The organism is Pantoea sp. JKS000250 (assembly GCF_003201065.1).
GTDB classification, from domain to species: domain Bacteria; phylum Pseudomonadota; class Gammaproteobacteria; order Enterobacterales; family Enterobacteriaceae; genus Pantoea; species Pantoea vagans.
Map to the genome: position 1 here is coordinate 4,122,512 of NZ_QICZ01000001.1, position 45,731 is coordinate 4,168,242.

Consider the following 45,731-nt stretch of genomic DNA (forward strand, 5'->3'; position numbering starts at 1 on the left):
GGATACCGCCCTGAAAATCCCAGACTTTCTCTTTTTTCAGGAAGTTAAACAGATTAAGCATGAGTTTCTACCGGGATCACCCGTACAGGAATGGTATTCAAATCCCACTTCCAGTTAGCTGGCGTGGTGGCGACCGGACGCATTTCAATACAGTCAGTCGGGCAGGGTGCGACACAGAGATCGCAGCCGGTGCAGACATCGCTCAGCACGGTGTGCATGGCGCGGGTTGCGCCGACAATTGCATCCACCGGACAGGCCTGAATACATTTGGTGCAGCCAATGCAGTTGGCTTCATCGATAAACGCCACGGTGCGCACCGGCTCTTTCGCCATTTCATCGCCATCAATCGGCTGCGGTTCAACGTTCAGCAGCGCAGCCAGCTTGAGCATGGTCTGTTCACCGCCCGGCGCGCATTTATTGATTGCTTCACCGTTGTTGCCGACCGCATCAGCATAGGGACGGCAGCCAGGGTAGCCGCACTGGCCACACTGGCTCTGCGGCAGAATGGCATCAATCTGCTCAACGATAGGATCTTCTTCCACCTCAAAACGGCGCGAGGCGTAACCCAGCAGGGCGCCGAACACCAGGCTCAGGGCACTTAATACGGCAACAGCAATCCAGATCGCGGTCATCAGAATTTCACCAGACCGCTGAAGCCCATGAATGCCAGCGCCATCAGGCCCGCGGTAATCAGGGCAATGGAGTTGCCTTTAAACGGGGCAGGCACATTGGCCAGCACCAGACGCTCACGCATCCCGGCGAACAGCACCATCACCAGCGAGAAGCCGATAGAGGCACTGAAACCATACAGCGCGGCCTGCATAAAGGTGTGGTTGAGGTTAACGCTCAGCAGAGGCACGCCCAGCACCGCACAGTTGGTGGTGATCAGCGGCAGGAAGATACCCAGTAAACGATAGAGCGACGGACTGGTTTTACGCACCACCATTTCGGTGAACTGTACGACAACAGCGATCACCAGGATATAGGCCATTGTGCGCAGATAGACCAGATCCAGCGGCAGCAGGATCAGATGGTTGACCAGCCACGCGCAGATAGAGGCCAGCGTAATCACGAATGTTGTAGCGAGGCCCATGCCAATCGCCGTTTCCAGTTTTTTGGAAACGCCCATAAATGGACAGAGGCCGAGAAACTTCACTAATACGAAGTTATTCACCAGCACGGTGCCAACAAAGAGAAGCAGATAATCGGTCATTTTTTCGCCTGGGAGCCGGAAAGCGGCTTATTATCATTGATAGCGCGGCGTATCTCAACACCCGCGCCTCCCGCAAGGCGGCAGACCGCACTCAGAATTAAATTCCTGACATAACTCACAGCGTTACGGCGCGATAAAGGTGGTTTTTACCCGCTTTGAGCGTTTGAAATAGGGCGCAAATATCGCCGCCGCGAGCAGTGACAGCAGTAACGTCTGGAGAGCACGGCTATCGGCAACCGGCGTAAAGGCAAAGGTTTTCAGCGCCAGCAGCACGGTTATCAGCAGCCAGAGCAGATAGTGGCGCGGCAAACGGCGGGAACGCTTAAAGAAAAGCCAGCTGATCCAGAGGCTGTAGGCCCAGACCGCCACGGCGGTAAGCAGCGAAATGGCCCAGTAAGAGAGCAGGGTGCTGCCGTGTGAAAACAGCGCCACACGCCATTCCGGATTAAAGAGGGGGGTCAGATACATCGCCAGCACCAGAACGGTGGTTAACAGGGTCATTATCAGCCAGGCCAGCGGCAGCAAAAGCCAGCCACCAATACGTGGCGCAGCAACCTGTTCATTCATCGTGGTTATTCCTGTCTCGGGGAGTCGAAGCGCAGCAGAATAACATGTCCAGAGGGGCACGCCCATCCGGACAAGGTCAGAGGTAAAGAGAGCGATTAATCAGCCGGAAATCAGACCACGTAGCGCCACACCGTTTTAGGGACACAGCCAAGATCATATAACCGTCCGCCAGAAACCAGTTCGGCACGACGATGATCGGCAGCCCGATACATATTGATGATTTCCATATCATTTGTAAGGGAGTAGTTAAGGTGATCGAAAAGCTTTTCCAGACTGTCTGAATTATTTACTTTGCGGAATTTAAGCAGGTAATCGTGCGCAGTCATCATTGCCATAACAGATAGAAGTACAAAGGAGTGCTCAGTATAGGGGGCAAGCCAGGGCTGTCCAGATCGGGCCGGTTAAAAAAAGCGAAAATCAGACTAAAGCTCCTTATTAGCCACTAAAAGTCCAAATCTGCTATTTTTATTGCTGTCTGTGCCAGCCTGCCCGCGCGATGCTTTTAAACAGCGTATCAGCTCACAAATATCCATGCCGGAATACAGCGTTAAACGCGCATCTTAAATATCATTTTTCGTCCCTTTATGCCAGCCGCTGCGTTAATGCCTCCTTTCTGACATTTTCAGGGCAGAAAAATTAATCCTTTTGAAACCACACGCATAGAAACGTTTCGCGCCCAGTCTGTACGCGTGAACGACTGTGCGGACAATCACAAAACCCATTTTTTGTTCATCGCAGACCGGATAACCCATTTTGTACGCCTGTCTGTAATCGTTTCCAGTGACGTTAAGCATAAGCGATTCTGTTTATTACAATTATTTAACGAGCGTTGTTTTATTACTCAGCCATTTTATCCATAACGCTGTGACCAGCGAACCCGTCCGGCTGAACGTAACTCCTTTAAATTGCTCTGTTTTGTGAAGTGTGTCGCCATTATGCACGCTTTTTTAGTCCAGTCTAAGCAGGCTCTCTACCCTAAACAGCAAACGCCTTTCAGAGGATTAAAAACTATGTGGAAACGTTTACTTCTGACCACGCTGGTCAGCGCCGCGTTAACCGGCCCGGTGCTCGCTGCAGATATGACGGTCGGCTTCTCGCAGGTCGGTTCGGAATCTGGCTGGCGTTCGGCTGAGACCAGCGTGGCGAAAAGCGAAGCCAAAAAACGCGGAATCACCCTGAAAATCGCCGACGGGCAGCAGAAACAAGAGAATCAGATCAAGGCAGTACGTTCGTTTATTGCCCAGGGCGTTGATGCCATTTTCATCGCGCCAGTCGTACAGACCGGCTGGGAGCCGGTGCTGGAAGAAGCCAAAGACGCCAAAATCCCGGTTTACCTGCTGGACCGCGCTATCGTGGTGAAAGACAAATCGCTCTATCAGGCTGTGGTGACGGCGGACAACGTTCTGGAAGGCAAACTGATTGGCGACTGGCTGGTGAAAACCGTGGGCGACAAGCAGTGTAACGTGGTGGAACTGCAGGGCACCGTCGGGGCCAGCGTGGCAATCGATCGTAAGAAAGGCTTTGCTGAAGCGATCAGCAACCATCCAAACATCAAAGTGATCCGCTCGCAGTCCGGTGACTTTACCCGCAGCAAGGGTAAAGAGGTGATGGAGAGCTTTATCAAGGCTGAGAACAACGGCAAAAACATCTGCATGGTTTACGCACATAACGATGATATGGCGATCGGTGCCATTCAGGCGATTAAAGAAGCGGGCCTGAAACCGGGCAAAGACATACTGACCGGCTCAATTGATGGTGTGCCTGATATCTACAAAGCGATGCTGGCAGGTGAAGCCAACGCCAACGTGGAGCTGACGCCGAACATGGCTGGCCCGGCGTTTGATGCCCTGGAGAAATTCAAAAAAGATGGCACGCTGCCGCCTAAAGTCATCAAGACCGAGTCAAAGCTGTTTCTGCCTGCTGACGCGCAAACGGAGCTGGATAAGAAAAAGGGTATGGGTTACTGATCCACAGACCCGCCCCAGACCAGCCGCAGACCGCCCCCCGGGGCGGTTTTTCATGACGTAAGGCGGAGTGAGCAAAATGATGACGCAAAATGAAATACCGCTGTTATCCATCAGCGGCGTCAGCAAAGGGTTTCCCGGCGTTAAAGCGCTGAGCAATGTTTCCTTTGATATCCGCAAAGGGGAGATTATGGCGCTGCTGGGGGAAAACGGTGCTGGCAAATCGACCCTGATTAAGGTGCTGACCGGCGTTTACAGCCGTGATGCCGGCACGATTACCCTGAATGGTGAGCCGATCACCCCGCATAACACCGCGCAGGCACAGGAGATGGGCATCGGGACCGTTTATCAGGAGGTGAATATGCTGCCGAACATGTCGGTGGCAGATAACCTCTATATTGGTCGTGAGCCGCGTCGCTTTGGCATGATCGACCGTCGCCGCATGGTGCGTGATGCCGATGCGCTGATGCGGAACTACGGGTTTTCCCTCGACGTGACACGTCCGCTGGGTCACTACTCGGTGGCGATGCAGCAGATTGTTGCCATCTGCCGCGCGGTGGATCTTTCGGCCCAGGTGCTGATCCTCGATGAGCCGACAGCCAGCCTGGATGCCAGCGAAGTCGAAATGCTGTTTACCCTGATGGCGCAGCTGAAAGCCAAAGGGATGAGCCTGATTTTTGTGACCCACTTTCTCGACCAGGTGTACCGCATTACTGACCGGATTACCGTGCTGCGTAACGGGCAGTTTATCGCCACTCGCGATACCGCCACGCTGACGCAGATTGAACTGATTAAGCTGATGCTGGGTCGTGAACTGCTGGAGACTGCATTACAGCGTCAGGGCAGCACGCTGCGCAGTAATCAGCCGGTGGTGTCGTTTGAAGATTACGGCAGGAAGGGCACTATCGAACCCTTTAACCTGGCAGTGCGTCCCGGTGAAGTCGTCGGCCTGGCCGGTCTGTTGGGTTCGGGCCGCACAGAGACCGCCGAAGTGCTGTTTGGTATTCGTCGGGCCGATCGCGGGACCGCGAAGATCAAAGGGAAAGTGCAGAAGATTACTAATCCGGCGAGAGCCTCACAGCTCGGCATGGGGTTTTGCCCGGAAGATCGAAAGACGGATGGGATTATCGGCGCGGCCTCCGTTCGCGAAAATATTATTCTGGCCTTGCAGGCGCAGCGCGGCTGGTTAAGGCCGATTAAAAAGCGCGAGCAGCAGGCGATTGCCGATCGTTTTATTAAGAGTCTGGGTATTCGCACGCCGCACGCCGAGCAGCCGGTGGAACTGTTATCGGGCGGCAACCAGCAGAAGGTGTTGCTGTCGCGCTGGCTGGTGACTAAACCGCAGTTTTTAATCCTCGACGAACCGACGCGCGGCATTGATGTAGGCGCACACGCCGAGATTATCCGTTTAATTGAATCCCTGTGCGCCGATGGTCTGGCGCTGCTGGTGATCTCCTCTGAACTCGAAGAGCTGGTCGGTTATGCCGATCGGGTGTTGATCATGCGCGATCTGAAGCAGGTGGCAGAAATTCCGCTGGAGCAGCTTTCGGTGGCGTCGATCGTCAATGCTATCGCGGACGGAGGGGCTAAACATGCCTGATTCCTCTATGACAACTGAAAAAATGCCACGTCGTAAGCTGAAGTTCCCGCCAGGGATGCCGCAAATCGCCGCGCTGCTGCTGGTGCTGCTGATCGACAGTCTGGTAGCCAGTAACTTTTTTGCCGTGCACCTACAGGATGGGCGTCTGTTCGGTAGCCCAATCGATATTCTTAACCGTGCGTCCCCGGTTGCCCTGCTGGCGATTGGCATGACGCTGGTGATCGCTACCGGCGGCATCGATCTTTCCGTGGGTGCAGTGATGGCGATAGCGGGCGCGACCGCCGCCACACTGACTGTCGCCGGACATGGTGTGCCGTTTATTATTCTCTGCACGCTGGGAACCGGTTTAGCCTGTGGTTTGTGGAATGGGGTGCTGGTGGCGCTGCTGCGTATTCAGCCGTTTGTTGCCACGCTGATTCTGATGGTCGCCGGGCGTGGTATCGCTCAGCTGATTACGCAGGGGCAGATTGTGACGTTCGACAGTGACAGCCTTGGCTGGTTTGGTAACGGCTCGCTGTGGATGTTGCCGGTGCCGGTCTGGATCACGCTGGTGGTGGCGCTGGCGGTCTGGCTGCTGACGCGCAAGACCGCGCTGGGTCTGTTTATCGAAGCGGTGGGGATTAACCTGCGCGCGGCCCGCAACGCGGGCGTGACCGGCTGGCTGGTGGTGATGTCGACTTATGCGATCAGTGGCGTCTGTGCCGCTGTGGCCGGGCTGATTGTCGCGGCGGATATTCGCGGCGCGGATGCCAATAATGCCGGTTTATGGCTGGAGCTGGATGCGATTCTCGCAGTGGTGATTGGTGGTGCATCGCTGATGGGTGGCCGCTTTAATCTGGTGTTGTCGCTGATTGGCGCGCTGATTATTCAGTCGATGAATACCGGGATTCTGCTTTCCGGCTTCCCGCCGGAGCTGAATCAGGTGGTGAAAGCGGTGGTGGTGATGTGTGTGCTGTTGCTGCAGTCACCGCGGTTTATTGCGATGTTGAAACGGAGACGCCCGACATGATTAAACGTCATCTTCCGCTGATGATCACGCTGCTGGTGTTTGTGGCGGGTTACCTGTTTTGTCTGAGTCAGTTTCCGGGCTTTGCCTCAACCCGGGTCATCTGCAATATCCTGACTGATAATGCGTTCCTCGGCATTATTGCCGTCGGCATGACCTTTGTGATTTTGTCGGGTGGTATCGATCTGTCGGTCGGCGCGGTGATCGCCTTTACCGGCGTGTTTCTGGCGCGGGCAATTGGTGATTTTCATATCGATCCGTTGCTGGCGTTTGCGGTGATTCTGTCACTGGGTGCGCTGTTCGGCGCCATGATGGGCTGGCTGATCGATGCGCTGAAGATCCCGGCCTTTATCATTACGCTGGCGGGGATGTTTTTCCTGCGCGGCTGTTCTTATCTGGTGTCCGAGAATTCGATTCCCATCGATCATCCGTTCTACACCCTGCTGTCCAGTCTGGCGTGGAAAGTGCCGGGCGGAGGGCGTCTCAGTCTGCTGGCGGTGATTATGCTGGTGGTGGTGTTAGGCGGGATTATTCTGGCGCACCGTACGCGGTTTGGTAACCGGGTTTACGCCATCGGCGGCAATATGACGTCGGCTCAGCTGATGGGCGTTTCAACCCGTGCGACTACCATCAAGATTTATATGCTTTCCACCACGCTGGCGACGCTGGCTGGCATCGTGTTCTCGATCTATACCTCGGCAGGATATGCGCTGGCCGGGCTGGGTGTGGAGCTGGATGCGATTGCGTCGGTGGTGATTGGTGGCACGTTGCTGTCGGGGGGTGTTGGGACGGTGCTGGGCACGCTGTTTGGTGTGCTGATTCAGGGGCTGATCCAGACCTGGATTAATTTTGACGGCACGCTGAGTTCGTGGTGGACCAAGATCGCCATCGGGATTCTGCTGTTCGCATTTATCGCGCTGCAGCGGTTACTGACGGTGATCTGGGATCGTCAGCAGAACGCACCGGTTAAACGAATCCCTGGCTGAATAAATGGCTGAATGGCGGCTCTCAGGAGCCGCCATTTATTGTGCCAGATGCAGCACCATCACCGTGACGTCTTCACCCGCTATGTGCCGCTGTTCGACCGCCCGCCATCCTGAACGCTGATAGTACGCCTGTTGATCGGGGGTATAGAGCCAGAGCTCGCCAATCTGGTGATGTTTTGCCCGGACAATCGCTTGCTGGATCAAGGCTTTCGCCACGCCCCGGCCCCGGAATTTCTTATCCGTCACCACTTCGCCAATCCAGTATTCCCTTGCCGCGATGTCGTCCAGTTCATAACGGATGACGCTACAGGTCGCGATAACCGTTTCGCCGTCCGATGTGGCGACGAGGGTAAATTCCGACGAGCCGGTCTGATTCCGTTTTGTTAAACGCGTAAGGATAGTGGGCTGATCCGACCATGCAGGGAGATGTGACCATTCTGTATGCAGCAGTTGTGCAGTTTGTGAGGCGTAGTCGGGATGCTGGTTCAGATCGGCAATTTGCATGGCGCTTTAACCTTTTTTTATCAGGTATGTAGCAATACAGGCTGGTGGAGGAAAGTGCAAGATGGTGAAAGAGTTGAGTTTTAGCAAAGAGACCGGTGTTCTTATGTATTACCGGGAAAATAATCGCTATGGGATTCGGGTGTAAGGTCAGCAAAGGTATGCCTGATCGCAAAGGGTTCCCGCATCCATGCGGATCGGCCGCGCCATCCCTGGCGCGGACGCTTTGCTCTTCAGGCATACCATTCCTTCCCGGTTGGGCTTGATCATTGCTGTAATTAAACGTGCGAACGCAAAGTTGAGATTAAGCAGGCTAAAATCAGCAGTGAAGTAAGGCGTCTGGTACATGAGATTTTTAATTGCTGCCAGGAATGGTTGGATCCTTAAAAAATCGCTTAGGTGCCACAAAAAAGGAGGGGATGACGGGTAGTGGAGTAAAGCGTCCGCCGCATGGACAAAAACGCCGGGAGCGTTTTTGAACAACGCGAAGCGTTGGCCCGCTTGCGGGCGAGCCTCATGGATGAGGCGAGTCGTCCGGCGGCCGAGCCTACAGGGATGTATTTACGGCGACTTTACGGAACGCCCGCCAATAGCACTTATTTACTAAAAAACGGCACCTTATCAATCCTGAAGCAGTATCTTTTCAGAACCCCTAAAGCGCCGCTTAATCACCTATTAACGTTTCAACCGGTAATACGCTTCATTCCAGCGCAGCGCGTCTTTAAACGCAGGCAAGGTGGTGTGCTCATCTATCACCAGCACTTCGATATCATTCATCTCACCATACAGATACATATCGTCGAGCGTCAGCGCCTGACTGAACACCGTATGGTGCGCACCGCCGCCCAGAATCCACGCTTCGGAAGCAGTCGCCAGTGATGGCTGCGCTTTCCACAGTGCGCGGGCAACCGGCAACTTCGGCAGCGGTTTCGGCTGCTCGATAGCATCCACCACGTTAACCAGCAGACGGAAACGATCACCCATATCAATTACGCTGGCGTTAACCGCACGGCCCGCTGGCGTGGAGAAAATCATGCGCGCCGGGTCGGCTTTATCGCCAATGCCGAGGAACTGCACATCGATTAATGGCTTCTCTTCAATGGCAATCGACGGACAGACTTCCAGCATGTGCGAGCCGAGCACCAGATCGTTGCCCGGTGAGAAGTGATAGGTGTAATCCTCCATAAATGAGGTGCCGCCTTTGCGATCGCCTGCCAGCACTTTGAAAATGCGCAGCAGCGCAGCGGTTTTCCAGTCACCTTCACCTGCGAAGCCATAACCCTGACCCATCAGACGCTGAACCGCCAGACCGGGCAACTGTGTCATGCCGTGCAGCGTCTGGAAGTTAGTGGTAAAGGCATGGCAGCCCTCCGCTTCCAGGAAACGTTTCAGACCCAGCTCAATGCGCGCGGCATCCAGCACGTTCTGACGTTTTTCGCCGCCAGATGCAGCAACATCGGTAAAACGATACAGGCTTTCGTACTCGTCGATCAGCGCATTTACGTCGCCATCGCTGACGCCATTGATCACCTCAACCAGATCGCCTACACCCCAGCCATTCACTGAATAGCCGAACTGAATCTGTGCGGCGACCTTATCGCCTTCGGTCACGGCCACTTCACGCATGTTGTCGCCAAAACGCGCGACTTTCAGCTGCTGGCTAGCCTGTTTTGCCAGCGCTGCACGCATCCAGTTCCCCAGACGCTGCTGACTGGCGCTATCTTTCCAGTGACCGGTCACCACGCTGTGCTGCAGGCCCATGCGCGCGCCGATGAAACCGAACTCACGGCCGCCGTGCGCGGTCTGGTTCAGGTTCATAAAGTCCATGTCCATGCTGTCCCACGGGATCTCCGCATTGAACTGGGTATGGAATTGCAGCAGCGGCTTATTCAGCACGCTCAGGCCGCCAATCCACATCCTGGCTGGAGAGAAAGTATGCAGCCAGGTAATGATCCCGGCGCACTGCTTGTCATAGTTTGCGTCGCGACACAGGGCCAGCGCTTCATCCGGTGACTTCACCAGCGGTTTCAGCTCCAGACGCATGGGTAAACCGGCCTGATTCAACCCCTCAACGACCTGACGTGCATGCTGTTCAACCTGGCGTAACGTCTCCGGCCCGTAGAGGTGCTGCGTGCCGATGACAAACCACACGCTGTAGTTGTTTGACTGTTCCATAAAACCACTCCTTTACTTTGCGCCTACCTTAGTAGGCTAATTTATTTGTCAGTCTGAACCCGGGCAGTGCTCACACAGGCTGCTTTAGCAACCTGAACGCCCTGAAGTGCGGCCCTGAAGGGGCGAGCACAGCGAGTAATCCTCACGTACTCCGTGTACGCTGGCTGTTTCACGCTGTCCGTGTCCAGACTGCCTGCAACAATTACGCCTGTTGGGCCAGGCTCGTAGCGTAAGCGGGGCGGGCGGCGAACTGCGGTTCTGCCGTCACGCACCATTGTTGATAGCGTTGATAAAGCTGTTGATAGCGGGCGACACGCGCCGGATCGGGCTGCAGCGTCACGGCAATCGGGCTGGCCATAACCTGCTGTGCATCGGGCACGCTGGCGTGAACACCGGCGGCGACGGCGGCGAAAATGGCCGCACCCAGCGCACAGCACTCGTCAGAGGCGACGATATCCAGTGGCCGGTTCATCACATCGCAGCAGGCCTGCATAATCGCCGGAGATTTCCGCGCAATGCCGCCGAGGGTCAGAATGCTCTCGACCGGGATCTGCTGCTGCTCGAAACACTCCATAATGGCGCGTGCGCCAAACGCGGTTGCCGCGACCAGACCGCCAAACAGCGCGGGTGCATCGGTGCCCAGATTCAGGTCGGTAATTACCCCTTTCAGACGCTGATTGGCGTTTGGCGTGCGGCGACCGTTAAACCAGTCCAGCACCACCGGCAGATGGTCGAGCTGCGGATTGGCGGCCCAGGCTTCGGTCAGATCTTTAATCAGGTTTTTCTGCATCTCAGCCAGCTGAGGTTTCAGCTCCGGATGCTGCTGCGCCGCCAGCTGTAACGGCCAGCCCAGTAAACGGCTGAACCAGGCATAGATATCACCAAAGGCAGACTGACCGGCCTCCAGCCCGATAGCGCCAGGCACGACGCTGCCATCGACCTGACCACAGATGCCTTTAATATCGCGATCGCCAACTTTTTCTGCGTCAGCAATCAGGATGTCGCAGGTGGAGGTGCCGATCACTTTCACCAGCGTATAAGGTTTAGCTCCGCCACCGACTGCGCCCATATGGCAGTCAAATGCGCCACCGGAGAGCGTGACGGTCTGCGTCAGGCCCAGACGCTGCGCCCACTCGGGGCTGAGCGTGCCGACCGGCAGATCCGCGGTCCAGGTCTCTGTGAATAACGGGGAGTCGAGCTGCTGGGTTAACAGCGGGTCGAGTGCATTAAGGAAATCGACATCGGGCAGGCCGTTCCAGTCGCCGTGCCACAGTGCTTTATGCCCGGCCGCACAGCGGCCACGGCGCAGCTTATCTGGCGCGGTGGTACCGCTTAACAGGGCAGGCACCCAGTCGCACAGCTCGACCCAGGAAACGGCGGCCTCACGCACGGCCGCATCTTCACGCGACACGTGCAGAATCTTCGCCCAGAACCACTCCGATGAGTAAATGCCGCCGATATAGCGGCTGTAATCCTGGAAGCGGCCGCTGTGGCACAGCTGATTAATCTCTTCGGCTTCTTCTATCGCCGTGTGATCTTTCCACAACACAAACATCGCGTTGGGGTTCTCCGCGAACTCCGGGCGCAGCGCCAGCACGTTGCCGTCGCGGTCGATGGGCGCCGGGGTTGAACCGGTGCTGTCAACGCCAATGCCGGCTACGGCGTTGCGTTGATCGTCGCTCAGTGCATTCAGCACGCCGAGCAGCGCCTGCTCCATCGCGTCAATGTAATCCTGTGGATGGTGACGAAAACGGTTAGTGTGCGGATCGCTGTATAAGCCCTGCTGCCAGCGCGGGTAGCTGCACACCGCACTCTGCAGCTCTTTGCCGCTATAACAATCCACGGCCAGCGCACGCACCGAATCACTACCAAAGTCCAGCCCAAGGGTGATGGCTCCAGCACGCATCGGAATCTCCTGTAGTTAGTTAACTCCTGTATCCTGGGTTCGGCGCGCCGGAACAGTTAGTCATCGCTGGCTGACAATATGCACTTTTCTGTCATCGGCAGTGATTTTGTGATCCATTGCAAAAGTTAAGCTCCGGTTAAATTTGCTGAATATATGGATCATTTTGTCGTGATTTTAATGTGTGATACCGCTCTACATTTTTCTTCGCTAATACCGCTAAAACTAGCCCAGCGTCTGGACAGTCTGTCAACACATGCCAGCCTAACGCACTGATTTATGGCTGTACCCACATAAGAAAATTAACTGGTAGCGTTTACACCGATTCGTTATTAGCAGCGAAAAATAACCTGGTACCGGAGAGCATCATGCATAAATTCACTAAAGCATTCGCGGCCATCGGCCTGGCAGCGGTTATGTCACAATCCGCTATCGCCGAGACCATGAAGCTGGGTTTTTTAGTCAAGCAACCAGAGGAACCCTGGTTCCAGACTGAATGGAAATTCGCCGACAAAGCGGGCAAAGATCTTGGCTTTGATGTCATCAAAATTGCCGTGCCGGATGGTGAAAAAACCCTGAATGCCATCGACAGCCTGGCGGCTAACGGCGCGAAAGGTTTTGTTATCTGTACTCCCGATCCGAAACTCGGTTCCGCCATTATGGCGAAGGCACGCGGCTATGGCCTGAAAGTCATCGCCGTGGATGATCAGTTCGTTACTGCCAAAGGCAAGCCGATGGACACCGTGCCGCTGGTGATGATGGCGGCCACCAAAATTGGTGAGCGTCAGGGGCAGGAACTCTATAAAGAGATGCAGAAACGCGGCTGGGATGTGAAAACTACCGGCGTGATGGCGATTACCGCGAACGAACTCGACACCGCACGTCGTCGTACCGGCGGCTCAATGGACGCGATCAAAGCCGCTGGCTTCCCGGCAGCCCAGATCTACCAAGTTCCCACCAAATCTAACGATATCCCTGGCGCATTTGACGCCGGTAACTCCCTGCTGGTGCAGCATCCTGAAGTCAAACACTGGCTGGTTGTCGGCATGAACGACAACACCGTGCTGGGCGGCGTGCGTGCCACGGAAGGACAGGGCTTCAAAGCGGCTGACGTCATCGGCATCGGCATCAACGGCGTCGATGCCATCAGTGAACTGTCAAAAGATAAGGCGACCGGCTTCTACGGTTCGCTGCTGCCAAGCCCGGATATCCATGGCTACAAAAGCAGCCAGATGCTCTACAACTGGGTCAGCAAAGGTGAAGAGCCACCGAAATTCACCGAAGTTACCGATGTGGTGCTGATCACCCGTGACAACTTCAAAACTGAACTGGCGAAAAAAGGACTGATGTAACCCTGAGCCTGTCGGGCTGTCTGCAGCCCGGCATCCTTAATAGCCGATTTCGCGCCGCCCGCCCTGACAGGCCGGTGGCGCGAAAGAGTGAGGACCAACATGAACACTGATTCAGCATTTCTGTCGTTTCATGGCATCAGTAAAACCTTCCCTGGCGTGAAAGCGTTGCAGGATATCTCCTTCGACTGCCGGGGCGGTGAAGTCCATGCGCTGATGGGCGAGAACGGCGCAGGCAAATCGACGCTGTTAAAAATACTCAGCGGCAGTTATCAGCCGAGCGGCGGTGAGATTCGTATCAAAGGCAAGCCGATGAGCTTTCAGCGCACCACAGATGCGCTGGACGCGGGCGTCGCCATTATTTACCAGGAACTGCATCTGGTGCCGGAAATGAGCGTGGCGGAGAACATCTACCTCGGCCAGATTCCGCACAAACATGGGCTGGTCAATCGTAAGCTGATGCGCTTTGAGGCGGGCCTGCAGCTGAAAAATCTCGGCATGGATATCGACCCTGATATGCCGCTGAAATACCTGTCGCTGGGGCAGTGGCAGATGGTGGAGATTGCCAAAGCGCTGGCGCGCAACGCACGCATTATCGCCTTTGATGAGCCAACCAGTTCGCTATCGGCGCGTGAAATCGACAACCTGTTCCGCGTTATCCGTCAGCTCCGCGAGGAGGGCCGGGTGGTGCTCTACGTTTCACACCGCATGGAGGAGATCTTCGCCCTCAGTGACGCCATCACTGTCTTCAAAGATGGCCGCTACGTGCGGACCTTTACTGACATGGCTAACACCCATCACGACGATCTGGTGCAGGCGATGGTGGGCCGTAATCTGGGTGATATCTATGGCTACTCACCACGCGCTAAAGGCGACGTGCGGCTTGAACTGGACAAGGTCGAAGCAAAGGGCGTGCGGACGCCGATTTCGCTGAAAGTTCATGCCGGTGAAATCGTCGGTCTGTTTGGTCTGGTCGGAGCCGGACGCAGTGAACTGCTGAAAGGGTTATTTGGCGGCACGCGTCTGCGTGGCGGTCAGGTGATCCTGGACGGCAAACCGCTGCCGCTGCGTGAACCCATCGACGCTATCCGTGCGGGCATCATGCTTTGCCCGGAAGACCGCAAAGCCGAGGGCATTATTCCGGTGCACTCGGTGCGCGACAACATCAATATCAGCGCCCGTCGTCATAATCTCACCGCCGGTTGCCTGATTAAAAATGGCTGGGAAAACAAAAACGCCGACAGCCATATACGCTCGCTGAACATCAAAACGCCCAGCGCCGATCAGCTGATCATGAACCTCTCCGGCGGTAACCAGCAGAAGGCGATTCTGGGACGCTGGCTCTCCGAGGATATGAAAGTGATCCTGCTGGATGAGCCCACGCGCGGCATCGATGTCGGTGCCAAACATGAAATTTATAACCTGATTTATCAGCTGGCGAACCGGGGCATTGCGGTGCTGTTCGCCTCCAGCGATTTACCGGAAGTGATGGGCCTGGCCGATCGCATCGTGGTGATGCGTGAAGGTGCCATAGCCGGTGAACTGCTGCACGACGACGCCACGGAGCAGCAGACGCTGAGCCTGGCGATGCCCAAAACCACTCAAGCGGCCGCCGTGGCCTGACAGGAGATCATCATGGCTTCATCCACGACCTCAAATACGCCGCAGCCCGCTTCACGCGGCGGCCTGCAGTTAGGTCGCATCTGGGACAACTTCGGCATGCTGGTGGTCTTTGCGCTGCTGTTTATTGTCTGTGCGATTTTTGTGCCGAATTTTGGCTCGTTTATCAATATGAAAGGCTTAGGGCTGGCGATGTCGATGTCCGGCATGGTCGCCTGCGGCATGCTGTTCTGTCTGGCCTCCGGGGATTTCGATCTGTCGGTCGCCTCGGTGATCGCCTGTGCGGGTGTGGTGACCGCCGTGGTGATCAACATGACCGAAAGCCTGTGGATTGGCGTGGCAGCCGGTCTGGTGCTCGGCATGATCACCGGCTTTATCAATGGCTTTGTGATTGCCCGACTGAAGATCAATGCACTGATCACCACGCTGGCGACCATGCAGATTGTGCGCGGCCTGGCCTATATCTTCTCTGACGGTAAAGCGGTCGGGATCGAAGATGAGCGCTTCTTTGAGCTGGGCTTTGCCAACTGGCTTGGCGTGCCAGCACCCATCTGGCTGACACTGGCGACCATGCTGATCTTCGGCTTCCTGCTTAACAAAACCACCTTTGGCCGTAATACCCTGGCAATTGGCGGCAATGAAGAGGCGGCGCGACTGGCCGGTGTGCCGGTGGTGCGTACCCGCATCATCATCTTCATTCTGTCCGGGCTGGTTTCCGCAGCGGCGGGCATCATCCTGGCGTCACGTATGACCAGCGGTCAGCCAATGACCTCCATCGGCTATGAGCTGGTGGTGATTTCTGCCTGCGTACTGGGCGGTGTGTCGCTGAAGGGCGGCATCGGCAAGATTTCCTACGTGGTTGCAGGGGTATTAATTCTCGGCACCGTCGAGAATGCGATGAATTTATTGAATATCTCGCCATTCTCACAGTATGTGGTGCGCGGTCTGATACTGTTAGCTGCGGTGATTTTTGACCGTTACAAACAGAAAAAAGCCTGACTGATCGAGCCGTTGGCCCGCAGAAGCAGACGCCTCTGCGGGCTATCCGAACACTAACAGACTGAGTGAGGTCGCTATGTATCACCGCGAATTACCGGCCGAGCAGCAAAACCCCTTGTTGCCGGGCTATTCATTCAATGCCTGGCTGGTGGCGGGGCTGACGCCCATCACCGCTGATGGGCCGCTCGATTTCTTTATCGATCGCCCGCACGGCATGAAAGGTTACATTCTGAACCTCACCATTAAAGGCAAAGGGCGGGTATTCGACGGCGAGCGGGCATTTGACTGCGAACCAGGCGAAATGCTGCTTTTTCAGCCAAAAACCGCTCACTACTACGGCCGCGCGCCGGACAGCCCGCAGTGGTTCCACCGCTGGGTCTATTTCCGTCCGCGCGCCTACTGGCACGACTGGCTGCGCTGGCAGGATGAGCAGGAGGGCGTGGGACGACTGCTGCTGCCGGAATCGCTGCGTGGCGAGTTCGACCGCCTGTTTGCCAGTATCGAACAGACGCACAACTCGGGCCGCCGTTTTGCGGAAGAGCTGGCGATGAACCTGCTGGAACGGCTGCTGCTGCGTGCCGTTGAAGAAGATCCGCGCAGCCATCAGTTGATCCGCGACCCGCGCGTCATCGAAGCCTGTCAGTATGTCACCAACCATCTCGCCAGCGAGGTCAAGATTGAAGAGGTGGCGCGTCACGTCTGCCTGTCACCGTCGAGACTGGCGCACCTGTTCCGCGAGCAGATGGGTGTCAACCTGCTGCGCTGGCGTGAAGATCAGCGCGTTATCCGCGCCAAACTGCTGCTCCAGACCACTCAGGAACCGATCGCCTCGGTAGGGCGCGAAGTGGGTTACGACGACCAGCTCTACTTCTCACGGGTATTCCGCAAGCGTGTTGGCGTCAGTCCCAGCGACTTCCGCCGCCGCAATCAGGACGCGCACGACAGCCTGGCGGCGCAGACGGCCTGGCCCCTGGCGCGAAGTGCTATCTCTTAGTTTTTTCGGGGGATTCCGCCTTGTCCTCACCTGGTTAATAGTCTTAAATCAATCAGGTTATCAACTAAGAGCCTGCCAGGCAGGCTCTGAGAGGAATCCAAATGAGCGATAAATTACGTGTTGGTCTGATCGGCTACGGCTTTGCCAGTAAAACGTTTCATGCTCCGCTGATTGCGGGAACGCCGGACGTCGAACTGGCCGCCATTTCCAGTAGCGACGCCAGCAAAGTCCACGCCGACTGGCCCGCCGTGAAGGTGGTGGCCGATCCTCAGGCGCTGCTGGACGATCCGACTCTGCAATTGATTGTCATTCCTACCCCCAACGATACGCATTTCCCGCTGGCTAAAGCGGCGCTGAATGCCGGTAAACATGTGGTGGTCGATAAGCCGTTTACCGTGACGTTGTCACAGGCGCGCGAACTGGATGCGCTGGCAAAAGCTAAAGGGCTGCTGCTATCAGTGTTCCATAATCGCCGCTGGGACAGCGATTTCCTGACGCTTAAATCCCTGCTTGAAGCGGGCTCACTGGGTGAAGTGCGTTACTTCGAATCGCATTTTGACCGTTTCCGTCTGGAAGTGCGCAATCGCTGGCGTGAAATGAAGGGTGCAGGCAGCGGAATCTGGTATGACCTGGGGCCGCATCTGCTGGACCAGGCGCTGCAACTGTTTGGCCCGCCGGTCGCCATTAATGTTGATCTGGCCGAAATGCGTCCGGGCGCGCAGACCACCGACTACTTCCACGCCACGCTGACCTATCCGCAGCGCCGCGTCGTGCTGCACGCCAGCATGCTGGTGGCGGCAGAATCCGCCCGTTATACCGTTCACGGCACGCGCGGCAGTTACGTTAAATATGGTCTGGATCCGCAGGAAGATCGCCTGAAGTCGGGCGACTTCCCGCCGCAGGAGGACTGGGGCTATGACATGCGCGACGGCACGCTGACGCTGGTTGATGGCGACGCCCTGACCGAAACCACGCAGCTGACCCAGCCGGGCAACTATCCGGCTTACTACGCGGGCATCCGCGATGCCATTGCCGGACGCGGTAATAATCCGGTGACGGCGGAAGAGGCGATTCAGGTGATGGAGCTGATCGAACTGGGTCTGCAATCCGCCGAGAAACGCCAGACGCTGTCGCTGAAGCGCGTTTAATGGGTGAGTGTAATAATGGTCATTTAATACTTCGGGCAGATGCCTGACAAGCTTAAAAGCGGGCAGAGCATGCCAGGGATGGCGGCTTTTGCGTCTTTCCGATCTGACCCCGTTCCCTGTGTAAGCTCGGTCTTAAAGCCACCTGTCCTTGAGCATTTCCTTACATTAAAACGGGCCGGATATCCGGCCCGTTTTTATGGCTGCAACGAGCAGATTACTGCACGCGGGCGCGAATAGCCGCTTTCTCAGCGTCGCTAAGGAAGGCAATCGTCAGTCCATTCTCCTGCGCCTGACGCATCTGCGCTGCGCTCAGACCGGCAGCCGGTGCGGCATGATGATACTCATGAGCAAGCTCAATGCCCTGAACCGCGGGATCATCAGTATTGATGGTCGCCAGAATGCCATGCTCCAGGAAGGTTTTCAGCGGATGCTGCGCCAGTGAAGGCACGGTGCTGGTCTGGATGTTGGAGGTCAGGCAGGATTCAATACCAATATGGTGCTCCGCCAGGAAATCCATCAGCGCGCGATCTTCAATCGCTTTCACGCCGTGACCGATACGCTCAGCGCCCAGCTCACGAATCGCCTGCCAGATGCTCTCCGGACCGGCCGCTTCGCCCGCATGCACGGTAACGCGGAAACCGGCATCGCGCGCCTGGGTAAAGTGACTCAGGAACTCGCTGCCCGGGAAGCCCAGCTCATCACCCGCCAGATCGACCGCGGTGATGTGATCGCGATGGGCCAGTAAACCTTCCAGTTCGGCAAGGCAGGCATCTTCGCCAAAGGTACGGCTCATAATGCCAATCAGACGCACGTCGATATTGTGCTGCTGACGGCCAGCGCGAACCCCGTCAATGACCGCTTCCACCACACCGGCAATCGGCAGGTTATGGGTCATCGCCATATAACCGGGCGAAAAACGCAGTTCAGCATAATGAATGCCCGCACGCGCGGCATCTTCGACATTTTCCTGCGCAATGCGGCGGCAGGCATCCAGATCGCCCAGCACTTTCACGCCCCAGTCGAGTTTTTGCAGGAAGCTCACCAGATCAGGTTCATTCTGGCCAACCTGCACATGCGGACGCAGCGTCTCCAGCGTTGAGGCGGGCAGGGCAAGATTAAACTGGCGGCCTAAATCGAGAATGGTTTGTGCACGAATGTTGCCATCAAGGTGGCGGTGAATATCAGTCAGAGGAATTTTAGAATCGATCATGGCGCACTCGCTGAGTTGTCGGTGAAGTGCAGAGCATTATAAAAATATCTTGCGCAACAGCGCCAGCTCTTTGCGCAACAGCCGCGCCGGATGCTGCTTAATTACCCATAACCGGTGGGCAAATCAGCGTTCAGGCATAAAAAAAGCGACCCGAAGGTCGCTATAGATGGACGACAGCGCTTACTGCGGCATGCCTTCGCTGGTCGGCATACCCAGCATGTAGCGGGACATAAACTGTTCCAGCGTCATCTTGTCGCCGTTCATGTTCACCTGACCGTTGGTGTACTGCAGGCTGGTCACGATGTTGTTATCCTGCTGCTGAGTCAGGCGGAACATCTGACCCATTGCTGCCAGACCTTTCACCTGCTGATCCGCCAGCTTCTGGGCATCATCCGCCTGATAACCCTCAGCCAGACCCACTTTGTGCATGGTTTCGGTTGCCATCGGCATATTGATCACCAGCTTGCTGTCCAGGCTTTTCAGTACCCGGTCAACCATAGCGCTCAGCGTCTGGGCTTCACCGGTTACGGCAGACGGGTCGTTGAAGCTGGCCGTCAGATTGAAGGTGCTTTCACCTTTGTCATTCTTCCAGCTCAGCGGAGCAATGCTGATGGATGGCGAGCCTTTCAGCAGCATCGGCAGATTGGCCATCAGAATCTGATGCACGCCTGCCTGATAGCGGATAGGATCTTCCGCAACGCCAGGCTGGGTCAGCAGCTCCTGCATCTGCGCGTTGTAACGATCGGAGAAGGCTTTGACCGCCTGCGCATCAAACTGTGACAGCTTCATCTTCAGCGCTGCCTGACCGAAGTCCTGCTTCTGCAGCTGAACGCCTTCCACTTTGTAATCAATATCGCCGCCAATTTTACCGGCGCTGTTATCGAAAGAGGAGGTGCCTTTCATTTTGTGCAGCGTCAGGGCGTCCTGACCATTGATGCTGGCATTCACCTTCTCAATGTCCACCGACTGATCGCCGATGCGTACGCCTTCCGGGCTGAGATGCGTGTTACCGCTCAGCTTCAGACCATTGACAGTGAACAGTACCGGCTGGCCCATCTCATTTTTACTGGTCAGCGCGAGGCTATCCACATCGCTGTCCAGCGACACTTTATCGCCTTTATTATCAGCGCTGACATTGAAGGTGCCGCCATTGGTGGCAAAACGCTCGCCGGTTTGCGCATTCTGATAGTCAACCGGCAGGACACGCAGCGCGGTATCGGTAGCGCCGCTGTAGCCGATGCGGGTATCTGCATTAATCAGCGATTTATTGCCGGTCAGCTCGAACAGCTTCTTCACCGCATCGGTGTTAGCCAGCTCGGTATGAACGGATGCCATGCTCGGGATCAGATTGAAATGCTTCAGCTGCGCAAACGGGAAAGGGCCATGATCGATGGTTTCATTCAGGATGATGCTCTGACCCGGCTTCAGCAGCGGGTTATCTTCCGTCTGCGAATTAGCCTGAACCACCAGATTCACCTTGCTGCTGAACACGCCGCGCTGATAGTCCTGATAGCTGATCTTCAGTCGGCTGTTAGGGGCATAAGCGTTCAGCTGTGCATTGGCGTTCTGCACCAGCTCATCCCTGTGGCTTTCAATTTGCTTGCCGGTGAACCACGCCGCGCCAGTCCAGACTACGCCCAGTGCGATGATGACACCTACGGCAACATTGGTCTTTTTCATTGCTGATTCGTCCTTATCCTTGAGTCCGCTTATGCCGCAGGTTTACCCCAGCGACCGAAGAAAAACGCCCGCAGGCGTTTAAAAGCTAATAGGTTGAAATAATAGCAGTTAACAGAGATTCCGTCAGCCGCTCTACCCTAAGTCGTTAAATACCCGCGCCAGCCGGCCCGTACCGGCGACCGTTACCGGCGATTCGCTGGCGGCAATGAAGCAGGATTCACCCGGTTTCAGCGTCAGTTGCTGATCGTCTTTGGCGATAATCGCCTGGCCTTCGATGCAGAACAGCAGGGCGGCGCTCTGTTGCGCCAACGATTGCGGTTCTGCGTTCAGGCTATGGATGGCAAAGGCAAAATCTTCCACCGGAATCGGAAAGCGCTGCGCATGACCCTGTTGCTCTGGTTCCGTCAGCAGCGAGTTGGCAGGTTTTTCATCAAACTTCAGGTTGGCCATGAGCTCGTCGATATCGATATATTTCGGGGTTAAACCGGCCCGCAATACGTTATCAGAGTTGGCCATCACCTCCAGCGCCACGCCTTTCAGATACGCGTGCGGGGTTTCAGCGTAGAGGAACATCGCCTCGCCGGGCTGCAGGGTGATCACATTCAGCAGCAGCGGTGAAAACAGGCCGCTGTCGTCAGGGTATTCAGCCGCAATCATGCGGATGGTGTCCCACGGCTCACCCTGTTGCGCATCAAGCGCGGATTTCAGCACGCCCAGCGCCAGCGATTTCGCTTCACCCTCCAGTGACAGCAGGGTAGAGAACAGCGCAGCAAGCGTCTCCTGATCCGGATGTTGCAAAAAATGGGCAATCTGAGGATGTGCACCTGCAACCGGCTCCAGCAGGGAGACCATCTGCGTCAGCGTGCGAAAGCCATTCATTGCCTGGAACGGTGTCAGCGCATAGACCAGCTCCGGCTTGTGGTTTGCATCTTTATAGTTGCGCTCGGCGGCCGTCAGCGGAATCCCCGCCGCATTCTCACGGGCAAAGCCCACTTCGGCCGCACGTTTGCTGGGATGGACCTGAATCGACAGCGGCTGATCGGCACACAGCACTTTGAACAGGAACGGCAGTTCACCAAAGCGCTGTGCTACCGCGTCACCCAGCATCGCGTCGGGCGCCGCATCAATCACGTCACGTAATGAACGCGCGCTGCCCTGTTCCATCACGGTTGAGGGACTTTTCGGATGTGCGCCCATCCACAGCTCTGCCATCGGCAGGTCCTCGGGATTGGCAATCCCATAAAGCTCAGTCAACGCCGTTTTGCTGCCCCATGCGTAATTTTGCAGCGAATTGTTCATTTTTTGCATTGTTTAACCCTTTATCACGGGAAATTATTGCGGCTATTAAAGCAGAAACTACCGGTAAAAATACATATCCAGCGCAAAAGGACGCTAAGCTCTGATAATGTTAAATTATTGTGTATTACTATCCTGACTGTCCGACAGTTGATTGCAACGACCTGGCGGTCATTCTTTTAAAAACAAGGTGAAGGAGACGTATTCATGGCAGGCAACCGCATTGAGAAAGATTCAATGGGCCCCATCGATGTACCGGCAGACAAACTGTGGGGCGCGCAGACGCAGCGCTCGCTGGAACACTTCCGTATCTCAACCGAAAAAATGCCGACCGCGCTGGTGCATGCGCTGGCACTGACCAAACGCGCCGCGGCCAGCGTTAACCGCGATCTTGGACTGCTGCCCGCTGACCGCGCAGATGCGATCGTCAGCGCGGCGGATGAAGTGCTGGCGGATAAACATGCGGACGAGTTCCCGCTGGCGATCTGGCAGACCGGCTCCGGCACCCAGACCAATATGAACATGAATGAGGTGCTGGCGAACCGCGCCAGTGAAATCCTCGGCGGTGAGCGCGGAATGTCGCGCCTGGTCCATCCCAACGACGATGTGAACAAGAGCCAGAGCTCCAACGACGTCTTCCCGACGGCGATGCATGTTGCCGCCGTCATCGCGCTACGCGAACAGTTAATCCCTCAGATTCAGGTACTGAAAAAGACGCTCAGCCAGAAGTCTGATGCGTTTAAAGACATCGTTAAGATTGGGCGTACCCATCTGCAGGATGCGACGCCGCTGACGCTGGGCCAGGAGATTTCCGGCTGGGTGGCGATGCTGGAGCACAACCTGAAGCATATCGAACAGAGCATTCCGCACGTGGCGGAGCTGGCGCTGGGCGGAACCGCGGTGGGCACTGGTCTGAACACCCATCCGGAATATGCAGTGCGCGTGGCGAAGGCGCTGGCCGATCTGACGCAGCAGCCATTTGTCACCGCACCAAACAAGTTTGAGGCACTGGCAACCTGTGATGCGCTGGTGCATGCGCATGGCGCGCTGAAAGGGCTGGCCGCTTCACTGATGAAAATCGCCAACGATGTGCGCTGGCTCTCTTCCGGCCCGCGCTGCGGCATCGGTGAAATCGCTATTCCGGAAAACGAACCTGGCAGCTCCATCATGCCGGGCAAAGTTAACCCAACGCAGTGCGAAGCGATGACCATGCTCTGCTGTCAGGTGATGGGTAACGACGTGGCGATCAATATGGGCGGCGCATCCGGTAACTTTGAGCTGAACGTCTTCCGCCCGATGGTGATCCATAACTTCCTGCAATCAATTCGCCTGCTGGCGGATGGCATGGACAGCTTTAATCATCACTGCGCCGTCGGTATTGAGCCGGTGCGTGAGCGCATCGATCAACTGCTGAACGAATCGCTGATGCTGGTGACGGCGCTGAATACCCACATCGGCTATGACAAAGCGGCTGAAATTGCCAAGAAGGCGCATAAAGAGGGGCTGACGCTGAAGGGTTCGGCGCTGAAACTGGGGTACCTCACTGAAGAGGAGTTTGATGCCTGGGTCCGTCCGGAAGAGATGGTCGGCAGCATGAAGTCGTAAGCTCAGCGATGAGTAAGAGGCCAGCGGATGCTGGCCTCTTTTTATATCGGGCAATCGACCCACAGATGCAGTCGGGGTATCAGCAGATTCAGTGGTTCAGCGGCGGGTTTATGCCGATGCGTAATGTTATCCGCGTCGTAATTAAGCAGCTCGCCCAGCACCGGAACCTGACTGCGATCGCGGCAGATTACCAGAATCGGTGACGGGCAGGCCAGCTGGGTCTGTTTTTTTTCGTCCGCGCGCCAGACGCGTGCGACCGGCTGGACTTTCACCGGACGTTTTATTTTCAGCCGTGCCGAGGCGGGCAGGGCGCGCACGCTTGCCAGCTCCTCCTGCACTTTTTCCGCCCACTGTTCACGCGACCACGGTGCCTGCGCACGTCCCGCCTTCAGGCTTTTTTCCAGCTGGGCGATCACCTCTTCGCGCTTGAGATTCTTGATAATGTGCTTGTTGGCCCAGCCGAAACGCAGGCTGTCAGGGGCGCTGAGCAGGGTGATCGTGCGGTAGGCATTCAGGGTAATCAGACCGCGCAGATGCTGGTGAACGAACTCGAAACGCGCTTCACTCGGCAGGCCCGAGTCCACCGTAATCAGCTGCTCCAGCCGCGCCTTAAGCTGATTAATGAGGTCGACCAGCGAACCGATCTCCGCTTCGCGCTGTTCATCACATTCGATACAGAGTGCCCCAGGCAGGCGCACAGCAGCCTTGGTACTCAGCTGTTCAGACTGATGCTGCATAAACAGGCGGCAGTAGTGGTCGAGCGCCATCTTCAACGCGCTGTCGCCCAGATGCTGCTCGACGTCGATCTGCGTAATCGCTTCATGTTCGCGGCCTTTCACCACCGGCGGCAGGCTGAAGACGCGGGCGATGAGCAAAGGCTGCGCCTCAATCTGCTGACGCAGCTCGCCCAGCGCCAGTTCCAGGTCGTTTACACACTGATGCATATCAGCCACTAAGTCGTAGCGCGTCATGTTGTGCCTCCATAGTTACAACGTCCACAATGTGGCAGATGCCTGTCAGGGATGCAAGTACTTTATAGTTACAACATACTTTAGTTATACCATTAAAAACGTGCGGCCTGCCTGGCTATCCAGTGAAAAGAGCGTCCCGCATTCTGGCTTCTGGCAGAACATGTTATAAAAACGGTTCGCCTGCTAATGAAGAGATCGCCTGTGAGTCAGAACAATAAACCCGGTATCGTCGCCATTTTCACCCTGGGCCTGGTGCAGATCCTCTCCTGGGGAGGGTCGTTCTACCTGATGGCGGTGATGGCGAACCCGATTGCAGCTGAGACGGGCTGGTCGCAGCAGTGGATCTACGGCGCGCTCTCGACGGGGATACTGGTGTCAGGCCTGCTGTCACCGCTGGCCGGCAGGATTATCGCCCGTACCGGCGGTCGTCTGCTGCTGGCGTTGAGCGGTCTGGTAATGGCAGTAGGGCTGGTGATGATGGCGGTCAGCGATTCGCTGCCGCTGTTTCTGTTTGCCTGGGTGATCATCGGCATAGGGATGGCGATGGGCCTCTACGATGCCCTGTTTGCCACACTCGGCACCTGTTATGGCAGTCAGGCGCGTTCGGCGATCACTGGTATTACGCTGATTTCAGGCTTCTGCACCACGCTGGTCTGGCCGGGAACGGCGTTGCTGATTCATGGATTTGGCTGGCGAGATGCGTCACTGATTATTGCGGCAATGATGGTGGTCTGCGTGCTGCCTGCCTATCTGTTTGCCTTACCGGCGAGCCATGCTAAGTCGCCTGCGAAAAGGGGAGTTAGACACTCTGCTACGCCGGAGATTGAACCTGCGCTGTTCTGGCTGCTGTGCGCCATTTTTACCCTCGCGTCGGTGATCATGACGGCGATTTCTGTGCAGCTTATCACGCTGTTGCAGGCCAGTGGCCATACGCTAACGTCGGCGCTGGCGATCAGCGCGGTGCTCGGCCCGTGTCAGGTAGGTTCGCGCATCGTCGATATTGTTTTCAAACGCAGTCATCCGATCCGCACCACCTTTTTTTCCGTCGGGCTGGTGGCGCTGGGCCTGCTGCTGCTGGCTCTCTTTCCGCAGATGGCGCTGCTGAGCATGGTGCTGTATGGCGCAGGAAATGGCTTACGCGCCATCGTGCGCGGAACTTTACCGCTGGCGATGGTCAAACCAGAGTCTTACGCGATTGTGGTGGGGAAAATGGCCCGCCCGGCGCTAATGGGACAGGCACTGACGCCGCTGATTGGCGGATATGTGTTTGAAAAGATGGGGGCATCGGCGACGCTGTGGTTGCTTTGCGCTTTAGCAATCTTTAACGTGGTGCTGGTTATGGCGCTGAAGCAGCGATTACCGGCGGCGTCGGTCACCACCGCATGATCAAACTGCTCACCGTTTCCGGCAGGATAAGGGTGAGGAGCAGGGTAAGCACCTTGTGCTATCAGGCCTTCGCCTTTGGTGAATACGTGCCTTGTCATTGCCGGTTTGCTTCAAAAAAGCAACAGTGTTTGTTATATTTATTGCTCATTGATTGTTCACTTATGCGGCAATAAAACAATAAGATGCACCGCAACTCAGGATAAAGAAATGCTTGATTACCGCTTCCCGACAGCTTTGCAAATGGTTCTGAGCGTAGCGATGGCGGAGCAAATGGGTAAACGCTCTACCAGCGCGATTCTGGCCTATGGGCTGGAAGCGAATCCCAGTTTCATCCGAAAATTAATGGTCCCGCTGACCCGTGACGGCATTATCGTCTCCACGCTGGGCCGTACCGGTTCGATTCATCTCGGCCGTCCTGCTTCGGACATTACCCTGCGGGATATCTATGTCTCTGTAATCGAAGACAAAAAAATCTGGGCCGCGCGTCCCGATGTCGCGCCGCGCTGTCTGGTCAGTGCCAACCTCTGCTGGTACTTCAAGTCGATAGCCGACGAAGCCGAGCAGGCATCGCTGGATGTACTCGCAAAACGCACTGTGGCCGACGCGCTGAACGAGCTGAAGAAACGCGACACCAGCAACTGCACCGCCGTACCGGAACCTGAACCCGAAGAGAGTGAAGAACTCTGCAAAAAGAGCCGCTGATTGCGGCTTTTTTTATGCGTGCTGATCAGTGACGTCCTGCCTCAAATCTGCCATGAATCAATACCCATCTTTCTGAGTTCGGTCATCGCGATAAACGTAATAAATTGTTTGAAAACCCAGTCAGGAGCCCAACATTATTGTTGCCTTAAGTACCACTAATGTTATTCTTGCTGTTATACACAGCGAGGGAACGCGATGAAGTACAGTGAATTCAGACGCTGGCTCATTCAGCAGGGCGCTATTTTGACTAAGCACCGCAGTGGAAGCAGCCATTTCAAGGTCTTCCTGGGCGACAGGCAATCCATTTTTCCGGATCATGGAGCGAAAGAAATGCCTGAAGGTACGCGCAGAAAAATTTTAAAAGATCTGGGCCTGTGAGCCCGATCAGAGAGGTAACCCTATGTTTAATTATGCCGTCAGCTTAACCCATGACGCCAAAACCGATACCTATGAGGTCTCGTGTCGTGATTTGCCGTTACTGCATTCCGTCGGCGCCACCGTTGAGGAAGCACTGTCAGAAGCCAAAGATGGACTGGTGACGGCTATATCTCTTGAGATGGATACCCGTCGTCCGATTCCGGTCGCCAGTAAACCGCTGGAAGGTGAATACATTGTCTCCGTACCTGTGCTGGTGGCGATGAAAGCGGCACTTTATAACGCAATGATTGAAACCGGCACTCGTAAAGTCGATCTGGCACGCCAGCTGGGCGTGAATGGCCCACAGGTTGATCGACTGCTGGATGTTGAGCACTCATCGAAAGTTGAAAAAGTGGAAATGGCGCTGGCGCAACTGGGACGAAAAGCCCAAATTGAGATTCGTACCTGATTATCTGCCTGCAAGAATAATGCAGGAGTTTAAGATGGATAATTATTCTGATCTGGCTACTGTCGCCGGGTAACCCGCAGTCATCACTTACGTTCCCGAAATCAACCTGTTCCGTGGACGCTTTACTGGCCTGTCAGGCTACTGTGATTTTGTCTCTGACAGCGTGCAGGGCCTGCACAAAGAAGGGGAGATTTCGCTGCGCGAATACCTGGAAGATTGCGCTGCCTCCGGCATTCATCCCTATGCGGAGCAGGAAAAAATCAAGACCTTTACGCTGCGCTATCCTGAATCGCTGGGCGTGCGGCTCTCGCAGGCTGCTGCGCAAAATGAAACGTCCCTGAAAGCGTTTATCGTTGAAACGCTAAATGAAAAATTAAAGCAGCGTTAATTAACATGCTGCCCATCTCAGACAAAAAAAGGGGCGATCACCCGATCGCCCCTGTTAACGTTTACGGTTTACGCCGTCACTGATTCCGCGTTATCTGACCGGCGCGTCACCAGCTTGCGCAGGGCGACATAGAACACCGGCGTCAGGAACAGGCCGAAGAGTGTCACGCCGAGCATACCTGAGAACACGGTAATACCGGTCACGCCGCGCACTTCTGCACCCGCACCTTCACCCAGAATCAACGGGATGGTACCGGCGATAAAGGCGATTGAGGTCATCACAATCGGACGCAGACGCAGGCGACACGCTTCCAGCGCCGCTTCGATAATCCCTTTGCCCTGAATCTCCAGCTCGCGCGCAAACTCCACGATAAGAATCGCGTTCTTACAGGCGAGGCCCATCAGCACCACCAGTCCGACCTGCACGAAGACGTTGTTGTCTCCGCCAGTCAGCCAGACGCCAAACAGCGCAGAGAGCATCGTCATCGGCACAATCAGGATCACCGCCAGCGGCAGCGTCCAGCTCTCATACAGCGCCGCCAGCACCAGGAACGCCAGCAGGACGGCCATCGGGAAGACAATCAGCGCGGTATTGCCCTGGGTTGACTGCTGATAACTCAGGTCGGTCCACTCGATGTTCATACCGTTAGGCAACAGCTGACCGGACATCGCTTCCAGCTGACTCATCGCCTGCGCCGAAGAGAGCACGCGCGGGTCGGCATCGCCAATCAAATCCGCCGCCGGATAGCCGTTATAGCGGATCACCGGATCGGGGCCGTAGGTAGTGGTGATGTTCACCATGCTGCCAATCGGCACCATCTCACCGCGGTCGTTGCGGGTACGCAGGTTGGCAATATCCTCGACGCTGTCGCGGAACTCCCCATCCGCCTGCGCCATGACGCGCCAGGTGCGCCCAAAGCGGTTAAAGTCATTCACGTACGACGAGCCGAGATAGGTCTGCAGCGTGCTGAACAGTGCGGTCAGTGACACGCCCTGAGCTTTGGCTTTATCCCGGTCAACCTGCACATCAAGCTGTGGAACGTTGGCCTGATAGGAGGAGATAGGGAAGTGCATGCCTGGCGTCTGCATGATACTGCCCGACAGCGTATTAATCGCCGTCTGCAATGCGCCATAGCCCAGACCGGCACGATCCTGCACATAGAGCGAATAGCCCGAACCCTGACCCAGCCCCAGAATCGGCGGCGGCATAATCGAGAAGCCAAAGCCCTGCTGGATCTGCGCGATTTTCGCGTTGATCTCTGCGTTAATCTCCGCTGCTGTGTGCCTGCGCTCATTAAACGGCTTCAGGCCGAAGAACACCGTTCCGCTGTTCGGGGTGTTGGTGAATTGCAGCGCATTCAGGCCGGGGAAGGCCACCGCATAGGCGACGCCATCGGTCTGCATACCGATTTCGCTCATCTTACGAATCACTTCATCGGTGCGTGCCAGTGAGGAGCCTTCCGGCATCTTCACGCCGCCAATCAGATAGAGCTTATCCTGGGTCGGGATAAAGCCACCCGGCACGGTGTGGAACATAAAGCCGGCACCGGCCAGCAGCAGGATATAGACGCCAAATACCGCGCCACGGCGACGCAGCGTGCGGCCGACCAGCGACTCATAGCCGTGCGCACTGCGCTGGAAGAAGCGGTTAAACGGACGGAACAGCCAGCCGAACAGCGCATCAATGATCCGCGTCAGCCGATCTTTCGGCGCATCATGTCCTTTCAGCAGCATCGCCGCCAGCGCAGGCGAGAGCGTCAGCGAGTTAATGGCCGAGATTACCGTGGAGATCGCGATAGTGGTGGCGAACTGCTTGTAGAACTGCCCGGTCACGCCAGAGAGAAACGCCATCGGCACAAACACCGCGCACAGCACCAGCGCGATGGCGATGATCGGCCCGGAGACCTCGCGCATCGCCTGATGGGCGGCGGCGCGCGGCGAGAGTCCCATCTCGATATTACGTTCGACGTTCTCCACCACCACAATGGCGTCATCCACCACGATACCGATCGCCAGCACCAGCCCGAACAGGCTCAGCGTGTTAAGCGAGAAGCCAAGCAGATAGAGCACGCTAAAGGTACCGACCACCGAAACCGGCACCGCCAGCAGCGGAATAATCGAGGCGCGCCAGGTCTGCAGGAACAGAATCACCACCAGCACCACCAGAATCACCGCCTCCAGCAGGGTCTGCACCACCGCTTTAATGGAGTCGCGGACAAACACGGTCGGATCGTAAGGCGCAGCCCATTTCACATCGTTAGGGAAGCGGGTTGCCAGCTCATCCATTTTGGCGCGAACCGCATTGGAGAGGTCGATGGCGTTAGCGCCCGGCGCCTGGAAGATGCCGATACCGACCGCATCTTTGTTATTCAGCTGGGAGCGCAGGGCATAGCTGCCTGATCCCATCTCAATCCGCGCCACATCGCGCAGCCGCACCAGCGAACCATCTTCAGAGGTTTTCAGGATGATATCGCCAAACTGCTGCTCGCTCTCCAGTCGGCCCTGAGTGTTGATCGACAGCAGGAAGTCGCTCTGCTTTTTCAGCGGCTCCGCGCCCAGCTGACCGGCAGAGACCTGCACGTTCTGCTCCTGCATCGCCGTCACCACGTCAGAGGCCGTCAGGCCGCGCGCCGCGACTTTATTGGGATCAAGCCAGACGCGCATCGCATATTCACCTGCGCCAAAAATCTGGATCTGACCGACACCCGGCAGGCGCGCCAGCTCATCTTTCACCTTGAGCGTGGCGTAGTTACGCAGATAGAGCGAATCGTAGGTATTGTTCGGTGAGAACATGTGCACGACCAGCGTCAGCGTCGGCGACATCTTCTGGGTGGTAACACCCAGCCGACGCACATCTTCCGGCAGACGCGCTTCCGCCTGTGCCACGCGGTTCTGCACCTGCACCTGTGCCTGATCGGGATCGGTGCCCGGACGGAAAGTCACGGTCGTCACCAGCACGCCGTCCGAACCGGCCACTGACTTCATGTACATCATGTTTTCGACGCCGTTAATCGCCTCTTCCAGCGGCGTCGCCACGGAATCCGCAATCACTTTCGGGTTAGCGCCAGGGTACTCGGCGCGCACCTGCACGCTGGGTGGCACAACGTCGGGATATTCACTGATCGGCAGCAGCGGAATGGCAATCATGCCGGTAACAAAAATCAGGATCGACAGCACCGCAGCAAAAATAGGCCGGTCGATAAAAAAGCGGGAAAAGTCCATAGCGGCCTCGAATTATTGAGCGGCTGCCGCACGCATGGCGACCTGCTGAGCAGTGACCGGCATGCCGGGCATAAATACTTTTTGCAGACCGGCAATGATGACCTTGTCACCGGCTTGCAGACCCGATTTAACGATACGCAGGCCTTCCACCATCGCGCCTGGCTGGATATCGCGCCGCTGCGCTTTACCTTCACCGTCCACCACGTAGACATACTTGCGATCCTGATCGGTCAGGACCGCTTTATCGTCAATCAGCACCGCTTCGAACTGCGCGCTACCGGGCAGACGCACACGGGCAAACAGACCCGGCGTGAACTGACGCTGCTGATTGTCGAGCAGGGCGCGCATACGAATGGTGCCGGTACTGGCGGTCAGCTGGTTATCCATGAAGTCGATCCTGCCCTGATGCGGAAAACCCTGTTCGCCGACCAGGCCAATCTCAGCGGGCAGGGCATGGCGCTGCTGGCCCTGACGCGTCATCGCCTGATAGTTGAGGAAGGTGTTTTCATCGACATCGAAGTAGACATACATCTGCTGCTGCGACACCAGCGTGGTCAGCACACTGGCGCTGTCACCAGCGGTCACCAGGTTACCGGCGGTGATCATCGCCCGGCTGGCGCGGCCATCGATCGGCGCAGTGACGCGGGTGAAGTCGAGGTTCAGCTGCGCCATGTCGACCGCGGCTTCAGCGGCCAGCACATCGGCCTGCGCCTGGCTGGCAGCAGAGCGACGCTGTTCCCACGCCTCGCGGGAAATCGCCTGGGTGCCAATCAGTTTCTCGCTGCGGCCCGATTCGCTGCGGGCCAGACTGGCCTGACTGCGCGCCCGTGCCAGTTCCGCTTTGGCCTGCTCCAGCGCCGCGCGGTAGCTCCGGTCATCAATGGTAAACAGCACCTGACCTTTTCTGACCTCATCGCCTTCGCGATAGTTAACGGCGTCGATATAGCCCGAGACGCGCGGCCGCAGCTGTACGCTCTGCACCGCTTCTACCCGGCCATTGAAATTGTCCCACTGACTGACCGGCTTGATCAGCACCGGCGCGGCACTCACCTCAGGCGGTGGCGGTGGGGCGTTTTGCGCCACACCTTTATCGCAGCTGCTCAGTTGCGTGATGAGCAGTACCATCCCTAAGAGGGTTAAACCCTGACGAACCCGGTTCGTAATCATTGTTGTTATTCCGCGATAGATATAAAAGACGACCTGCAGGCCAATATTTGCAACTTTTAATATTGCAATTAATCGCAGGGAGTGTAGGCTTGCGTCGCGGGAAACTGCAAGAATAACAGATACACTTTATGTGCGGTTTTGGACAGAGCGTTGAAAGCCTGACCCGTTGCGTTAAAACCCTACAAACAGTGCGGCATTTAATGTACTAATAAAACTTGCATTAAATGGCATAGTCAGCCACCCTTAAGTGTAACTGCAACTGATACTAATACTTTTCGCTACAGCGACGGGAGAGACTGGAATGATGAGTGACGCCTTTATTCATGATTTAATCGACTGGATTGATAACAACATTGAAGCACGTCTGGACCTGGATACGGTTTCAGAACGCGCCGGTTACTCCAAATGGCACCTGCAGCGTATGTTCAAAGAACATACCGGCTACCCACTGGGTGAATACATCCGGGTTAAGAAGCTGAAGAAATCAGCCGATCGTCTGACCAGCACCGATGAACCGATTCTCAATGTGGCGATCTCGTTAGGTTTCGACTCTCAGCAATCTTTTAACCGCAGCTTCAAACGTCAGTATGGTGTCGCGCCGGGTGCATGGCGTCGGCACAGCGGGGAATCGCACGCCGCATAACCTCGCCAGGGCCAGCTTGTCTGGCCCGCGCTTTTCTCCGGGCGCAAAACTGGTATCATCTGCATCCTGTCGTCACGGATGCCATCATGTCAAAAAAACTCTGGATTGGACTTTTTCTTGTCCTCGCGGCCTGTTTCTACGGCCTTAAACCGTATCTGAATACCGTTTCAGCCCCTGCGCAGGCGGATATCGCCACCCTGACTGACGCCCATACCGTGGCGCGCTGGGTGCTGCAGCATCAGCAATTGCCGGACTACTACCTCACTAAAAGTGATGCGCGTAAGCGTGGCTGGAATCCGGCTACAGGCAATCTGTGCGAGGTGCTGCCGGGCAGAGCTATCGGCGGCGATCGCTTTACCAACCGTGAAAAGCGACTGCCCGCGCGTGCGGGCCGTCAGTGGTATGAAGCGGATGTGAATTATCGCTGCGGTCACCGCGACGCCGATCGCCTGGTTTACTCCTCTGACGGGCTGGTATTTCTCTCCACCGATCACTACCGCAGCTTCAGACAGGTGCCCTGATCATGCTTAACCTGACCTTTGACCTGCGTCAGCTCACCACGCGCGCGGCCTTTTATCAGCAGTTTGCTGAGCAGAGCGGCTGCCCGCAGAGCTTCGGACATAATCTGGATGCGTTGTGGGACTGGCTGACGGGCGGAATGGCGCTGCCTGCCACGATGTGGCTGCAGCACTATGCTGCGCATCAGGCCGATTTAGCGCCGGTGCTGGCGCTGCTGGAAGAGGCGGCGCAGTCGCTGGAGGGCGAACTGCGCCTGATTATCGATTAAGTGCGCAGGGGCTTAAGGAGCGCAATCAGCGCTTCGCGGGCCGCCAGCGGCAGGTCGCCGCCGCCGGTGTAACCATTGTTCTCAATGATCACCTGATTCAGCCCCACCAGCCAGTCGTAGATATAGTAGGCGGTGTGGTTGGCCGGCGCAGCAGAGAGTTTGGTCAGGCGCTGACCGGCACTGAAGCTGACGCTGGGTGCCGGTGGACGGGAGAAAATCGCCTGACCCCGGTTAACCCGGCTGGCAGGGCGTTCCGATTCAGGCCGCTGTAAAAAGCCGAGCCAGGCCACAAAATCCCCCAGCACCGTCATCGCCCGCGTCACCTGACGATCGGCGCGGGATTCATGGCTGACGCTCTGGGTATCCGGCTCATGCAGCGCCTGCTGCAGTTTCTGTGCGATATCGGTGCGGAAACCGGCTGTAATTAACTCTTCAACCAGCCACTCCATCGTCGCCTTGTCCACATTCAGCAACGCCAGCAGGCTGCGGTTTTCCGGCAGCTGACGCAGATGATCCAGCCACAGCAGCAGCACCTGACGGGGATACTGCTGGGTGCTCTGCAGACTCTGACGCGGCTGAACCGGCGCTTCCGCCGGACTCTCGCTGAACAGGTCAAATTCAAAGCCGATACCAAACTGATTTTCCGGTGCCTGAATCGTGGCCGGTTTGCTGCCTGGCAGGGCTGACTGATTGAGCCAGAGCTGGCGCAGCGCTTCACGCGGCGGCTGCAGGCGCTCCAGCAGCTCACCATGCAGGCCGGTGCGATGCTGTAAACACTTCAGCAGCGTGTCGGCGATATTCTGTTTGCGTGCCGCCTGCTCCGGGCTGGCACCCGCTTCGGTCCAGGGCAGCAGACGCCGCTCCACCACGGTGTGCTGAATCTGTGCCAGCTGAGCCAGCAACATGTCGCGGCGGGCTTCCGGCTGCATCTCCTCCAGCAACCAGCTCGCCATGCGGTCGACGCCTGCGCGATCCAGCGCCAGCATCGATCCCCAGTGCTGACCGGGCTGTCCCATCTGACGCTGAACCGCCTCATCTACGTTGACCTGCTGATGACGGGCATCGAAAGGGGTAATCGCCCAGATCAGACGCGGTTTCTCTGCGGATTCCTGGGCAGGCTGGTGACGCTGCCATTCGCGCAGCGTTTCGCTGGCAAGATCGGCATCCTGACGGTGGCTGGCTGCGGTGCAGACCAGCAGCAGATCAATCGCCTGCCGCGCGGCGTAAAAGCCAGGCAGCAGGGCGCGTTTCTGTTCCAGCAGCTGAGCACGCAGCGGATCCTGCTGCTGCAGGCGCTGGCGATCTTCCTGCGTTGCTGTATCACTGGACTGACCCGGCGCGGGCAGCTCCAGCATATCGGCATCATCATAAAGCGCGGTTCGCGGAGTGGAACTCAGCGGGACCAGCACCTCCAGCGTCAGCAGCGCCAGTAATCCCAGCGGCACGTTCTGCGCCTTGCCGATGCGATTACCGTTCATCGGGCAGACTTCCACTGACTGCTGCTGATCCTGTTCACTGCCTGGCACAATCAGCTGCTCGGCGGGCAGCAGTGATGCATCGGTCAGCAGGCTCAGTGGCGCGAGTACCCGGCTGCTGTTACGCAGCTGATGACGCAGGTGCAGCAGGGTACGCAGCATTTCATTCAGGGCAGGCTGAGCAGGCCACAGCAATGAAAAGAGCTGCACCCGGTCGTCTACGCTGAGCCAGGGTGCCAGCTCAACGGCCTGCGGCCAGAAATGGCGATCCAGCCGCGCATCGTGATGCGGGCGGCGGCGGCTCCAGGACCAGAGGGTCACCAGCGCGTCGCCTTCCAGACCGGCCAGCGGCGTGGTGAGGCGATGACGCTGCAGGCGCTGCAGTGTGCTGTCGATCTGTGCGGTGTCGGGCGTGGACGCTCTGGCACAGGCGACCATCAGCCGCACCAGTTCCGCTTCGCTCAGCAGCGTCAGTTCAACCGGCCATTCGCCTGACAGCGGTTCGCGCTGATGGCTGAAGCGGGTGGCGGTCGCAAAATCGAGGTTGCCGGGATTGATATGCTGGAACCAGCTCAGCTGTTTATCGCCCATCCGGGTCACTAACTGGCCCTGGGCATCGGCCACCATTTCGTTCAGCAGCCAGGCTTTACCCGCCTGGGACTGACCAAACAGCGCCAGCGTGACCGGACGCGCCACCTGCTGTGCCAGCGCCTGAGTCTGCACGCGCGCCTGGCGCAGTTGCAGCGTCAGGGTTTCTGCTTCCAGCGCCAGACGCGGCGACTGCTCACGGGTGGTCTCAATCCAGTTCAGGCTGTTATTCAATGCGTCCTGCAACAGGCTGAGACGTTTTGCCAGCGTTTGTGGCTGACGGGGTTTTAACGCTTTCATCGTTTACATACGCTCCCGCTGTCAATCCAGTAATTTTCTGTATAAAAATTTCTTTAGAATCAAAGGGATTGAATCGACAGTTCAAAATAATTCGAAAATCGTTCAAAACGCTCAGTGAGCGAATTGGTTTATTCCTTAACAGCGCTTTGAACGGTCATCATAAAAGCTCGGATCTATGAACAAAATCTTATCAGGTGATTTTAACCTTTCGTGTTGCATCCAATCACCTGAAAAGAGGAAAGTTAATGAGTTTTCAAACATGGTTGCTTCTATTGTTCACTTGTACCGGGGCATGTATTGTTCCTGGTCCTAACGCACTTTTGATTATCAGTCATGTTACTCGTTATGGCTTGAAAAAAACGCGCTGGACGATTGCAGGCGGTCTTCTCGGTTTCACTGTGCTCATCCTGATCAGTGTCCTGGGATTGGGTTCGTTACTTGAATCAATGCCAACGCTGTTTAATGCTGTCAAAGTCGTTGGTTCAATTTATCTTGCTGTGATCGGTTTGCAGCTGATCAACTCTCCACCCAGCCAAATCAATCAGAAAACAGGCTTCATTGCCGGTGATAATTTTAGCCTGTTTAAACAAGGCTTTATCTCCGCTGTCACAAATATTAATGCGTTGATGTTTTTTATCTCGCTCATTCCGAGTTTTATGACCAAAAATCACAGCTTGCTTTTGCAAGCGATCATCATTGTGTTAACGCTGACATTCACAGAGTTTTGTTTTGAATATGCATTGGCAAAGTTTTTCGTCAGGTGGGATGTAAAATCAATCAAGATGGGCAAGCTGTTTAATCAGATTTGCGGCTGTCTCTTTATCCTCTTTGCTATCCTTCTTCAGCTCAAGTAATACCGAGAGATAAAAAGAAAACCCGCCAGAGGGCGGGTTAGAAGCGTATAGAAGGTTTAGAATCCCCAAATCATGCGATAAAGCGCATCTTTAATTTCATTACCATGATGACTAACATCACCGACAACTTCTGTTAAAAACCTCTCTGGAACTGTACCAATCGCATAAATAACAGCACGATATGTTTCATTATTAATTCTGATCTCAGGGCAAAGATCGTTGCTTACTTTTTCAGAAAAAGATTCATGATGCACAAGCGGAACCATAACCCTTCTTCCCGGCAAATCAATAATATCGCTTTGCACTTCGATCAAAAGAGGATAAGGATTTGAATTTTTATGTGAGAAAACATCAAACTGCATTCTTATTGACCTCTGTACATTTCGTTCAAAGAACCATGCTCCTCAATGAAAGCAGCGACTTCGGCCATACCAGCTCGATTTTCCTCTTTCCAGCGTTCAGCCTTGATACGTTTGGCTTCTTTAGTGAAAACTTCATCAGCCAGACCTGAACAGTTAACGCCAGCCTGAATCAGAAAATCATACTGGTCTTTATCAACAGTGATAGTTACACGACCTTTCATGATTACCTCCTAACGTGTGCATTGAAAGTGCATACTACCAGTAATCACAAATTCGCGACACTCAAAATTTGCTTTCAAGAAGCAAAAAACCCGCCTATGGCGGGTTTGTGTGGGAACTGGATTAGACCTCAACGAAGGCATTATCTCTTGTATCAGTGTATCTGTCAGTCATCGCTGAGTTCTTGTGACCTAACAGCCGCTGAGAAAACTCACCATCATTTTCTTCCTTGTAGAGCCTCGCTGACAGAGAGCGGATTTCATGGAAAGAGGGCGCTGTTCCTTCCCATTTGAGCTTAGTCGCCGCTCGGGATTTGAGGAAAGCGCGAGACAGCTTATCGCGGCCACCTGAAACAGGGATTACATGATCGCTTTCATCTTTGAACTTCTTAAGTTCATCTAAAACCTGCTTTATGTTTTTGTTGATCGCCTTGAGGCCGTGTGAGGTATCGATAGCCACTCGCGATCCGGTTTTCTGTTGAATGATGTAAATCTTACCCTGACGAATGTCCTCCCATTTCATAGCCTGTATATCACCGATTCGCTGACCAGTGAGAAGCGCCAGCTCAAAGCAGGGACGCGCCCAGGGATATAAATCAGGGGTGTGCTCACAGATCAGATTGAAATCACTAAGGGACAGACGAGATCGGGACACAGTAACTTTCTCCGTTTTTATGTTATCAATAGGATTTCGCTCAATCACACCATGAGCGATAGCAGTAGAAAAAACATCCTTGAGAAAGTTTCTGATCCTGTTGTGCATCGTTGCCTTTCCATCGTCTCGCCACGGCGCAAGGAAATCAGCAAGAGCTTTCGTGTCGATGTCATCCATCGTGAAAAGACCAATACTCTCTTTGATGGTTCTTAAAAACCGTTCATAGCTCTCCATCGTTTTCGCAGCCAGATTGCGGCGTTTAAGCTCTTTCTCATAGGTCTCAAGCCAGTCGTTTAAGGTGAATTTCTTCACCTCATTGATTCTGTCGAGCAGGTTCAATGGCTGACCCAGGTCCTGATAAAGCTCAAGGTTTGCTTCAATTGCCTGGTTCAGGGCATAGCGTTTATCACGCCCTAAACCGTACTCTTTGCCACTTCTCGGATCTTTGTAGCTGTAATAACCGTTGTTCCGAACATACAGATTCGGTGGTAAGTCACGATTGACAAATGAACGACGACGAGCCATAACAAATTCTCTCTGTAAAACTTAACTTAAAACGGAATCTCACAGTCATTTAACTCAACGAGACGACCTGGTTTCGGCTCGATCTCACACAATCCCTTTTTGTTTAAAGCCAGTCTCCGAGAAATCACAATCACTTTCAGAATGTGTTGAATGACCCTCGGACCGTCATTAAAAGCATCCCGCTTATACTGAGTGATGATTTTCACCTGAGCGTTCCGAATTGCTTGTTCGCTTAACCAATAACAACGACGATCTGCTAAGCGTTGAGAGAGAACATCAATCTCAGCATTCATCACCAAAGCCTGACCATGAATGATTTCAACTGCATCGTTTTGTTCTGGTTCTGAGACTTCTTCCAGTTCATCAGCCTCAACTAACATCGCTGAAACCTCTCGATCTTCTTCAACCGCCTCAGCCTGGTCTGACTCAATGGCTTCATCGAGACTCATAAAGTATTCTTTCAGCCATGCTTCATATTTGTCCCATGCTTTATGCATCGCATCGGAACCGTCTTTGTGACTAGAAAGAAAAGCATTTGGCGCGCCAGACTGATTCATTACTAACGCTGTCTTGCCGCCACTTCTCGGAGAAATTGTGATGTGAGCCGATGCGTTTACACGACATTCTTTCATTTCTTCGAAAAATTTTGCTTTGTTCATTTCTATTCGCTCCTGAGTAAGTATCTACAATGTAGAGTATACACAAAGTATCAACGAATGACAGTGCATTTTGAGCGAATTTCGAAGAATTTTTTTTTCAGAATTTTGGGCAAAAAAAATGCCCCAAAGGGGCATTAATAGGAGAGGTTAGGGATAGAAGGTTTCGTTTATGAAGGTTTCAAATTCCCAGGGACAAAGCTGAGGAAAAGTGATTTCATCTAAACCGGTTTCTTTTACGGCCATAAGAATCGCGTCTTCATAAGCGTTCGAAATGACCTCAGGAAGTTTGCTTTTAAGGCTAGGGTTATCCTTAAGACTTCTCAAATTGTAATTCAGATTGATTCTGAGAGACGACAGGATAAGCCTGAGATCTCGCTAGATTGAAACCTCAAGTCGTCGTCTCTATAATGTATAAACAATAAGAGGAGGATTCAAGATGTTAACGCTACAGATCAAGAGATGGGGCAATTCAGCCGCCATCAGAATTCCGAATTCAGTTCTTCAACAACTGGCGTGGACAGACGGCGAAACCTTACAGGCTCAGGTGATCGATAGACAGCTTATCATCAGCAAACCGAGTTCATCTGTTGAGGTCGATAACGCGTTGTATCAAACAATCGATGAAGCCGGTATCGACGTTTCCGAGTTAGTAAACAAAATTCTCTCAGGCGCTGCAAAAACAATCACAAGCAAAGCCAGTGAAGAAACAAATACTTCGTTCACCTTAGATGAACTCATGAAAGCTTATCCAGCCGGAGAGGTCGAGCTTTCGGAAGAGGATCGAGCCTGGTTGAACATGAAACCTGTTGGAAAAGAAATTCTCTGATACTGCCTCAACCCGCGAAATCGCGGGTTTTTGCCTTTCAATTCGCACACCTTAAAACGCCTGAATCTGTCTCTCAGATAACATCGCCTCGTTGATTTCATTCAACAATCACATATGAAAATCATAGAGGGTATAAAATTGAATCAAGCTCATAAAGTCGCACTCGTTACAGGTGCTACAGGCGGTATCGGTGAGGCTATCGCAGAACGTCTGGCTAAAGATGGTTTCGCTGTAGCTGTTCATTACTCTGGCAACAGCCAGAAAGCCTCAGCCCTGGTTGAGAAAATCGTTTCTCATGGCGGTCATGCTACCAGTGTTCAGGCTGACATCAGTGATTCTGCATCGGTTAAAAACATGTTTGATGAAGTGATGCAGATCAAAGGGAGCATTGACGCGGTGATCAACAGCGCGGGGATCATGCCAATGGCAAAAATCGAACCTGATAATATTGAGACGTTTCAGAAAATTGTGAACACAAATCTCATCGGTTCTTACCTCGTACTGTCTCATGCAGCTCAACTGGTCTCTAACGGCGGTCGAATCATCGCTTTTTCATCAAGCGTTGTGGCTAAAAATTTCCCTGGTTACGGTGGTTACATCGCCTCAAAACTAGGGGTAGAAGGTCTTGTTCGCGTACTGGCGAATGAACTCAAGGGGAGGAACATTCGTGTGAATTCTGTCGCACCAGGCCCTACAGGTACGGACCTTTTTTATAAAGGGAAAACTGACGAACAAATTGAATGGTTTAAGGGACAATCACCTTTGGGCCGTATTGGTACGCCGGAGGACATCGCTGAAGCGGTAGCGGTTTTAGTTGGTCCTGGAGGCGAATGGATCAATGGTCAAATCCTTCGTGTTAATGGCGGTTTTGCTTAATATCCTTTTCAAGCCCTGCATCAGCAGGGCTTAACGTAGCTTTCCTTTTTTATCATTATAATTCATACACTAATCTTTTTTTTGGAACTGATTTGTTAATTATTTAACTAATTATTATGTCTAAAAAAAGAGGTTAACATGAAATATGTTGAAAGATACAGCAGAGAGGCTCCTTATATTTTAATTGCTGGGTATGATGATAATGATTTAAATGCTATAGAAAGTTCACTCAAAAAAATAAAAAGCAAACCGATAGGAAATACTCTCTTAAAAAAAATAGAAGAACTATCAGATAATGGAAGGTTCGTAAAAATAGCATGTCTATATCATATAGGTCACACGGCACGACCGATGCTTACTGAATCTCAATTAAATTATTTCAAAAGTTTAAAACTTAGCAATAATCCGTATGACAAAGATCATAACTCTCTAGCCTCTTATATTTCACGCAAGCCTCCATCAAAATCACGTCGAGAAGGGACATCAGCATACATTGAATTTGATCCTACTCAATCTGTAGATGTTGATAACGGGGAGCCAAAACGCAGTCATAGACGTGACTTAGTATTTGTTTCACTGGTTCATGAATTAATTCATTCTCTCAGATTTTTAAAAGGTAACTCACTCGTAGGACATAATGGAGATAGTCAAGATCCTTCATCACCAGCTATGGAAGAAGAATATCGAGCTGTTGGATTAGGTCGCTACGCTGACAGACCTATTACGGAAAATACGATTCGTGCAGAACACGGTTTACAGCTCAGAAAATCATACTTAATTCCTCGTCGGTTACAAAATGTTTTTTAAATAAAAATTGAGATTACTATGACTCCTGAAAAACTTTTTCAAAAACTGCAACCTCTATTCAGACAACTTCGCGTTCCAGATATGCAAATGAATCCTCATGGTTACTATTCTCTTACGTTAGAAACAGGGGAGGTTTATCTTGAGAAAACTGAACTAAACACACTAATCATGATTGCTTTTCTTCCCATGCCTGAAAATCCGGGCGAGGAAATGCTCTTGGAATTATTACAAGCAAATCTAACTCCAGATCAAGAATCAATCATTACAATTGCAGCTGACAAAGAAGAAAATAAGCTCGTATTATGGGGGGGGTTGAAAGAAGAAGAGATTTATCTTGAAAAAATGATGATGATGCTTGAGAAAATAAATATTACTCTTGCTGTCATTTCAAGATGGTTTAATAAGTTACTTGAAGAGGACGACAATAAAAAAGGGGAGTTAGAAAAAACGAAATTTCAAAGCAATCAAACAGAACAATTTTTAAATCAAAGAAAATAAACAATATTAAAAGTAAAAAGTGAAAAGATGATGAATTTCATACAGCGAAGCAAGACTGTTCCAGAAATAATGATTGAATCATATGAAACAGGGGGATATGATAAGGCTGAAAGTGCTTTAGCTAAAATAAATTCAAAACCAAACGGAAGAAGTATCATTCAGGAGGTCGTCAGAAACACACAAAATGGGAAGTCACTTAAAATCATAGTCAGTTCACTTGAGCACGCGAAGGCAAGACCTGTGCTGACTGAATCACAAATGAAGGCTTATAAAGCCAATCAAATGACTTTTGATGAGAATATCAAAACTGCTTATATATTAGCAAGTGCTATTGATTTTGGTATTAAGGGGGAAGGGACAAGCGCTCATATTACCTGGAACCCTAATGAGGGATTAATCATCAATAAAAACGGAATGAGAGAGAAAGGAGAAAATGCTGAGTATTCGTTTGCTGATCTGGTTCATGAACTTGTTCATGGTTATAGAATTATGAAAGGGTCATTTACAGGAGAGTTTAACGGAAAACCGAAAAACCCAGGCACACCAACCTGGAATGAAGAGGTGCGAGCGGTAGGAATGGCAGCATACAGTAACGAAAACAAGTCTGAAAATGGCGTCAGAAAAGAACATGGTTTGAATGTAAGAAAGCAATATTAGTGAGTTTTGAAGTTAATATGGAAAAACATTGGATGACTTATGTTAACATCAAGAAGCAGTTTTGCAGCTAATATCGTAATTGATGCTAGCTCAGCGGAAGATATTAAAGAAGTTGATTTTAAATTAAAACAGATAGCAAGCAAAAGTGTTGGTCATGGGCTGCTGAAGGATATTGCGGCAATGAGTTCACAAGAAAAATTTGTTGTGATTACCGTAAACAGAAATAAACCGACTTCTGTTCATCATACTTTATCAGGTCCAAAATATTTTAAACTAGTGACTGGCAAAGATCCTAGAGTGAAAAATAAACTTAATGTTGGTGTTTTCAGTAAACCCAGCCCCGATGGAACTCATGGCGAAGGTTCAAGTGCAAACATTTCTTTCAATCCTGATGTTTCGATTTATGTAGATGAACATGGTAATCCTTATGCAGCTAAAACAGGAGAGGAATCATTTATAGGCTTGGCACATGAATTGATTCATACTTTGTATATGATGAATGGCATGTGGTTAGGGGGGCAACGTGTAGATACTTATTTAACAGAAGATAAGGGGGTAAGGGAAGAGGAAGATCGTGCTGTTGGATTAGGGGAATATCAAAATGAAAAATATACAGAAAATAAAATCCGGCAGGAACACAATCTTCCTTTGCGTAGTTCTTATGTTTCAATCATGAGTTCACAGGAAGCTGAAAAACTAGGAATTGTTATTAAGTAACTATCAATCGGAGAATATTATGCTTCAAGCATTGCCATCGGCTGTAGTGACAAACATTATTGTTAATTATACAAATGGGAACCAATTCAACAGTTGTGAAAGAGCTTTGTCTCTAATAAGAAGCAGACCAATCGGTAATGATTTATTAAACGAAATACAAAGTCTCGGGGCTGAGGGTAAACAGATTCGAATTATTATAGATAACGCTGGAGTAAATAATTCAAAATCCGTTTTAAGTCCTAAGCAGGCTATCGATTGGAATGCATCTCCAGATGAGAACGATCTTGTTAATAACCATATTGCTGAAGAGCTTTCAAGTAAAATGACTTATCCAGTTGGCGGTTCTCGAGAAGCTGGAACAAATGTTCAAATAACATGGAATAATCGAATATCAGGAAATGTTAGAAACGGAATCCCAACAAATGATTATCAACGTGTTAATAATTACATCCCGCTTTCTCATTTGCTTATTCATGCCCTACATATAATGAAAAGTGATGTTCTAACTGATAGTCATGAGGAACAAGCTCGGACAGGTGTTAAGCGCGCTGCTGAAGAGAGGCGGACGATTGGGATAGGCGAGTTTCAATTTGAAAAATACAGCGAAAATAATATTCGACGAGAACATGAGCTAGAGCCGAGAATTAAATAGTAATGAATTTAAGGATTGATATGAGAAATATCGTTAATTCTTTACACTTAAAAAATCTAAGTATTGAGTATAATCATTATAGCGATCTCATTGACCTTGACTTTAGTCTTAGGAAATTAAAAAGCAAACCGAACGGGAAAGCACTCCTTGAAGAAATAGAACGTCTAAATGAAAATGGAAGAAAAGTCCATCTTGTCATAGACCAAACACTTAAAAATAATTCACATGCTACTCTTTCAGCTCAAGAAATTCTTGAGTATGACGCTTTAGATGATGATGATTTGTATATGCTTACAATTGCTTATTATCATTCCATTCTTAATTTTAATGGCGAAAAAGGGAAGGGTTCAAATGCAGTTATTCAATGGAATCCCTTTCTATCAAGTGAACTTGACAGAGCAGGGAAGCCAAATCCTTCTTTAAATTCCTCAAACAATTTCATTAACCTCGGACATCATCTCATTCATGCATTTCATATGATGGAAGGATCTGTTCTTATAGATCCTATTCTTGAAAATCTGGATAATGAACCATCGACTTTAGAGGAGAAACGGGTGATAGGGATGAATGAATTTCGCAACGAACGATTTTCTGAAAACAGTCTACGTAATGAACATGGCCTCACTTTCCGAATGGAAATATAATGTGGTGACAAAATGACAATTACACTAACAACGAGCCACATAGCAAAAAATATCGTTGTTGAATATGAAAATAAAGAGCAATGGCATGTAGTTGAATCAGCCCTCCAAAAAATAAATTCTGGTCCGATAGGTCATGAATTGTTAGTAGAGTTAAGGGATATATCTGTAAGAGGGAAAAACATAAAAATCACTCCTAACGAAATTGATACTTTTATCGCCCCCCGTTTGACGATGTCTCAAATAAAAAGATTCAATGTGCCATATGATGAATTTGATTCTTATCATAGTGAGATTGCAGAAAGTCTTGCTCGAAGAGATGGTTTAGTTTCAAAGGGACCAGGAACATCGGCCACGGTTTACTGGAATCCTGCTTTATCAGCAGGGATTAAAGATGATGGTCATCCTTTCCCAATCTTAGATCCTTCAATATCGTATGTTTCACTCTCACATGAACTTATTCATGCATATCATATTGTTGATGGTGTTTATCATGGTGGTATTAAGGATAATA

General features: G+C 53.2%; 48 protein-coding genes (1 of these 48 cut by a window edge). 28 read left to right on the top strand and 20 right to left on the bottom strand.

Going from position 1 to position 45,731, the window contains the following annotated elements; genetic code table 11:
- From rsxC to ydgT, 5 genes are all read right to left on the bottom strand, one after another.
- Positions 1-61, bottom strand: partial view of an electron transport complex subunit RsxC gene (gene rsxC / locus BY447_RS19525; protein WP_110331874.1) — the beginning only. It extends 2,393 nt beyond the left edge of the window; the window shows 61 of its 2,454 coding nt (coding positions 1-61); it begins with the start codon at positions 59-61; its stop codon lies beyond the left edge, outside the window.
- Positions 54-632, bottom strand: a complete 579-nt coding sequence (gene rsxB, locus BY447_RS19530) for an electron transport complex subunit RsxB (protein WP_110331875.1) — start codon at positions 630-632, stop codon at positions 54-56. The genes rsxC and rsxB overlap by 8 nt, the downstream gene beginning before the upstream one ends.
- On the bottom strand, positions 632-1,213 hold the full coding sequence (rsxA, locus tag BY447_RS19535; RefSeq protein WP_003853423.1) for an electron transport complex subunit RsxA: 582 nt from the start codon (positions 1,211-1,213) through the stop codon (positions 632-634). The genes rsxB and rsxA overlap by 1 nt, the downstream gene beginning before the upstream one ends.
- 123 nt (positions 1,214-1,336) lie before the next feature.
- The gene (locus tag BY447_RS19540) at positions 1,337-1,780 is read right to left on the bottom strand and encodes a DUF2569 domain-containing protein (RefSeq protein WP_013357773.1); all 444 of its coding nucleotides are present in this window, start codon (positions 1,778-1,780) and stop codon (positions 1,337-1,339) included.
- Positions 1,781-1,890: 110 nt separating this feature from the next.
- A complete protein-coding gene (ydgT, locus tag BY447_RS19545) occupies positions 1,891-2,106 on the bottom strand; it encodes a transcription modulator YdgT (protein WP_033782999.1) in 216 nt (71 codons plus the stop codon).
- 684 nt (positions 2,107-2,790) lie between these two features.
- Here ydgT and ytfQ point away from each other — a divergent pair.
- The 4 genes from ytfQ (at position 2,791) to yjfF (ending at position 7,336) form a co-directional block, all read left to right on the top strand.
- Positions 2,791-3,747, top strand: a complete 957-nt coding sequence (gene ytfQ, locus BY447_RS19555; protein WP_013357775.1) for a galactofuranose ABC transporter, galactofuranose-binding protein YtfQ — start codon at positions 2,791-2,793, stop codon at positions 3,745-3,747.
- A 76-nt stretch (positions 3,748-3,823) separates the two neighbouring features.
- The gene (locus BY447_RS19560) at positions 3,824-5,344 is read left to right on the top strand and encodes a sugar ABC transporter ATP-binding protein (RefSeq protein WP_013357776.1); all 1,521 of its coding nucleotides are present in this window, start codon (positions 3,824-3,826) and stop codon (positions 5,342-5,344) included.
- Positions 5,337-6,353, top strand: coding sequence for a galactofuranose ABC transporter, ATP-binding protein YtfT (gene ytfT, locus BY447_RS19565; RefSeq protein ID WP_013357777.1), 1,017 nt, complete (start codon positions 5,337-5,339; stop codon positions 6,351-6,353). The genes BY447_RS19560 and ytfT overlap by 8 nt, the downstream gene beginning before the upstream one ends.
- The gene (yjfF, locus tag BY447_RS19570; RefSeq protein ID WP_110331877.1) at positions 6,350-7,336 is read left to right on the top strand and encodes a galactofuranose ABC transporter, permease protein YjfF; all 987 of its coding nucleotides are present in this window, start codon (positions 6,350-6,352) and stop codon (positions 7,334-7,336) included. The genes ytfT and yjfF overlap by 4 nt, the downstream gene beginning before the upstream one ends.
- A gap of 36 nt (positions 7,337-7,372) precedes the next feature.
- Here yjfF and BY447_RS19575 read toward each other — a convergent pair whose 3' ends face one another.
- The 3 genes from BY447_RS19575 to BY447_RS19590 form a co-directional block, all read right to left on the bottom strand.
- Positions 7,373-7,840 (bottom strand): GNAT family N-acetyltransferase, encoded by a 468-nt coding sequence (locus BY447_RS19575; protein ID WP_110331878.1) that lies wholly within the window; start codon positions 7,838-7,840, stop codon positions 7,373-7,375.
- A gap of 672 nt (positions 7,841-8,512) precedes the next feature.
- Entirely contained in the window at positions 8,513-10,012 is a 1,500-nt protein-coding gene (araA, locus tag BY447_RS19585) for an L-arabinose isomerase (protein ID WP_110331879.1), read from the bottom strand.
- Between the two features lie 202 nt (positions 10,013-10,214).
- Positions 10,215-11,918, bottom strand: coding sequence for a ribulokinase (locus tag BY447_RS19590; protein ID WP_110331880.1), 1,704 nt, complete (start codon positions 11,916-11,918; stop codon positions 10,215-10,217).
- A 365-nt stretch (positions 11,919-12,283) separates the two neighbouring features.
- Here BY447_RS19590 and BY447_RS19595 point away from each other — a divergent pair, with 365 nt between their 5' ends.
- From BY447_RS19595 to BY447_RS19615, 5 genes are all read left to right on the top strand, one after another.
- Positions 12,284-13,267 carry an arabinose ABC transporter substrate-binding protein gene (locus tag BY447_RS19595; protein ID WP_013357782.1) on the top strand — a complete coding sequence of 328 codons (984 nt, stop codon included), beginning with the start codon at positions 12,284-12,286 and terminating at the stop codon, positions 13,265-13,267.
- A 99-nt stretch (positions 13,268-13,366) separates the two neighbouring features.
- Positions 13,367-14,887: an L-arabinose ABC transporter ATP-binding protein AraG gene (araG, locus tag BY447_RS19600; protein WP_033783010.1), complete on the top strand. Its 1,521-nt coding sequence runs from the start codon at positions 13,367-13,369 to the stop codon at positions 14,885-14,887.
- 12 nt (positions 14,888-14,899) lie between these two features.
- Positions 14,900-15,883, top strand: coding sequence for an L-arabinose ABC transporter permease AraH (araH, locus tag BY447_RS19605; RefSeq protein WP_013357784.1), 984 nt, complete (start codon positions 14,900-14,902; stop codon positions 15,881-15,883).
- A 76-nt stretch (positions 15,884-15,959) separates the two neighbouring features.
- Positions 15,960-16,877 carry an arabinose operon transcriptional regulator AraC gene (gene araC, locus BY447_RS19610; protein ID WP_003853440.1) on the top strand — a complete coding sequence of 306 codons (918 nt, stop codon included), beginning with the start codon at positions 15,960-15,962 and terminating at the stop codon, positions 16,875-16,877.
- 101 nt (positions 16,878-16,978) lie between these two features.
- The gene (locus tag BY447_RS19615) at positions 16,979-18,025 is read left to right on the top strand and encodes an oxidoreductase (RefSeq protein ID WP_033783014.1); all 1,047 of its coding nucleotides are present in this window, start codon (positions 16,979-16,981) and stop codon (positions 18,023-18,025) included.
- A 214-nt stretch (positions 18,026-18,239) separates the two neighbouring features.
- Here the strand turns inward: BY447_RS19615 and add are convergent, their stop codons facing one another.
- The 3 genes from add to manA all read right to left on the bottom strand — a co-directional run bounded on the left by add (position 18,240) and on the right by manA (position 22,223).
- On the bottom strand, positions 18,240-19,235 hold the full coding sequence (add, locus tag BY447_RS19620; protein ID WP_110331881.1) for an adenosine deaminase: 996 nt from the start codon (positions 19,233-19,235) through the stop codon (positions 18,240-18,242).
- Positions 19,236-19,415: 180 nt separating this feature from the next.
- On the bottom strand, positions 19,416-20,915 hold the full coding sequence (locus BY447_RS19625) for a YdgA family protein (protein ID WP_033732595.1): 1,500 nt from the start codon (positions 20,913-20,915) through the stop codon (positions 19,416-19,418).
- A gap of 132 nt (positions 20,916-21,047) precedes the next feature.
- Positions 21,048-22,223: a mannose-6-phosphate isomerase gene (manA, locus tag BY447_RS19630; protein ID WP_110331882.1), complete on the bottom strand. Its 1,176-nt coding sequence runs from the start codon at positions 22,221-22,223 to the stop codon at positions 21,048-21,050.
- A gap of 195 nt (positions 22,224-22,418) precedes the next feature.
- Here manA and fumC point away from each other — a divergent pair, with 195 nt between their 5' ends.
- Positions 22,419-23,816, top strand: a complete 1,398-nt coding sequence (fumC, locus tag BY447_RS19635) for a class II fumarate hydratase (RefSeq protein WP_033783020.1) — start codon at positions 22,419-22,421, stop codon at positions 23,814-23,816.
- Positions 23,817-23,857: 41 nt separating this feature from the next.
- Here the strand turns inward: fumC and tus are convergent, their stop codons facing one another.
- Positions 23,858-24,787, bottom strand: coding sequence for a DNA replication terminus site-binding protein (gene tus, locus BY447_RS19640; RefSeq protein WP_110331883.1), 930 nt, complete (start codon positions 24,785-24,787; stop codon positions 23,858-23,860).
- Between the two features lie 186 nt (positions 24,788-24,973).
- Here tus and BY447_RS19645 point away from each other — a divergent pair, with 186 nt between their 5' ends.
- From BY447_RS19645 to BY447_RS19665, 5 genes are all read left to right on the top strand, one after another.
- A complete protein-coding gene (locus tag BY447_RS19645) occupies positions 24,974-26,173 on the top strand; it encodes an MFS transporter (protein ID WP_199226940.1) in 1,200 nt (399 codons plus the stop codon).
- Between the two features lie 207 nt (positions 26,174-26,380).
- A complete protein-coding gene (locus BY447_RS19650) occupies positions 26,381-26,875 on the top strand; it encodes an RrF2 family transcriptional regulator (protein WP_110331885.1) in 495 nt (164 codons plus the stop codon).
- A 195-nt stretch (positions 26,876-27,070) separates the two neighbouring features.
- Positions 27,071-27,253 (top strand): type II toxin-antitoxin system HicA family toxin, encoded by a 183-nt coding sequence (locus BY447_RS19655; RefSeq protein WP_010245321.1) that lies wholly within the window; start codon positions 27,071-27,073, stop codon positions 27,251-27,253.
- A gap of 22 nt (positions 27,254-27,275) precedes the next feature.
- Positions 27,276-27,701, top strand: a complete 426-nt coding sequence (locus BY447_RS19660) for a type II toxin-antitoxin system HicB family antitoxin (protein WP_033783026.1) — start codon at positions 27,276-27,278, stop codon at positions 27,699-27,701.
- Between the two features lie 82 nt (positions 27,702-27,783).
- Positions 27,784-28,089: a type II toxin-antitoxin system HicB family antitoxin gene (locus BY447_RS19665; RefSeq protein WP_323859512.1), complete on the top strand. Its 306-nt coding sequence runs from the start codon at positions 27,784-27,786 to the stop codon at positions 28,087-28,089.
- 68 nt (positions 28,090-28,157) lie between these two features.
- On the opposite strand, the gene oqxB is transcribed toward BY447_RS19665, so the two are convergent.
- On the bottom strand, positions 28,158-31,310 hold the full coding sequence (oqxB, locus tag BY447_RS19670; protein WP_110331886.1) for a multidrug efflux RND transporter permease subunit OqxB: 3,153 nt from the start codon (positions 31,308-31,310) through the stop codon (positions 28,158-28,160).
- A 12-nt stretch (positions 31,311-31,322) separates the two neighbouring features.
- Positions 31,323-32,477, bottom strand: coding sequence for an efflux RND transporter periplasmic adaptor subunit (locus tag BY447_RS19675; RefSeq protein ID WP_110331887.1), 1,155 nt, complete (start codon positions 32,475-32,477; stop codon positions 31,323-31,325).
- A 301-nt stretch (positions 32,478-32,778) separates the two neighbouring features.
- Between BY447_RS19675 and BY447_RS19680 the strand changes: the two genes are divergently transcribed.
- The 3 genes from BY447_RS19680 to BY447_RS19690 all read left to right on the top strand — a co-directional run bounded on the left by BY447_RS19680 (position 32,779) and on the right by BY447_RS19690 (position 33,907).
- Positions 32,779-33,120, top strand: coding sequence for a helix-turn-helix domain-containing protein (locus BY447_RS19680; RefSeq protein WP_013357796.1), 342 nt, complete (start codon positions 32,779-32,781; stop codon positions 33,118-33,120).
- A gap of 86 nt (positions 33,121-33,206) precedes the next feature.
- A complete protein-coding gene (locus BY447_RS19685) occupies positions 33,207-33,641 on the top strand; it encodes a ribonuclease domain-containing protein (protein WP_033732609.1) in 435 nt (144 codons plus the stop codon).
- Between the two features lie 2 nt (positions 33,642-33,643).
- A complete protein-coding gene (locus BY447_RS19690) occupies positions 33,644-33,907 on the top strand; it encodes a barstar family protein (protein WP_013357798.1) in 264 nt (87 codons plus the stop codon).
- On the opposite strand, the gene BY447_RS19695 is transcribed toward BY447_RS19690, so the two are convergent.
- On the bottom strand, positions 33,904-36,270 hold the full coding sequence (locus tag BY447_RS19695; RefSeq protein WP_110331888.1) for a virulence factor SrfC family protein: 2,367 nt from the start codon (positions 36,268-36,270) through the stop codon (positions 33,904-33,906). The two genes, BY447_RS19690 and BY447_RS19695, sit on opposite strands and share 4 nt — an antisense overlap.
- 245 nt (positions 36,271-36,515) lie before the next feature.
- Here BY447_RS19695 and BY447_RS19700 point away from each other — a divergent pair, with 245 nt between their 5' ends.
- Entirely contained in the window at positions 36,516-37,124 is a 609-nt protein-coding gene (locus BY447_RS19700) for a LysE family translocator (protein ID WP_097094033.1), read from the top strand.
- 56 nt (positions 37,125-37,180) lie between these two features.
- On the opposite strand, the gene BY447_RS19705 is transcribed toward BY447_RS19700, so the two are convergent.
- The 5 genes from BY447_RS19705 to BY447_RS23660 form a co-directional block, all read right to left on the bottom strand.
- Entirely contained in the window at positions 37,181-37,486 is a 306-nt protein-coding gene (locus tag BY447_RS19705; protein ID WP_097094032.1) for a CcdB family protein, read from the bottom strand.
- 2 nt (positions 37,487-37,488) lie between these two features.
- Entirely contained in the window at positions 37,489-37,707 is a 219-nt protein-coding gene (locus tag BY447_RS19710) for a type II toxin-antitoxin system CcdA family antitoxin (protein ID WP_097094031.1), read from the bottom strand.
- A gap of 121 nt (positions 37,708-37,828) precedes the next feature.
- The gene (locus BY447_RS19715) at positions 37,829-38,884 is read right to left on the bottom strand and encodes a site-specific integrase (RefSeq protein WP_097094030.1); all 1,056 of its coding nucleotides are present in this window, start codon (positions 38,882-38,884) and stop codon (positions 37,829-37,831) included.
- A 26-nt stretch (positions 38,885-38,910) separates the two neighbouring features.
- Positions 38,911-39,543 carry a hypothetical protein gene (locus BY447_RS19720; protein ID WP_097094029.1) on the bottom strand — a complete coding sequence of 211 codons (633 nt, stop codon included), beginning with the start codon at positions 39,541-39,543 and terminating at the stop codon, positions 38,911-38,913.
- Between the two features lie 147 nt (positions 39,544-39,690).
- Positions 39,691-39,867, bottom strand: coding sequence for a DUF29 family protein (locus BY447_RS23660; protein ID WP_199226941.1), 177 nt, complete (start codon positions 39,865-39,867; stop codon positions 39,691-39,693).
- Between the two features lie 112 nt (positions 39,868-39,979).
- On the opposite strand from BY447_RS23660, the gene BY447_RS19730 reads away from it, so the two are divergent.
- The 9 genes from BY447_RS19730 to BY447_RS19770 all read left to right on the top strand — a co-directional run.
- A complete protein-coding gene (locus tag BY447_RS19730) occupies positions 39,980-40,369 on the top strand; it encodes an AbrB/MazE/SpoVT family DNA-binding domain-containing protein (protein WP_097094027.1) in 390 nt (129 codons plus the stop codon).
- Between the two features lie 114 nt (positions 40,370-40,483).
- Positions 40,484-41,245, top strand: coding sequence for an SDR family oxidoreductase (locus BY447_RS19735; protein ID WP_199226942.1), 762 nt, complete (start codon positions 40,484-40,486; stop codon positions 41,243-41,245).
- Positions 41,246-41,383: 138 nt separating this feature from the next.
- Positions 41,384-42,052 carry a M91 family zinc metallopeptidase gene (locus tag BY447_RS19740; RefSeq protein WP_097094026.1) on the top strand — a complete coding sequence of 223 codons (669 nt, stop codon included), beginning with the start codon at positions 41,384-41,386 and terminating at the stop codon, positions 42,050-42,052.
- A gap of 18 nt (positions 42,053-42,070) precedes the next feature.
- A complete protein-coding gene (locus BY447_RS19745) occupies positions 42,071-42,550 on the top strand; it encodes a CesT family type III secretion system chaperone (RefSeq protein WP_097094025.1) in 480 nt (159 codons plus the stop codon).
- A 27-nt stretch (positions 42,551-42,577) separates the two neighbouring features.
- The gene (gene xopG / locus BY447_RS19750) at positions 42,578-43,207 is read left to right on the top strand and encodes a XopG/HopH/AvrPtoH family type III secretion system effector (RefSeq protein ID WP_097094024.1); all 630 of its coding nucleotides are present in this window, start codon (positions 42,578-42,580) and stop codon (positions 43,205-43,207) included.
- Positions 43,208-43,246: 39 nt separating this feature from the next.
- On the top strand, positions 43,247-43,924 hold the full coding sequence (locus tag BY447_RS19755) for a M91 family zinc metallopeptidase (protein WP_097094023.1): 678 nt from the start codon (positions 43,247-43,249) through the stop codon (positions 43,922-43,924).
- Positions 43,925-43,943: 19 nt separating this feature from the next.
- A complete protein-coding gene (locus tag BY447_RS19760) occupies positions 43,944-44,576 on the top strand; it encodes a M91 family zinc metallopeptidase (RefSeq protein ID WP_097094022.1) in 633 nt (210 codons plus the stop codon).
- A gap of 20 nt (positions 44,577-44,596) precedes the next feature.
- A complete protein-coding gene (locus BY447_RS19765; RefSeq protein WP_158280081.1) occupies positions 44,597-45,220 on the top strand; it encodes a M91 family zinc metallopeptidase in 624 nt (207 codons plus the stop codon).
- A gap of 12 nt (positions 45,221-45,232) precedes the next feature.
- On the top strand, positions 45,233-45,731 hold a 499-nt coding region (locus BY447_RS19770; RefSeq protein WP_199226943.1), incomplete at its 3' end, for a M91 family zinc metallopeptidase.

Excerpts from the sequence above, each read along its gene's own strand:
- rsxB (WP_110331875.1), bottom strand. The coding sequence starts at position 632 with ATGACCGCGATCTGGATTGCTGTTGCCGTATTAAGTGCCCTGAGCCTG.
- rsxA (WP_003853423.1), bottom strand. The coding sequence starts at position 1,213 with ATGACCGATTATCTGCTTCTCTTTGTTGGCACCGTGCTGGTGAATAAC.
- BY447_RS19540 (WP_013357773.1), bottom strand. The coding sequence starts at position 1,780 with ATGAATGAACAGGTTGCTGCGCCACGTATTGGTGGCTGGCTTTTGCTG.
- ydgT (WP_033782999.1), bottom strand. The coding sequence starts at position 2,106 with ATGACTGCGCACGATTACCTGCTTAAATTCCGCAAAGTAAATAATTCA.
- ytfQ (WP_013357775.1), top strand. The coding sequence starts at position 2,791 with ATGTGGAAACGTTTACTTCTGACCACGCTGGTCAGCGCCGCGTTAACC.
- BY447_RS19560 (WP_013357776.1), top strand. The coding sequence starts at position 3,824 with ATGATGACGCAAAATGAAATACCGCTGTTATCCATCAGCGGCGTCAGC.
- ytfT (WP_013357777.1), top strand. The coding sequence starts at position 5,337 with ATGCCTGATTCCTCTATGACAACTGAAAAAATGCCACGTCGTAAGCTG.
- yjfF (WP_110331877.1), top strand. The coding sequence starts at position 6,350 with ATGATTAAACGTCATCTTCCGCTGATGATCACGCTGCTGGTGTTTGTG.
- BY447_RS19575 (WP_110331878.1), bottom strand. The coding sequence starts at position 7,840 with ATGCAAATTGCCGATCTGAACCAGCATCCCGACTACGCCTCACAAACT.
- araA (WP_110331879.1), bottom strand. The coding sequence starts at position 10,012 with ATGGAACAGTCAAACAACTACAGCGTGTGGTTTGTCATCGGCACGCAG.
- BY447_RS19590 (WP_110331880.1), bottom strand. The coding sequence starts at position 11,918 with ATGCGTGCTGGAGCCATCACCCTTGGGCTGGACTTTGGTAGTGATTCG.
- BY447_RS19595 (WP_013357782.1), top strand. The coding sequence starts at position 12,284 with ATGCATAAATTCACTAAAGCATTCGCGGCCATCGGCCTGGCAGCGGTT.
- araG (WP_033783010.1), top strand. The coding sequence starts at position 13,367 with ATGAACACTGATTCAGCATTTCTGTCGTTTCATGGCATCAGTAAAACC.
- araH (WP_013357784.1), top strand. The coding sequence starts at position 14,900 with ATGGCTTCATCCACGACCTCAAATACGCCGCAGCCCGCTTCACGCGGC.
- araC (WP_003853440.1), top strand. The coding sequence starts at position 15,960 with ATGTATCACCGCGAATTACCGGCCGAGCAGCAAAACCCCTTGTTGCCG.
- BY447_RS19615 (WP_033783014.1), top strand. The coding sequence starts at position 16,979 with ATGAGCGATAAATTACGTGTTGGTCTGATCGGCTACGGCTTTGCCAGT.
- add (WP_110331881.1), bottom strand. The coding sequence starts at position 19,235 with ATGATCGATTCTAAAATTCCTCTGACTGATATTCACCGCCACCTTGAT.
- BY447_RS19625 (WP_033732595.1), bottom strand. The coding sequence starts at position 20,915 with ATGAAAAAGACCAATGTTGCCGTAGGTGTCATCATCGCACTGGGCGTA.
- manA (WP_110331882.1), bottom strand. The coding sequence starts at position 22,223 with ATGCAAAAAATGAACAATTCGCTGCAAAATTACGCATGGGGCAGCAAA.
- fumC (WP_033783020.1), top strand. The coding sequence starts at position 22,419 with ATGGCAGGCAACCGCATTGAGAAAGATTCAATGGGCCCCATCGATGTA.
- tus (WP_110331883.1), bottom strand. The coding sequence starts at position 24,787 with ATGACGCGCTACGACTTAGTGGCTGATATGCATCAGTGTGTAAACGAC.
- BY447_RS19645 (WP_199226940.1), top strand. The coding sequence starts at position 24,974 with ATGAAGAGATCGCCTGTGAGTCAGAACAATAAACCCGGTATCGTCGCC.
- BY447_RS19650 (WP_110331885.1), top strand. The coding sequence starts at position 26,381 with ATGCTTGATTACCGCTTCCCGACAGCTTTGCAAATGGTTCTGAGCGTA.
- BY447_RS19655 (WP_010245321.1), top strand. The coding sequence starts at position 27,071 with ATGAAGTACAGTGAATTCAGACGCTGGCTCATTCAGCAGGGCGCTATT.
- BY447_RS19660 (WP_033783026.1), top strand. The coding sequence starts at position 27,276 with ATGTTTAATTATGCCGTCAGCTTAACCCATGACGCCAAAACCGATACC.
- oqxB (WP_110331886.1), bottom strand. The coding sequence starts at position 31,310 with ATGGACTTTTCCCGCTTTTTTATCGACCGGCCTATTTTTGCTGCGGTG.
- BY447_RS19675 (WP_110331887.1), bottom strand. The coding sequence starts at position 32,477 with ATGATTACGAACCGGGTTCGTCAGGGTTTAACCCTCTTAGGGATGGTA.
- BY447_RS19680 (WP_013357796.1), top strand. The coding sequence starts at position 32,779 with ATGATGAGTGACGCCTTTATTCATGATTTAATCGACTGGATTGATAAC.
- BY447_RS19685 (WP_033732609.1), top strand. The coding sequence starts at position 33,207 with ATGTCAAAAAAACTCTGGATTGGACTTTTTCTTGTCCTCGCGGCCTGT.
- BY447_RS19690 (WP_013357798.1), top strand. The coding sequence starts at position 33,644 with ATGCTTAACCTGACCTTTGACCTGCGTCAGCTCACCACGCGCGCGGCC.
- BY447_RS19695 (WP_110331888.1), bottom strand. The coding sequence starts at position 36,270 with ATGAAAGCGTTAAAACCCCGTCAGCCACAAACGCTGGCAAAACGTCTC.
- BY447_RS19700 (WP_097094033.1), top strand. The coding sequence starts at position 36,516 with ATGAGTTTTCAAACATGGTTGCTTCTATTGTTCACTTGTACCGGGGCA.
- BY447_RS19705 (WP_097094032.1), bottom strand. The coding sequence starts at position 37,486 with ATGCAGTTTGATGTTTTCTCACATAAAAATTCAAATCCTTATCCTCTT.
- BY447_RS19710 (WP_097094031.1), bottom strand. The coding sequence starts at position 37,707 with ATGAAAGGTCGTGTAACTATCACTGTTGATAAAGACCAGTATGATTTT.
- BY447_RS19715 (WP_097094030.1), bottom strand. The coding sequence starts at position 38,884 with ATGGCTCGTCGTCGTTCATTTGTCAATCGTGACTTACCACCGAATCTG.
- BY447_RS19720 (WP_097094029.1), bottom strand. The coding sequence starts at position 39,543 with ATGAACAAAGCAAAATTTTTCGAAGAAATGAAAGAATGTCGTGTAAAC.
- BY447_RS19730 (WP_097094027.1), top strand. The coding sequence starts at position 39,980 with ATGTTAACGCTACAGATCAAGAGATGGGGCAATTCAGCCGCCATCAGA.
- BY447_RS19735 (WP_199226942.1), top strand. The coding sequence starts at position 40,484 with ATGAAAATCATAGAGGGTATAAAATTGAATCAAGCTCATAAAGTCGCA.
- BY447_RS19740 (WP_097094026.1), top strand. The coding sequence starts at position 41,384 with ATGAAATATGTTGAAAGATACAGCAGAGAGGCTCCTTATATTTTAATT.
- BY447_RS19745 (WP_097094025.1), top strand. The coding sequence starts at position 42,071 with ATGACTCCTGAAAAACTTTTTCAAAAACTGCAACCTCTATTCAGACAA.
- xopG (WP_097094024.1), top strand. The coding sequence starts at position 42,578 with ATGATGAATTTCATACAGCGAAGCAAGACTGTTCCAGAAATAATGATT.
- BY447_RS19755 (WP_097094023.1), top strand. The coding sequence starts at position 43,247 with ATGTTAACATCAAGAAGCAGTTTTGCAGCTAATATCGTAATTGATGCT.
- BY447_RS19760 (WP_097094022.1), top strand. The coding sequence starts at position 43,944 with ATGCTTCAAGCATTGCCATCGGCTGTAGTGACAAACATTATTGTTAAT.
- BY447_RS19765 (WP_158280081.1), top strand. The coding sequence starts at position 44,597 with ATGAGAAATATCGTTAATTCTTTACACTTAAAAAATCTAAGTATTGAG.